Below are 57,671 nucleotides of genomic sequence, written 5' to 3' on the forward strand. Positions count from 1 at the left end.
GTGGACAGCCATACTTCCGAATTATGGCAGCAAATTTTATCGATTATTCAAACCAAATTAAGCAAGCCGAGCTTTGATACCTGGTTTAAGGCTACTAAAGCGATAACCTTCAACTCCCAGGTTCTCATTATCTCGGCACCTACAACGTTCGCAGTAGAATGGCTGGAAAGTCGCTACACCAAACTAGTAGGAGCAACGGTCTACGAAGTCACTGGGAAACAAGTGGATGTAAAATTTGTGATTGAAGAAAGCAAGCCGCCTGAGCTTGTAGTTCAACAATCCGCTCCCACTCCCGTAGTATCACGAGAAGAAGCGCAAACGCATCTACTCAATCCCAAGTACACTTTTGACACTTTTGTAATCGGCTCCGGCAACCGTTTTGCGCATGCAGCCTCACTGGCAGTAGCCGAAGCACCGGCCAAAGCATACAATCCCTTGTTTTTATACGGTGGAGTAGGTCTGGGCAAAACCCATTTAATGCACGCCATTGGGCACTATGTTCTGGAACATAACCCGAATAACAAGGTTATTTACATCTCATCAGAGAAATTCACGAATGAATTTATCAATTCGATCCGTGATAACCGCGGTGAAAGCTTCCGCAATAAGTATCGTAACGTTGACATTTTGCTTATTGACGATATTCAATTCCTCGCTGGAAAAGAGTCCACGCAGGAGGAGTTTTTTCATACGTTCAATGCGCTCCACGAAGAACGCAAGCAAATTATCATCTCCAGCGACCGACCGCCAAAGGAAATTCCCACACTGGAAGAACGACTGCGTTCCCGGTTCGAATGGGGCTTGATTACGGATATTCAACCACCCGATTTAGAAACCCGAATTGCGATTTTGCGCAAAAAGGCGAAGGCAGAGAACCTTGATATCCCTAATGAGGCCATGATGTATATTGCTAACCAGATTGACACCAATATTCGTGAGCTGGAGGGTGCATTAATCCGGGTTGTTGCTTACTCTTCGCTAACTAACCAGGATGTAACCACTCATTTGGCAGCTGAAGCACTCAAGGATATTATTCCTTCCAGCCGGCCTAAGATGATTACCATCGCTGATATTCAGCAAAAAGTCGGTGAATACTACAATTTACGCCTTGAAGACTTCAAAGCGCGAAAACGTACGAAAGCCGTAGCTTTTCCACGTCAAATCGCAATGTATCTCTCCCGTGAACTAACGGATTATTCGCTCCCTAAAATTGGTGAGGCATTCGGAGGACGTGACCATACGACCGTAATTCATGCGCATGATAAAATTACACAGTCATTAAAGGTCGATCAGGAGTTGTACAAAGTGGTAAATAATCTTGCGGAGAAAATTAAAAATCCTTCCTAAGAGGAACAAAGAGCCTATACACAATCTATACACATGTGGGTAGGCTTAATTTTATGCTATTTGATAGGGTTATCCACATATTAGACGCCCCTACTACTAATACTATTAAATAACTATAATAATTCATCATGTAAAGACGCGTAATAAAGAGATACAAATACAACGAAATTCCCAATTTTTCAGCTAGGAGTGAAATCATGAAAATAAGCATTCTTAAAAATGAACTCAACGAATCCATTCAACACGTATCCAAAGCTATCTCCAGTAGAACAACCATCCCAATTCTGACCGGTATTAAGCTGGAAGTTAGCCATCAAGGCGTCACATTAACTGCAAGCGACACCGATATTTCGATTCAATCGTTTATTCCAGCAGAGAATGACAGCCATACGATCGTGAAGATAGATCAGCCAGGAAGTGTTGTTCTTCCCGCTAAATTTTTCGTCGAGATTATTAAGAAGCTGCCCTCCAAAGAGATTCACATGGAAGTTAAAGAAGGATTCCAAACGTATATTTCTTCTGGATCCACAGAGATTCAGATCGTAGGTTTAGATCCTGAAGAATTCCCAGTGCTACCAAGCATTGAGGAGAATGATACCATCTCTATGCCAGGTGATTTGCTGAAAAATATGATTAAACAAACTGCTTTTTCTATTTCTACCCAAGAGACAACTCCGATTTTAACAGGTATACTGTGGAATCTGGCCGATAATGAATTTAAGTTTACAGCGACAGACCGTCACCGCTTAGCTACAAGAGCAGCAAGACTAGAAGGTACGGAGAATGTCCAATTTGCAAATATCGTAATCGCCGGTAAAACCCTTAATGAGCTAAGCAAAATTATCCCTGATCAAAATATGCTGGTGGATATTGTGGTTGCGGACAATCAAGTTCTCTTTAAAATCGACAAAGTACTGTTCTACTCACGGATCCTTGATGGAATTTATCCGGATACTTCTAGAATTATTCCAACAACCTACAAAACAGAACTAACTTTGGACACAAAAAAATTAAGCGAATCGATTGATCGCGCTTATTTGCTGTCCCGTGAAGAAAAAACTAATATTGTTCGCATGCAGACGCTTGAGCAAGGTGGTATTGAAATTTCTTCTAGCTCTTCAGAGCTTGGTAAAGTTCGCGAGGAACTTGAAGTCATTGATTTCAAAGGTGAACCGCTCAAAATATCTTTCAACTCCAAATATATGCTTGATGTCCTAAAAGTTATTGAGAGTGAGCAGCTTGTCATAGCATTTACAGGGATGATGAGTCCGATCATTTTGAAGCCACTTGACCAAACTAATAGCTTGTATATCATTTTGCCTTACCGTACAACAAACTAATGCCAACATTCATGAACATGTGGATAAGTGGCTGAAAGGATAAAAACGATGAAGAAAATACTTATCCACAGTGGATATATTAAGCTGGACCAATTCCTGAAACTTTCTGATTGTGTATCCACAGGTGGAATGGCTAAAGCTTTACTGCAGGAAGGACATGTATTGGTTAACGGAGAAGTAGAGGAACGGCGTGGAAGAAAACTTTATCCGGGTGACAAAATCGAAGTGCAGGACAACGGTACCTTTGAGGTTGAAGGCGGAGGAGTCAAAGAGGAGTAGGCTAGGGGAGGAACCATTTCGTGTTTGTTAAAAATATCGGTCTGCAGCATTATCGGAATTACGGGCTGCTGCGTCTGGAGAGCTTGGGCGATGTGAATCTGATTCTGGGTCAGAACGCCCAAGGCAAAACAAACCTCATGGAGGCATTGTTCGTCCTGGCGATGACCAAAAGCCACCGCACCTCGAAGGATCGCGAACTTATCTCATTCGATGCCCCTGGAGACGCTGCTCAGATCATTGCCGAGGTAGAACGTAAGTACGGCGATCTCAAGCTAGAGCTGACCCTATCTGCCAAAGGTAAAAAAGCTAAAATTAACGGTTTAGAACAACGACGTCTTAGTGAGTTTGTGGGATCACTCAATGTGGTCATGTTTGCACCGGAAGACTTAGAGATCGTCAAAGGCACACCTGGCATCAGACGGCGTTTTCTCGATATGGAGATTGGCCAAGTCCAGCCTAGTTATCTATTTCACCTCCAGCAGTATCAAAAAATCCTTTTGCAAAGAGGCAATTTGCTGAAGCAGTTATGGGGGAAAGAGGCAGCAGGAAAAGACCTGTTGGAAATCTGGGATGCTCAACTTGTGGAGCACGGTGTTAAAATCGTAAAAAAAAGGAAACAATTCATAAAGAAGCTGCAAATATGGGCTGAAAGCATACACCGGGGGATTACGAACGGCGGAGAAGAACTGAAATTGCTCTATGTCCCCTCTTTCGGCGATCGGGATGAGGAAGATGAAGCTGTCTTATTAGACAATTTTATGTTAAAGTTATCACAAACAAGAGAACAAGAAATCAGGCGCGGCATGACGCTGACGGGTCCCCATCGGGATGACCTGTCCTTTTTTATCAACGGACGGGAAGCTCAGGTCTACGGTTCTCAGGGACAGCAGCGTACCACGGCTTTATCGCTCAAGCTGGCGGAAATCGAGTTGATCCATGAAGAAATCGGAGAATATCCTGTGCTGCTTCTTGATGATGTTTTATCCGAGCTTGATCCTTACCGACAGACCCAGCTTATTGAAACCTTTCAAAGCAAGGTACAGACATTCATTACCGCTACCGGGATTGAGGGTCTGAATGCCGATAAATTAAAGGGCGCCAGCCTATATCATGTTCATGATGGAAAAGTGGAGTTATAAAGAGCGGAGGAAGATCATGTATATTCATTTGGGCGGGGAGAAAATTATTCGCTCTTCGGAGTTAATTGCAATATTTGATATTTCGATTGAGAAATCTTCCAAGGTGTCTAAGCAATTCGTCATTCACTCTGAGCAGGACAAGAAGCTTGAGCGGATTGGTGAAGAGGAAGCAAAATCTATTGTCGTCACTAAAAATATCGTGTATTACTCCCCCATTTCCTCCTCCACTCTCAAAAAAAGAGCCAAAATTTTGCTCGAAATATAACTTGCGTTTAGTAACAAAGAGATAATCTGAAAGAAGTAGGTGAAGGCATGTCAATGAATCAACCGACATATGATGAGAGCCAGATTCAGGTACTGGAAGGGCTAGAAGCTGTCCGGAAACGTCCGGGCATGTATATTGGTTCCACTAGTTCTAAAGGTCTCCATCACTTGGTGTGGGAGGTCGTAGATAATAGTATCGATGAAGCCCTAGCAGGTTATTGTGACCGGATTCAAGTGATTATTCATGAGGATAACGCGATTACTGTTATCGATAATGGACGTGGCATACCTGTAGGTGAAAATGAAAAACTTAAAAAGTCGACGCTTGAAGTTGTAATGACAGTACTGCATGCAGGCGGTAAATTCGGCGGCGGCGGATATAAAGTATCAGGCGGCTTACACGGTGTGGGTATCTCTGTAGTAAATGCCTTGTCTGAGAAGGTTGTTGTTAATGTTAAGCGTGATGGGCATATTTATCAGCAGGAATACAGACGTGGTGCACCACAGTATGATATCAAAGTGGTTGGAGATACGGACGAGACAGGTACGACTACAACTTTTCATCCGGACCCTGAAATCTTTACTGAAACCACGGTCTTTGAATATGCGACACTGCTTACTCGTATTCGGGAGCTAGCTTTTCTTAACAAAGGAATTGAGCTTTCACTGCATGATGAGCGGACCGATGTCACCAACGTGTTCAAATACGAGGGTGGTATCGTTGAATATGTGAAATATCTGAATGAGAAAAAAGAAGCGCTGCACGAGGAACCCATCTACGTGGAAGGCTCACGAGATATGATTCAGGTTGAAGTAGCTCTCCAATATAACGATTCGTATACAGAGAACATCTATTCTTTTGCGAATAATATTAATACGCATGAGGGCGGAACGCATGAATCCGGCTTTAAAAGTGCGCTAACACGTATCATCAACGATTACGCTCGTAAAGCGGGTGTGCTGAAGGATGGTAACTCAAATCTGACTGGTGACGACGTGCGTGAAGGATTGACAGCAATTATTTCTGTCAAAATTCCAGAGCCTCAGTTCGAAGGTCAAACGAAGACCAAGCTCGGAAATAGTGAAGTCCGCGGAATTGTAGAATCACTGTTTGGAGAGAAATTGCAGGAATTCCTGGAAGAGAATCCGGCAGTCTCACGCCGAGTCCTTGAGAAGTCGCTTTCAGCTTCACGTGCACGAGAAGCCGCTCGTAAGGCTCGTGAGTTAACCCGTCGTAAGAGTGCGCTTGAAGTCAGTGCACTACCTGGTAAACTTGCGGACTGTTCATCCAAGGATGCGTCAATCAGTGAACTGTATATCGTCGAAGGTGACTCTGCGGGTGGATCGGCCAAGCAGGGCCGGGATCGTCATTTCCAAGCGATTCTACCGCTACGTGGTAAGATTCTAAACGTAGAAAAGGCACGATTAGACCGTATTCTATCCAACGCCGAAATCCGGGCTATCATTACTGCTCTTGGTACAGGGATCAGCGATGACTTTGACCTATCGAAGGCTCGTTACCATAAAGTCGTTATTATGACGGATGCCGACGTCGATGGAGCTCATATTAGAACGCTGTTGTTAACATTCTTCTACCGTTACATGCGGAAGCTAGTAGATGCCGGTTATATCTATATCGCACAACCGCCACTGTTCAAGATAGAACGCAACAAAGTGATCCGTTATGCAGGTAGCGAGAAGGAACGCGATGAGATTATCGCCTCTTTTGGTGAGAATGTTAAGGTCAATGTTCAGCGTTACAAAGGTTTGGGTGAAATGAATGCTACCCAGCTGTGGGACACGACGATGGATCCTGAGGCTCGTATGATGCTACAAGTAACGATTGAAGATGCAATGCTCGCTGATAGTATCTTTGATACGCTGATGGGCGATAATGTTGAACCTAGACGTGACTTTATCCATGAGCATGCGAAGAGCGTTAGATACCTTGATGTGTAAGATTAAGCGAGAAATATAAGATATAAAGTATGGTGTGAAACTTTTACTTTCTTATATTTAAACAAAACCTCCGGCTTCTGTTCCTAATGGAATGAGAATGCTGGAGGTTTTTTGATTTCAGAGCTTTTTTTAGGCTTTGGTGTATTGTCTGTTGCGGGTAGTGTAGGGGGATTTTCTAGCTTTTACACGTCCGTATGCTACAGCATAGCGGTGTATTCTACGATAGATAGATTTATCCGGAAATAGCTTGAATACAACAATAGATGGAAGCGTGTTGACCTCAAGCAGCCACATATCCATATGCTGATCCATAGCAATATCCAGACCAATTTCTTTAATTCCTGGATAGGTAGTTTCCAATTGGCCTGCAATTTGTACGCCTAAAGATTTTAATTGATTAATCATGGAGAGTGTTTCAGAAGGATCCATATGATTTTTTAATAATGTATTTACCGATAAAATACTGCCTCCACTATGATAATTGGTGACGATTTTCTGAGGGGCAGCTACTCTTCCGAGCATTCCTGTCGTTTCCCATGCGCCGGATGGAGCCTTTTGGGCAAGAACTCGAAGGTCGAAGGGACGATCTTGGTGACGTAGGAGATCAATTCCTTTTTGGATCAGGTAGGTACGGTTCTGAATTCTTTTTTGTAAGGCCTCATGCAGCTCTTCGGGGGAGAAGAAGACTTCTGCCGTCTTTGCATATCTTAAAATATATAGGATCTGTGCTTCTTGCTGTTTTATCTCCTCGTTATTGGCGGTGGTATTCATTTCAGTCTTCTGCTGGCTAGGACTTAAAATCACCGTACGCTGCTCAGCTCTCATTACACCAATACCAAAGCTTCCGCGATCGGGTTTTATATAGACCATAGCATATAACGCAAGCATTTCTTTAAGAACACTTAAATCGTATTTACGAGTATCTGGCACATATAGAGATAGAGATTGATTTTGAAGGATGACTTTTGTTTTAGCCCATTTACTTGGGACACGTTGAATCTTCATTATCTTCCTCCTTAACAATTTTGTGCAGCATTTGATCCTTTGAATTCCTTTGTGCAAAACTTGCTGTGGAAGCATAATCTTTGGCAGCTGAAAATCAGGACAAGCTACCTAAACAATGGTATAATATAAGGATATGGGGTTATGCCTTATCGAACGATACTAGGATAATAAAACCGTGTTTCTTGTCTTTACAGTCTATGTACTAAAGACATTTGCGGAAAGGGCGAATACCCTAATCAGCGCAAAAGAAATCAATATTAGAAGATAAAAGGCTATCATGTTTAATTGTGCTACTTTTGTGAAAGTAATATAATTAAGGGTAGCGGTTTTTTAACTGAAGGAGGTCCAGCAACTCATGGCTGAACAAAATAACCCACAAGTCAAAGATCGGGACATTGGCGTGGAAATGCGTGAATCCTTTATGGATTACGCAATGAGCATCATTGTTAGCCGGGCTTTGCCAGATGTGCGGGACGGACTCAAGCCGGTTCACCGACGCATTTTGTTTGCGATGTCGGAACTTGGAATGTCTGCGGATAAGCCTCATAAGAAATCGGCAAGAATCGTCGGTGAGGTTATCGGTAAGTACCACCCTCACGGTGACTCAGCCGTCTATGAAACAATGGTACGGATGGCTCAGGATTTCTCTATGCGCTATATGCTTGTGGACGGTCACGGGAACTTTGGTTCGATTGATGGTGATATGGCTGCAGCGATGCGTTATACAGAAGCTCGTCTTTCCAAGATTGCAGGCGAAATGCTTCGAGATTTGAACAAAGAAACAGTTGATTTCGCACCCAACTATGATGGTGAAGAGAATGAGCCAGTTGTATTGCCAGCTCGTTATCCGAACCTGCTCGTAAATGGGGTATCTGGTATAGCTGTAGGTATGGCTACTAATATTCCACCGCATAACCTAGGTGAAGTTATCGATGGCGTGCAGGCGATGATTAAGAACCCTGATATCACACCTATGGAATTGATGGAGTATATTCAAGGTCCTGACTTCCCTACGGCTGGATATATTTTGGGTCGTGAGGGCATTCGCCAGGCATATCGTACGGGACGCGGTTCAGTCACCATGCGTGCGAAGGCAACCATTGAAGAGAACAACGGTAAGGCTCGCATCATTGTACATGAGCTGCCATATCAGGTGAACAAGGCAAGACTGGTTGAGAAAATCGCAGAATTAGTACGTGAGAAACGGATCGAGGGTATAACGGATCTTCGAGATGAGTCTGACCGTAACGGTATGCGTGTAGTTGTTGAGATGAGACGTGATGTGAATCCAAATGTTGTGTTGAACAATCTATATAAACATACTTCTATGCAATCTACATTTGGTATCAACATGCTGGCCATCGTGAACAACGAGCCGAAAATTCTTAATCTGCGTGATGTGCTCTATCATTATTTGCAGCACCAGATTGAAGTTATTCGTCGTCGTACTATATTTGATCTTAAAAAAGCTGAAGCACGCGCTCATATCTTAGAAGGTCTGCGTATTGCGCTGGATCATCTGGATGAAGTGATTGCGTTAATTCGCGCTTCTCGGACAACGGATATAGCCCGTGAGGGATTAATGAGCACCTTTAGCCTCAGTGTAGAGCAAGCTCAAGCGATCCTCGACATGCGGATGCAGCGTCTGACCGGTCTGGAAAGAGAAAAGATCGAGAATGAATATAACGAATTGTTAGCTAAAATTGCAGAGTACCGTGAAATTTTGGCGAATGAGCATCTTGTACTGGAAATCATCAGCAACGAGCTGCAGGATATCCGTGATAGATATTCTGATGAACGCCGGACAGAGATTACCGTTGGTGAAGAAAGTATCCTGGATGAAGACCTTATTCCGCGTGAAGAGGTTGTTATTACTATTACGCATACGGGGTACATCAAACGTCTACCTGTCAGCACCTACCGCAGTCAGAAGCGTGGAGGGCGCGGTGTGATGGGAATGGACACCAAGGACCAGGACTTTGTGGAGCATCTCTTCGTGAGTAACTCTCATAACTATCTGATGTTCTTTACTGATAAGGGTAAGGTATACCGGATTAAAGCTTATGAGATCCCAGAGCTGGGACGTACTGCACGTGGGACACCAATCATCAACCTGATTCAAATTGAACAAGGTGAGAAGATTAGTGCTGTAATCCAAGTGGAAGAGACTGATAGTGACAAGTACTTGTTCTTTGCTACCCGCGAAGGTATCGTGAAGAAGACGCCACTTGAGGATTACAATAACATCCGCAAAGGCGGACTTATCGCTATTAACCTTCGTGAAGAGGATTCTCTAATTGAGGTTAAGCTGACAGATGGACAGCAAAATCTTATTATCGGTACAGCTCGAGGAATGTCGATTACGTTCTCAGAGAATGATGTTCGTTCTATGGGTCGTAGCGCGACTGGCGTGAAGGGCATTACGCTTGACAGTAATGACCATGTCATCGGTATGGACTGTGTCGATAAGGAGCTTGAGGTTCTGATTGTTACTAGCAAGGGTTATGGTAAACGGACACCAGCCGGTGACTATCGTTCCCAGACTCGTGGTGGTAAGGGAATCAAGACCATTAATCTGACTGAGAAGAATGGTCCTGTAGTTGGTCTTAAAGTTGTTAAGAACGACGAAGACTTAATGATCATTACTACAAGCGGTACCTTGATTCGTACCAGCATGGATGGAATCTCTACTATGGGTCGTTATGCGCAAGGGGTTAAGCTAATTAACATCCGCGAGGATGATGCTGTGGCTACTCTGTGCAGAGCAGATAAGAACGAAGAGGACGAAATGTCTGAAGATATGGAAGGCCTCGAGGAGCAAGTAGCAGTAGATGAATCTGGTGATATTGATCAACCGGAAACAATCGCTGAGGATCAAGAGGATAACTTAGAGTAGGTTATATTCAATAAAGAGCAAGGGCTTCTATTACAGAGACCCTTGCTCTTTTTGCTGTGATTAATTAATAGCTAGTTATTTAATGAAATGTAATGAGAATTTTTATAAGAATAGTTTTCATTTCACTAGTCGCTTCCTTTTATCCGTACTATAATTAGCCGATAGAGTATAAATCAGTATATAAAGTACTATTTTCTCAGAAATTATCTGTCATATTAGATTTCGGTAATCCTGAGCTTATTGTTATAGAAATTAAGGGGCTGAGTATATGCCAAGTGTATTGGTTGGAGAAGTTAAAGCAGGCTCAAAGATAACCAAAGATGTAATTACACCTTTGGGGGGGATTTTGTTCACCAAGGGAAAAATACTACTCCCCCGTGATCTAGAAATTTTAGAAGCTTTTTTGGTTGGGCAAGTAGAGATCGAAGGGGTTCAGGGAGAGGCCAACTCTGAGGCTGTCAAAAAAAACGCCAAGCAGACAGCACTTAAAGCTGGAGCGATTATAAATGAATCGATGCTGATCAAGAACAATTCCCCACTACATGATGAATATGAAAAAATGATCGCACTTATTAGGACTAGCTATCGTTCGGTAACGGCAGCCTCACTTCCTATTTTTGAGTTGCGGAGTCAGTTAGAGTTACTAATTACTCATTTGAAGGATTATCATGTGTTGAAGTTTTCTCCACGTACGCTAAAAGACGAGGATTACAACTATCACAATGCCGTGCTGTCCGCGTTAACATCATATAAGATCGCTCAGTGGTGCGGGTATCCGCAAAAGGATTGGATGCAGATCGCTTTTGCTGGATTACTACATGACATTGGAAACGCAAAAGTGGATAGTTCTCTTTTACATAAGCCGGAGTCGCTTAATAGTGCTGAAATAGAAGAGGTTCGCAGACATACTACATATGGCTATCAATTGTTGCGTAATGTTACAGCGATTAATGAAGGGGTAAGACTAACAGCATTGCAGCATCATGAGAAGGTCGACGGGTCTGGATATCCACTTAAGCTAGAAGGTAGCCAGATTCATTTTTACGCTAAAGTAGTTGCAGTAGCAGATATATTCCATGCAATGACGCTAGAAAGGGCCTATAGAAAAGCACAGTCTCCTTATTTAGTGTTAGAGCAAATAATGACAGAAAGCTTCGGTAAGCTCGATCCAGTTGTTGTACAGACCTTTATACAGAAAAGCACCGATTTGTTTAATGGAACCAGAATACGTCTGAGTGATGGTCGGCACGGGGAGATTATATTCACTGATCGTGCGAATCCTACACGTCCTATGATTAAGGTAGAGGGTGCGATTGTTAACCTAATGGTGGAGCGCGATCTGTATATTCAGGAGATTATTGCTTAGCCAGGTACGTATTGAGAGAATGCAGAACAGAGACTGTGCTAACAAGTATATAGAAGTTCATTTAGGATAATTGATAGCACAGTCTCTTATTTATAGATTATATAAAAAAAGTGTTGCAATGAATCTCTATACATGATATATTCTATTTCTGGCCGAGAAACACACATGCCGAGCTCGAAAAAGAATTAAAAAAAAGAGCTTGACATTAAACGGCCGAACATGATATAGTATAAGAGTTGCTGCTGAGACATTAAACGGCGCCAACGAGAACTTGATCTTTGAAAACTGAACAACGAGTGAGTAGGAAATCACGTAAGTGAAATCCAAAATAGAGAATTAATTTTCTCGTCAGATGTTTCAAAATGAGCATATCGCTCTTTTCAATACTAATTGGAGAGTTTGATCCTGGCTCAGGACGAACGCTGGCGGCGTGCCTAATACATGCAAGTCGAGCGGAGTTGTTTTGAAAGCTTGCTTTCAAAACAACTTAGCGGCGGACGGGTGAGTAACACGTAGGCAACCTGCCCCTTAGACTGGGATAACTACCGGAAACGGTAGCTAATACCGGATAATTTCTTTTTTCTCCTGAAGGAAGAATGAAAGACGGAGCAATCTGTCACTGAGGGATGGGCCTGCGGCGCATTAGCTAGTTGGTGGGGTAACGGCCCACCAAGGCGACGATGCGTAGCCGACCTGAGAGGGTGAACGGCCACACTGGGACTGAGACACGGCCCAGACTCCTACGGGAGGCAGCAGTAGGGAATCTTCCGCAATGGACGAAAGTCTGACGGAGCAACGCCGCGTGAGTGATGAAGGTTTTCGGATCGTAAAGCTCTGTTGCCAGGGAAGAACGTCCGGTAGAGTAACTGCTATCGGAGTGACGGTACCTGAGAAGAAAGCCCCGGCTAACTACGTGCCAGCAGCCGCGGTAATACGTAGGGGGCAAGCGTTGTCCGGAATTATTGGGCGTAAAGCGCGCGCAGGCGGTCATTTAAGTCTGGTGTTTAAACCTTGGGCTCAACCTAAGGTCGCACTGGAAACTGGGTGACTTGAGTACAGAAGAGGAAAGTGGAATTCCACGTGTAGCGGTGAAATGCGTAGATATGTGGAGGAACACCAGTGGCGAAGGCGACTTTCTGGGCTGTAACTGACGCTGAGGCGCGAAAGCGTGGGGAGCAAACAGGATTAGATACCCTGGTAGTCCACGCCGTAAACGATGAGTGCTAGGTGTTAGGGGTTTCGATACCCTTGGTGCCGAAGTTAACACAGTAAGCACTCCGCCTGGGGAGTACGGTCGCAAGACTGAAACTCAAAGGAATTGACGGGGACCCGCACAAGCAGTGGAGTATGTGGTTTAATTCGAAGCAACGCGAAGAACCTTACCAGGTCTTGACATCCCTCTGAATCTGCTAGAGATAGCAGCGGCCTTCGGGACAGAGGAGACAGGTGGTGCATGGTTGTCGTCAGCTCGTGTCGTGAGATGTTGGGTTAAGTCCCGCAACGAGCGCAACCCTTAACTTTAGTTGCCAGCAAGTCATGTTGGGCACTCTAGAGTGACTGCCGGTGACAAACCGGAGGAAGGTGGGGATGACGTCAAATCATCATGCCCCTTATGACCTGGGCTACACACGTACTACAATGGCCGGTACAACGGGAAGCGAAGCCGCGAGGTGAAGCCAATCCCATCAAAGCCGGTCTCAGTTCGGATTGCAGGCTGCAACTCGCCTGCATGAAGTCGGAATTGCTAGTAATCGCGGATCAGCATGCCGCGGTGAATACGTTCCCGGGTCTTGTACACACCGCCCGTCACACCACGAGAGTTTACAACACCCGAAGTCGGTGGGGTAACCCGCAAGGGAGCCAGCCGCCGAAGGTGGGGTAGATGATTGGGGTGAAGTCGTAACAAGGTAGCCGTATCGGAAGGTGCGGCTGGATCACCTCCTTTCTATGGAGAATCGTTTCCTGCAATGGAGACATTCAAATCGGAAGTTAAACTTCCAAATCTCAGGTTTAGGCCTGTTACTCACTCGTTGCTCAGTTTTGAGAGTTTAAGCTCTCAAGTAAGACTTGATCCTTGAAAACTGGATACCGAAACGAATTTGCGTTTTAGAACATCTTTTAGCAACTTGTGCAAACAAGTAAATGTTATTAGTGAGATGATTCCAAGAGAAATGTCATTGTATGATATTTTCCTGCGGAAAAATCAAGGTTAAGCTAATAAGAGCACACGGAGGATGCCTAGGCGCCAGGAGCCGACGAAGGACGTGGCGAACAACGAAACTGCCTCGGGGAGCTGTAAGCAAGCTTTGATCCGGGGGTGTCCGAATGGGGAAACCCAGCTGTGGTAATTCGCAGTTACTCATTTCTGAATACATAGGAAATGTAGAGGCAGACCAGGGGAACTGAAACATCTAAGTACCCTGAGGAAGAGAAAACAATAGTGATTCCGTCAGTAGCGGCGAGCGAACGCGGAACAGCCTAAACCTAAGAGCTTGCTCTTAGGGGTTGTGGGACGTCTCACATGGAGTTACAAAGGAATATGGTAGGCGAAGAGGTCTGGAAAGGCCCGCGATAGAGGTAAAAGCCCTGTAGCCTAAACTGTGTTCTCTCCGAGACGGATCCCGAGTAGTGCGGGGCACGTGAAACCCCGTATGAATCCAGCAGGACCATCTGCTAAGGCTAAATACTACCTGGCGACCGATAGTGAAACAGTACCGTGAGGGAAAGGTGAAAAGCACCCCGGAAGGGGAGTGAAATAGAACCTGAAACCGTGTGCTTACAAAAAGTCAGAGCCCTATTTATGGGTGATGGCGTGCCTTTTGTAGAATGAACCGGCGAGTTACGTTTAACATGCAAGGTTAAGCCGAGAAGGTGGAGCCGCAGCGAAAGCGAGTCTGAATAGGGCGATTTAGTATGTGGACGTAGACCCGAAACCGTGTGATCTACCCCTGTCCAGGGTGAAGGTGCGGTAACACGCACTGGAGGCCCGAACCCACGTACGTTGAAAAGTGCGGGGATGAGGTGGGGGTAGCGGAGAAATTCCAATCGAACTCGGAGATAGCTGGTTCTCCCCGAAATAGCTTTAGGGCTAGCCTCGGTATAAGAGTAGTGGAGGTAGAGCACTGATTGGGTGCGGGGTCCGCAAGGATTACCAAGCTCAGTCAAACTCCGAATGCCATATACTTATTGCCGGGAGTCAGACAGTGAGTGCTAAGATCCATTGTCAAAAGGGAAACAGCCCAGACCATCAGCTAAGGTCCCCAAGTGTGTGTTAAGTGGGAAAGGATGTGGAGTTGCACAGACAACCAGGATGTTGGCTTAGAAGCAGCCACCATTGAAAGAGTGCGTAATAGCTCACTGGTCGAGTGACTCTGCGCCGAAAATGTAACGGGGCTAAACACACCACCGAAGCTATGGCTAGATACGTATGTATCTGGGGTAGGGGAGCGTTGTATGTGGGTTGAAGGTGTACCGTAAGGAGCGCTGGACAGCATACAAGTGAGAATGCCGGTATGAGTAACGAAAAGATCAGTGAGAATCTGATCCGCCGAAAGCCCAAGGTTTCCTGAGGAAGGCTCGTCCGCTCAGGGTAAGTCGGGACCTAAGGCGAGGCCGAAAGGCGTAGTCGAAGGACAACAGTTTGAAATTACTGTACCACCGTAATCCGCTATGAGCGATGGGGTGACGCAGGAGGGTAGTGACGCGGACTGATGGATATGTCCGTCTAAGCAGTGAGGCTGATGTGTAGGCAAATCCGCACATCATTAAGGCTGGGCTGTGATGGGGAGCGAAAATTGTAGTAGCGAAGGTCATGATCTCACACTGCCAAGAAAAGCCTCTAGCCAGGAGAAGGTGCCCGTACCGCAAACCGACACAGGTAGGCGAGAAGAGAATTCTAAGGCGCGCGGAAGAACTCTCGTTAAGGAACTCGGCAAAATGACCCCGTAACTTCGGGAGAAGGGGTGCCCCGGTAGTGTGAATAGCACGAGGGGGCCGCAGTGAAAAGGCCCAAGCGACTGTTTAGCAAAAACACAGGTCTGTGCGAAGCCGCAAGGCGAAGTATACGGGCTGACGCCTGCCCGGTGCTGGAAGGTTAAGGGGAGTGGTTAGGGGTAACCCGAAGCTATGAACCGAAGCCCCAGTAAACGGCGGCCGTAACTATAACGGTCCTAAGGTAGCGAAATTCCTTGTCAGGTAAATTCTGACCCGCACGAATGGCGTAACGACTTGGGCGCTGTCTCAACGAGAGATCCGGTGAAATTTTAATACCTGTGAAGATGCAGGTTACCCGCGACAAGACGGAAAGACCCCATGGAGCTTTACTGCAGCTTGATATTGAATTTGGGTACGATCTGTACAGGATAGGTGGGAGCCGTAGAAATCGGAGCGCAAGCTTCGGTGGAGGCGCCGTTGGGATACCACCCTGATCGTATCTAGGTTCTAACCTAGTACCCTTATCGGGTACGGGGACCGTGTCAGGCGGGCAGTTTGACTGGGGCGGTCGCCTCCTAAAGAGTAACGGAGGCGTTCCAAGGTTCCCTCAGAATGGTTGGAAATCATTCGAAGAGTGCAAAGGCATAAGGGAGCTTGACTGCGAGACCTACAAGTCGAGCAGGGACGAAAGTCGGACTTAGTGATCCGGTGGTACCGCATGGAAGGGCCATCGCTCAACGGATAAAAGCTACCCTGGGGATAACAGGCTTATCTCCCCCAAGAGTCCACATCGACGGGGAGGTTTGGCACCTCGATGTCGGCTCATCGCATCCTGGGGCTGAAGTAGGTCCCAAGGGTTGGGCTGTTCGCCCATTAAAGCGGTACGCGAGCTGGGTTCAGAACGTCGTGAGACAGTTCGGTCCCTATCTGTCGTGGGCGCAGGAAATTTGAGAGGAGCTGTCCTTAGTACGAGAGGACCGGGATGGACGTACCGCTGGTGCACCAGTTGTTTCGCCAGAAGCATGGCTGGGTAGCTACGTACGGACGGGATAAGCGCTGAAAGCATCTAAGCGTGAAGCCCCCCTCAAGATGAGATTTCCCAATTAGTAAGACCCCTTGAAGACGACGAGGTAGATAGGTTGGAGGTGGAAGTGCAGTAATGCATGGAGCTGACCAATACTAATCGGTCGAGGGCTTATCCTATACTTAGAACGCAAATTCAATTCGGATTCAGTTTTCAGGCGATTAAGCCTGTAACACGCTTAGAAATTCATTGTCACTTCTGGTGATGAACCGAATTTCACGCGGCAGCGTCTGTTTCACAGACGCATGTTTGGTGGCGATAGCGGAGGGGTTCCACGCGTACCCATCCCGAACACGACCGTTAAGCCCTCCAGCGCCGATGGTACTTGGACCGAAGGGTCCTGGGAGAGTAGGACGTTGCCAAGCACGCAAGACCACTGTTGAGTAATCGACAGTGGTCTTTTTGTTGTATTTATTTACTTAAAGGATTGTTAAGATTTAAATTTTGTTTGACAGACCCCATTGATTAATCCATAATACAATTCATACTAAACATATAAGAATTATAGGGGGAGCGGATTATGTCATATTTTAATGTATCTGTTAAGAAACCGGTTCTGTTGGGGGCAATAGCAGTTTTGCTATTGATGGTAATTGCAGGATGCTCGGGATCTAATAATAAGGCTGCTTCAAATAAAGATGCGCAGGAAAGTGCGAGTCCGGCAACAGCAACTCAGAGTCCTCAAGCGGCTGAGCCTGCAGTAGGAGGAACCTTTGTCTATGGACGCCCTGCTTCTGTAACCTCACTGGATTTGCATAATCAGATTACGTCCAATAATGCTTTTGCTATCGACAAAGTGTTTGAATCATTAGTTGCTTTTGACAGTAAGGGTGAAATTGTAGATTGGCTTGCCAAGTCACATAGTATTAGTCAGGATGGATTGACGTATACTTTTGAACTTCGCGATGGTCTGAAGTTTTCGAATGGTACGGATGTGACTGCCGAAGATGCCGTATTCTCCCTTGAACGTCACTTGAAGGTGGGCGGCCCACTGGCAATATCCGCAAAGGTGGAAGCAATCAAAGCGCAGGATAACAAAACGCTTGTTATTACGCTTAAAGAGCCTTATACACCATTTATCTCAGAGCTATCCAATTTCTCAAATGGCATCCTGCCTAACAATTTTGGTGGAGTTTCCGAAGAAGAATTCTTTAAGAAGCCAATCGGAACGGGACCCTTTGTAGTTGAAACATGGGATACTGCGGGTGATCTGACCTTCACTAAGAACAAATTCTACTGGCAAGAAGGTAAACCATATATTGATAAGCTTATTTATAAGTTAATTGAGGATGATAGCCAAGCAATTAACCAGCTGAAGGCTGGGGAAGTTAATGCTATTGAATCTTTAGCGCTGCAAAATGCCAATGAGATCAAAGATGGAACTGACACTAAAGTAATTACTAACGGCAGTTGGGTGACAGAGCAATTGTTCTTTAATACGCTGGATGAACATTTCTCGGATGTGCATGTTCGCCGCGCTCTCGCTCTTGTACTTGATCGTGAAGGCTTGACCAAAGCGTTAACCTTTGGATATGCACAGACGGCAAACTCATTGCTGCCAACAACGATTCCTTATAACTCCAATGATACAATCAAGGCTCTGAACTTCAATGTCGAGGCGGCCAAGGAGGAGCTTGCTAAATCTGCCTTCCCTAATGGATTCACTACTAAATTACTTGTAGCTTCCGGCAATAGTACAAGAGCACAAGAAGCACAAATTATTCAGGCAGCCGGCCAAACGATTGGAATAAAAATTGAGATCGAATCGATTGAGCTTGCTACTTTCCGTGAACGTTTCTTTGCATATGATTTTGCGGCAATGCTGAACAGCGGCCAAGCGGATTCCCCGGAGGCGAACTCGATCATTGCTTTCCAAACCGATCCGGAAGGCTTCAGTAAATCGTATTGGACGCATTATACGAATGATGAAGTAACTAAGCTTCTATATGAGGGCCAAAAAACTGCGGATGGCGATGCTCGTGCGCAAATCTATACTAAACTACTGCAGACACTTGCTGATGAAGTGCCGTATATTCCGCTTTATTATCCAGATGTTTTGAAAGGTATTCGTTCTTCTGTTGATGGTCTTGTTGTTCTACCTAACGGTAGCGCCCGTTTTGAAGATGTCCGCATCAGCCAATGACGAATCTTAAGCAGGTGCTAAATCAACCTAGAGGAAGTAAGGACTCTTATAACTGGCTTGTGATATCTCTTATAAAAGCATTGGCAGTGATCTGCTGCGTAATGATAGCAGTCTTTTTCATCATTCGAATTGTACCGGGAGATCCAGCTAAAATGATCCTGGGAGAATACAGTACGCCTGAGGCGCTCAAGAGTATGCATCATACTCTTGGGCTGGACCTCCCTTTATGGGAGCAGTTCATACGATTTGTGAAGACGCTGTTTACTCAAGGTGATACTGGCAACTCCATTGTTATGGGGACATCAACAAGAGAGTTGATTATGCAGCGGGCCCCCGTCACTTTGTTGCTCATAGTGATGGCGTGTGTGTTAGCGATTTTCGTATCACTTCTGCTTGCTACAGTAGCAGCTACGCATAAGGATAAACTGCTGGATCATTTAATACGTATTTTTCCTACAATAACTTTGGGTATGCCAATCTTCTGGGTTGGCTTACTTTTAATTTTGCTCTTTAGTGTCCGGCTTGGCTGGTTTCCTGTTGGGGGAGTGAGTGAAGGGTGGATAGGAACCTTGCATAGTCTTGCGCTTCCAGCAATCACCGTTGCTTTTTCACAGATTCCTACGCTGGTTCGTTCGTTAAGATCACAGATGCTTGAAGTGTTGGAATCGGATTTTGTAGTCACACTTAAGGCTGCTGGAATACCAAATAGGGTTATTTTATTTAAACATGTGCTGCGCAATTCTGCTCTTCCTACGCTAATGCTGCTGGGTGTGAATATTTCTTATCTAATCGGTGGTACGTTGGTTGTTGAACAGGTATTTGGAATTAAGGGGATTGGCAGCTTGTTGTTTACTTCAATTTCGAAACGGGACTTTCCGGTTATTCAAGGAATAGCACTTTACTGTGCGCTATCTGTTGTGATCATCAGTCTCTTGATTGAAATCATTTCCTGGTGGCTTGATCCCAGAACGAAGGGAAAACAATGAAAACGATAAGACTAGAATCACAATTGTATGAGGATGGCAAGATAACTAGCGGCTTAAAACGAATATGGAATACCCCTTCACTTCTAGTGGGAATGATTATGTTTGCAGCTCTTATTCTCTTGACTGTGTTCATACCGTATATAAGTCCCTATGATCCCTCTGAGCAAAATTTGAGTGCCTTTCTTCAGCCTCCGTCGGCCGTACACTGGTTAGGAACCGATCAGCTGGGACGTGATCTGTTTACTAGATTGATTTATGCAGCGAGGACCGATTTAAAAATCATGGTCTTGGCAGAAATCATTCCCTTTTGCACAGGTGTGTTCCTAGGAATGCTAGCAGGATATTACGGCAAATGGATTGATACAGTTATTACGTTGCTGTCAGATACGTTGATCGCTTTTCCTTTTTATCTAATCGTCATTATTGTTGCTTTTGCCAGTGGAGCAGGAGAACGAGGCATTTATATTACTTTTATCCTTGTAGGTTGGATTGTCTTTGCCCGTGTCGTGAGAGGTCTTAGTGCATCTTTCCGCAATCAGGAATGGGTGGCATCCGCTCAAACCTTAGGGCTACCCGGTGTAAGAATTATATTACGTCATCTGCTGCCCAATGTACTTCCGCAAGCCGTGGTCGTCCTTATGACAGATATGATTGGCTTGCTTGTTGCCATTGTTACGCTCGGGTATCTTGGGATCGGCATTACACCGCCAACTCCAGACTGGGGGACAATGATCTCGGATGGACAGCCCTTCATCACTACAGCTTGGTGGCTATCAGCTGTCCCTGGATTTGCAGTGGTGTATACCGGAATAGCTTTGTCGCTCCTAGGTGATGGTTTGGCAGACATATGGAGGAAAAAATGATGTCTATACAACCCATTTTAGAAATAAACGCACTATCGCTGGCAGCGAAGTCTAATGAAAGATTAGTCAAAAATGTTAGCTTTTCGCTGGGCAAAGGGGAGAGTCTGGGATTAGTAGGTGAATCAGGTTCAGGAAAATCGCTTACGCTGCGTGCAATTCTCGGACTACTTCCAAACGGTGTTGAACAGATAGGTGGCACCATTAAGAGTGACGTAAGTAGTGCGATGGTGTTTCAAGATCCAAGAGGTGCGCTTGATCCACTCTGTATGGTTGTCAATCAGTTAGCTGAAGTCGTGTATTACAGACAGAGAGTAAGCCGAAAGGCTTCGCGAATGATTGCGCTGGAGCTACTCGAAAGGCTTGGTCTGCCAGATTCTTTAAAGAAAAAGGACCGGTATCCAAGTCAGCTGTCAGGCGGTCAGTGTCAACGGGTAGTCATTGCTCTAGCATTGGCATGCAAGCCAGGTATTCTTCTCTGTGATGAGCCGACAACGGCGCTGGATGTCACGGTTCAACGACAAATTATTGAAACGATCACAAACCTTCAGCATGAGTTGGGATTCGCCATGGTTTTTGTTACGCATAATCTCGCGATTGCGGCCAACTTGTGCTCACGGCTATGTGTGATGAAACAAGGGCAGATTGTGGAGCATGGCGCTACTCTTGATATTTTGCAAAATCCATCCGACCTTTACACACAGATGCTGATTGATTCGGTGCTTCCTTTGCCAGAGCTTGAAGGGAGTAGAGACTCATGGAACTAGCCTTGCAAATAAAAGATTTAACTGTTCACTATGGCGGGTTTACTGCACTGGATTGTATCAATTTGAATCTTGAGCAGCACACCACCCTTGGACTTGTTGGAGAATCCGGCTCAGGGAAATCTACGCTGGCGCGAGTAATTGCTGGACTGATTGCCCCGTATGAGGGGGAGATCCTATTAGGTACTCAAGAGTTAAAAAAGAAAAGAAGTCGTGAGCAGCGTAAAATAATCCAGATGATCTTCCAAAATCCGGATGCATCGCTGAACCCTAAACATTCGATTAGAGAAATTCTTTCCGAGCCCTTATTGTTTCATAAAATTGTGGGTCGTACAGGCGTTGAGCAAAGATGTAAAGCGCTTTTGAACCAGGTTCATTTGGAGCAAAAGGCTTTAGATAAATTCCCGCACGAATTTTCTGGTGGTCAGCGGCAACGGATAGCGATCGCTCGCGCATTAAGTGTTGAACCGAATATCCTTATTGCGGATGAGCCTACGAGCGCATTGGATGTATCTGTGCAGCTTAGTGTGCTCGAGCTGTTTAATACGCTGAAAGCTGAGCTTAATCTCACCATGCTTTTTATTTCCCATGATCTAGGAGTCATTAATGCAATTAGTGATACGGTAGCAGTCATGCGGCAAGGAAAGCTCGTGGAGCAGAGTCCGAAAGATCAATTCTTCATCCGGCCTAAACATGAATACAGTTACGAGCTGTTGTCGGCGGTTCCGAAAATGCCAAAATCAAGTACATCAGGAGGTTTCTTATGAGCCCAGAACATAAAGGATATGTACCACTTTCACTGGCTGAGTACAATAAGCTTACACATTTGATTTCCAAAATCTTGTTTACTGAGCATCTACCAGTTATCATCCCAGCTGAAGCAATTCTGGGGATCGAGGCAGTGGCTGCCGGTATAGCTGCGCCTGGTCGGACCATTGTAAATATAGTAACAGGTCCCTATGGAAGTTTATTTGGAAAATGGCTTGAGCGGGGAGGTGCAACGGTTATTGAAGTAAAGGTTCCGTTTGATGAAGTGGTAACTGGCGACCAAGTTACTTCCGCGATTAAAGAGTTTAACCCTTGTGCCCTTTCCTTTGTTCAGGCTGAAGTAGTTACAGGTGGATCTAATCCGGCTAAAGAAATATTTAAGATTGCAAAGGAGTTCAATCTCATTACTGTGACGGACTCGGTTTCTGCGGTTGGGGGAGAGGCGTTACTGGTTGATGAATGGGGAGTTGATTTTGCAGTGATAGGCGCGCAAAAGGCCTTGGCTGGACCTAACGGTGTTAGCGCCGTCAGTATTTCACCACGTGGCTGGGAATTTCTTGAGTCTAATAAAAATGCCCCACGCAACTCCATTCTGTCCTTGCTAGACCTGAGACCTTCGCTGGATGGCACTGCGCCGCTACGGGTTGCTCCAAATATCCCTGCTTTAGAGGCTCGAGCGCTGATTCTGGCCTTGACACGAATTGAGGAAGAGGGATTGGAGCAAGTGATTAAGCGTCATGAACGGGCTGCAGCTGCTACAGTAGCTGGCATCCATTTCTTGGGGCTTTCACCTTGGCAAAAGGACAGCAGACATTATTCTACACTGACTACAACGGTTCGGATTACTGGAAAGCAAGATTTGCAGATCGAACAGCCTATAGGCATTGTGGCTCCAGGAGACGGAGAATTATTTGGCCATCTTTTGCGGATCAATCATTTTGGAACAAATGCTGCCTTACAAAGTGTGGAGGAAGCTATATCAACGCTTGCTGAGTTGTTGAAACAAGACCCTGATCAGGCATTAGAAGCTGTTCGGCTGGCTTGGGGGGAATGAAGATGATTCACAAGCATCCAGAACTGCATACATTCAAGAATATTTATATAGCAGGTATCGAAGGTAAACGTTTTGATGTTGTGATTAAGGATGGTTATTTTTTATCTATAACTGAAATAGAGCCGCAACAAAATAATTCAACTCTTACAGGGACAGATCTATGGATTAGTCCAGGTATTATAGATCTTCATACGCATATGGCTTGGACAGACTTTGACCATGCAGATCAATTAAAGCGCGACTCCCAGCAGATCGAAGCCATGCAGGCACAAGCTTTTGAGGCTACTTTAAGGACAGGTGTAACGACTGTACGTGATGCAGGCGGAATTCTGCCCAGCACAGTGCAGCATCTTGTTCAGCAATATCAGCAGCCTTTAAGAGTACATACCAGCAGCGATATGCTTGGAGTAGCAGATGCCCATGGACTTAAGCATTTGGAACAACGGATGGCAGAGATCTTTGCTACAGGAGCGGGTTGGATAAAAATCATGGCCACAGGTGGTCTTGGAGCACCTACCGAGAAAGTGGTTGATCCGATCTTTTCCGAAGAAGAATTCGCGTTCATTGTTCGTAATGCACATGACCACGATAAGAAGGTGCTGGTTCACACCTGGGGTGGAGTGACGATAGATTGGTCCATCCAGGCCGGTGTGGAATCTATAGAGCATGGGATGTTTCTAACTGAAGATCAGGCGGGAAGGCTTGCTAATTCGGGGGTAGCTTTTGTACCTACTACATCCATCTATCGTATTGCTGCAGATCCGAAAGGTGTTCTTGCGTTGAATCCAATCATTTGTGAACGAGCTGCCCGTGCTGCTGAATCACATTCCAAAGCCATTAATTATGCAAAAAGAGAAGGTGTTCGCATTGGCTTTGGCACAGACTATGCCACACCTTCACTGCATGGTTATAATCTTCAAGAGCTGGATACGTTGATTGATTATGGCTTAACTCGCAGAGAAGCATGGCAGTCTGCTACTAGAACCGCTGCTGAAATTATCGGAAGCGGCAACGAGCTGGGGCAAATTGCAGAGGGGTATATTGCAGATGCTGTTGTTTTTAAGGTGGATCCGTACCAGGCTCACAGTGCAGAGGTACTTCGAAACAGTATCGTTTCCGTAATTACTGGAGCGAAGGAAGCGGAATTAATCTAGATCCGTCTAAGCTATCTTCTAAAAACAACTGTTATCTTCTGCAGTTGTTTTTCTTTTATAGAATAGAATGGTTAAAGTCGCTTTTCTTATATACGTGCAATAAGCTTTCTTATAGCTGCTATGTATCAAATGTATATAAGGCAACAGTTTAGAAAAAAAGTGTTGCAATGAATCTCTATACATGATATATTCTATTTCTGGCCGAGAAACACACATGCCGAGCTCGAAAAAGAATTAAAAAAAGAGCTTGACATTAAACGGCCGAACATGATATAGTATAAGAGTTGCTGCTGAGACATTAAACGGCGCCAACGAGAACTTGATCTTTGAAAACTGAACAACGAGTGAGTAGGAAATCACGTAAGTGAAATCCAAAATAGAGAATTAATTTTCTCGTCAGATGTTTCAAAATGAGCATATCGCTCTTTTCAATACTAATTGGAGAGTTTGATCCTGGCTCAGGACGAACGCTGGCGGCGTGCCTAATACATGCAAGTCGAGCGGAGTTGTTTTGAAAGCTTGCTTTCAAAACAACTTAGCGGCGGACGGGTGAGTAACACGTAGGCAACCTGCCCCTTAGACTGGGATAACTACCGGAAACGGTAGCTAATACCGGATAATTTCTTTTTTCTCCTGAAGGAAGAATGAAAGACGGAGCAATCTGTCACTGAGGGATGGGCCTGCGGCGCATTAGCTAGTTGGTGGGGTAACGGCCCACCAAGGCGACGATGCGTAGCCGACCTGAGAGGGTGAACGGCCACACTGGGACTGAGACACGGCCCAGACTCCTACGGGAGGCAGCAGTAGGGAATCTTCCGCAATGGACGAAAGTCTGACGGAGCAACGCCGCGTGAGTGATGAAGGTTTTCGGATCGTAAAGCTCTGTTGCCAGGGAAGAACGTCCGGTAGAGTAACTGCTATCGGAGTGACGGTACCTGAGAAGAAAGCCCCGGCTAACTACGTGCCAGCAGCCGCGGTAATACGTAGGGGGCAAGCGTTGTCCGGAATTATTGGGCGTAAAGCGCGCGCAGGCGGTCATTTAAGTCTGGTGTTTAAACCTTGGGCTCAACCTAAGGTCGCACTGGAAACTGGGTGACTTGAGTACAGAAGAGGAAAGTGGAATTCCACGTGTAGCGGTGAAATGCGTAGATATGTGGAGGAACACCAGTGGCGAAGGCGACTTTCTGGGCTGTAACTGACGCTGAGGCGCGAAAGCGTGGGGAGCAAACAGGATTAGATACCCTGGTAGTCCACGCCGTAAACGATGAGTGCTAGGTGTTAGGGGTTTCGATACCCTTGGTGCCGAAGTTAACACAGTAAGCACTCCGCCTGGGGAGTACGGTCGCAAGACTGAAACTCAAAGGAATTGACGGGGACCCGCACAAGCAGTGGAGTATGTGGTTTAATTCGAAGCAACGCGAAGAACCTTACCAGGTCTTGACATCCCTCTGAATCTGCTAGAGATAGCAGCGGCCTTCGGGACAGAGGAGACAGGTGGTGCATGGTTGTCGTCAGCTCGTGTCGTGAGATGTTGGGTTAAGTCCCGCAACGAGCGCAACCCTTAACTTTAGTTGCCAGCAAGTCATGTTGGGCACTCTAGAGTGACTGCCGGTGACAAACCGGAGGAAGGTGGGGATGACGTCAAATCATCATGCCCCTTATGACCTGGGCTACACACGTACTACAATGGCCGGTACAACGGGAAGCGAAGCCGCGAGGTGAAGCCAATCCCATCAAAGCCGGTCTCAGTTCGGATTGCAGGCTGCAACTCGCCTGCATGAAGTCGGAATTGCTAGTAATCGCGGATCAGCATGCCGCGGTGAATACGTTCCCGGGTCTTGTACACACCGCCCGTCACACCACGAGAGTTTACAACACCCGAAGTCGGTGGGGTAACCCGCAAGGGAGCCAGCCGCCGAAGGTGGGGTAGATGATTGGGGTGAAGTCGTAACAAGGTAGCCGTATCGGAAGGTGCGGCTGGATCACCTCCTTTCTATGGAGAATCGTTTCCTGCAATGGAGACATTCAAATCGGAAGTTAAACTTCCAAATCTCAGGTTTAGGCCTGTTACTCACTCGTTGCTCAGTTTTGAGAGTTTAAGCTCTCAAGTAAGACTTGATCCTTGAAAACTGGATACCGAAACGAATTTGCGTTTTAGAACATCTTTTAGCAACTTGTGCAAACAAGTAAATGTTATTAGTGAGATGATTCCAAGAGAAATGTCATTGTATGATATTTTCCTGCGGAAAAATCAAGGTTAAGCTAATAAGAGCACACGGAGGATGCCTAGGCGCCAGGAGCCGACGAAGGACGTGGCGAACAACGAAACTGCCTCGGGGAGCTGTAAGCAAGCTTTGATCCGGGGGTGTCCGAATGGGGAAACCCAGCTGTGGTAATTCGCAGTTACTCATTTCTGAATACATAGGAAATGTAGAGGCAGACCAGGGGAACTGAAACATCTAAGTACCCTGAGGAAGAGAAAACAATAGTGATTCCGTCAGTAGCGGCGAGCGAACGCGGAACAGCCTAAACCTAAGAGCTTGCTCTTAGGGGTTGTGGGACGTCTCACATGGAGTTACAAAGGAATATGGTAGGCGAAGAGGTCTGGAAAGGCCCGCGATAGAGGTAAAAGCCCTGTAGCCTAAACTGTGTTCTCTCCGAGACGGATCCCGAGTAGTGCGGGGCACGTGAAACCCCGTATGAATCCAGCAGGACCATCTGCTAAGGCTAAATACTACCTGGCGACCGATAGTGAAACAGTACCGTGAGGGAAAGGTGAAAAGCACCCCGGAAGGGGAGTGAAATAGAACCTGAAACCGTGTGCTTACAAAAAGTCAGAGCCCTATTTATGGGTGATGGCGTGCCTTTTGTAGAATGAACCGGCGAGTTACGTTTAACATGCAAGGTTAAGCCGAGAAGGTGGAGCCGCAGCGAAAGCGAGTCTGAATAGGGCGATTTAGTATGTGGACGTAGACCCGAAACCGTGTGATCTACCCCTGTCCAGGGTGAAGGTGCGGTAACACGCACTGGAGGCCCGAACCCACGTACGTTGAAAAGTGCGGGGATGAGGTGGGGGTAGCGGAGAAATTCCAATCGAACTCGGAGATAGCTGGTTCTCCCCGAAATAGCTTTAGGGCTAGCCTCGGTATAAGAGTAGTGGAGGTAGAGCACTGATTGGGTGCGGGGTCCGCAAGGATTACCAAGCTCAGTCAAACTCCGAATGCCATATACTTATTGCCGGGAGTCAGACAGTGAGTGCTAAGATCCATTGTCAAAAGGGAAACAGCCCAGACCATCAGCTAAGGTCCCCAAGTGTGTGTTAAGTGGGAAAGGATGTGGAGTTGCACAGACAACCAGGATGTTGGCTTAGAAGCAGCCACCATTGAAAGAGTGCGTAATAGCTCACTGGTCGAGTGACTCTGCGCCGAAAATGTAACGGGGCTAAACACACCACCGAAGCTATGGCTAGATACGTATGTATCTGGGGTAGGGGAGCGTTGTATGTGGGTTGAAGGTGTACCGTAAGGAGCGCTGGACAGCATACAAGTGAGAATGCCGGTATGAGTAACGAAAAGATCAGTGAGAATCTGATCCGCCGAAAGCCCAAGGTTTCCTGAGGAAGGCTCGTCCGCTCAGGGTAAGTCGGGACCTAAGGCGAGGCCGAAAGGCGTAGTCGAAGGACAACAGTTTGAAATTACTGTACCACCGTAATCCGCTATGAGCGATGGGGTGACGCAGGAGGGTAGTGACGCGGACTGATGGATATGTCCGTCTAAGCAGTGAGGCTGATGTGTAGGCAAATCCGCACATCATTAAGGCTGGGCTGTGATGGGGAGCGAAAATTGTAGTAGCGAAGGTCATGATCTCACACTGCCAAGAAAAGCCTCTAGCCAGGAGAAGGTGCCCGTACCGCAAACCGACACAGGTAGGCGAGAAGAGAATTCTAAGGCGCGCGGAAGAACTCTCGTTAAGGAACTCGGCAAAATGACCCCGTAACTTCGGGAGAAGGGGTGCCCCGGTAGTGTGAATAGCACGAGGGGGCCGCAGTGAAAAGGCCCAAGCGACTGTTTAGCAAAAACACAGGTCTGTGCGAAGCCGCAAGGCGAAGTATACGGGCTGACGCCTGCCCGGTGCTGGAAGGTTAAGGGGAGTGGTTAGGGGTAACCCGAAGCTATGAACCGAAGCCCCAGTAAACGGCGGCCGTAACTATAACGGTCCTAAGGTAGCGAAATTCCTTGTCAGGTAAATTCTGACCCGCACGAATGGCGTAACGACTTGGGCGCTGTCTCAACGAGAGATCCGGTGAAATTTTAATACCTGTGAAGATGCAGGTTACCCGCGACAAGACGGAAAGACCCCATGGAGCTTTACTGCAGCTTGATATTGAATTTGGGTACGATCTGTACAGGATAGGTGGGAGCCGTAGAAATCGGAGCGCAAGCTTCGGTGGAGGCGCCGTTGGGATACCACCCTGATCGTATCTAGGTTCTAACCTAGTACCCTTATCGGGTACGGGGACCGTGTCAGGCGGGCAGTTTGACTGGGGCGGTCGCCTCCTAAAGAGTAACGGAGGCGTTCCAAGGTTCCCTCAGAATGGTTGGAAATCATTCGAAGAGTGCAAAGGCATAAGGGAGCTTGACTGCGAGACCTACAAGTCGAGCAGGGACGAAAGTCGGACTTAGTGATCCGGTGGTACCGCATGGAAGGGCCATCGCTCAACGGATAAAAGCTACCCTGGGGATAACAGGCTTATCTCCCCCAAGAGTCCACATCGACGGGGAGGTTTGGCACCTCGATGTCGGCTCATCGCATCCTGGGGCTGAAGTAGGTCCCAAGGGTTGGGCTGTTCGCCCATTAAAGCGGTACGCGAGCTGGGTTCAGAACGTCGTGAGACAGTTCGGTCCCTATCTGTCGTGGGCGCAGGAAATTTGAGAGGAGCTGTCCTTAGTACGAGAGGACCGGGATGGACGTACCGCTGGTGCACCAGTTGTTTCGCCAGAAGCATGGCTGGGTAGCTACGTACGGACGGGATAAGCGCTGAAAGCATCTAAGCGTGAAGCCCCCCTCAAGATGAGATTTCCCAATTAGTAAGACCCCTTGAAGACGACGAGGTAGATAGGTTGGAGGTGGAAGTGCAGTAATGCATGGAGCTGACCAATACTAATCGGTCGAGGGCTTATCCTATACTTAGAACGCAAATTCAATTCGGATTCAGTTTTCAGGCGATTAAGCCTGTAACACGCTTAGAAATTCATTGTCACTTCTGGTGATGAACCGAATTTCACGCGGCAGCGTCTGTTTCACAGACGCATGTTTGGTGGCGATAGCGGAGGGGTTCCACGCGTACCCATCCCGAACACGACCGTTAAGCCCTCCAGCGCCGATGGTACTTGGACCGAAGGGTCCTGGGAGAGTAGGACGTTGCCAAGCAGATTAAGCCATTGTTGATAATATCAGCAGTGGCTTTTTTTCTTTTTTTATTGTGCAAGTGTTTAAGGCTAGCAATAACATTAGAATAGGTTACTGTGGAATGACATTTTTGTTACCGACGCCGCGGTGGATACAAGTATAATAGAAAAGTGCTAATAGTTAGCAGATCTTTAATACGAAGGAACTACTCATAAATTCTAACTTTGAATTTTCTTGTGTCTTTAGATGCATTGTAGAGGTAGGGAGGATTTAAGGCATGAAACAATTTAAAATATTCAGGTTAATAACTATTTCTTGTATTTTAACTTTAATACTGGCAAGTTGCGGGGCCAAAGAACCTACGTGGGATACTTTTGAAGGTGCACTGAATGAGAAAAGCTTCCCGGTGCCCCATGAAGCGAACTCACCAGACCAGACTACTACTAACGTTGCTATGGATTATGTACGTTATTCTTTACCTGGCTTAAAGGAGAAGAATGGTATTCCGGATCAGTATCTGGAGGCTATTAAAGCTTGGGGTTGGAACGAACAGGAAGATGATGATAGTGATTCTTCAGGTGTTTTTCTAAAGGATGGGTTAACGGTTCATTTAACAGTGCATGATGATTATTTTGTAGTGATGATTCCTAAAGAAAAGAAGACCTCTATTAAAGGTCTCAAGACGAAATAAAGAATCGCCATCCTTTAAGGATGGCGGTTTATTTTTTAACGTGAAAATGATTTCAGTTATACTAGTGCCCTGCAATTTATTGAGAGTAATAGGATACATCGGTCGGATTGAATTTGAGCATGCCTCCCTGATCCTGTCGATTGAGCCTGAACAGAGTATAAAGACGAGGCAGCAGGAGCCATAAGTGGCAAGTGATCAGAGATACTGTAAATGCTGGTGGTGACCAGAAAATGAAGAGTGCTGCAATACAAAGGCCGATATAGAAATTATGTAGCTGTACTTTACGGAATATACGGTAACTAATGTGTTGGTCAGGCATAAAACCCAGCCAGGGTAGTTTAAATGAGACAGACCATCTTTTTGAAATAGGATGTCCTGAGATTAATAGAACTGAGCGTGAAATAACATATTGAACCCAGAAGGCTACAGGCGCTGCTATAATTATGTAGAGAATGCTCCACCAAGAAAGAAATACGGTTTCAAGCACAAGGACTAATAGGGGAAGCATAATATAAATAGGCAGCAGGCGTGCCGTTAGATTGATTTTTTTAATTAGCTTATATTGATAGAATGTAGCTGCACCTTTGGTATTGGGTTCCATAGATAATAGTCTAACCTCCTCGTGAATTCGTATGTTCTTAATATCGGCGATTGGGTGTATTTTATTAAACTGCTGCAAAAATTCACCGATATCATGGCAACGGAATATATATAATGAACGATACGAAGGATATGAAAAAACTATGAAAAGGTTTAAAATGATAGAAGGTGTATCATACTGTTCTTAAAAGAGTCAAGGTGGGATGGTTATGGAACAGCAAACCGGGCAAGCTTGTATTATTTGTGGACAGGTAAAAGAGGAAGGTATTGTGATTGTCTCGCATTTTATTTGTGAGGAATGTGAGGCTGAGATGATACGTACCGAGGCTGAGGATGCCAAGTACCGTTTTTTTATCGGCCGGATGAAGAAGATCGGATTGCAAAAGAATGCTTAAGTAGAGTAACTCTGTTAAATGATGCGGTTAAGAGAGCGGTCTGGATGAGAGATACGATGGCTGCATTAGTGATATTCAATATACGGCTTCCTCGTTCTTCGTGCGGGAGGAGCCGTTTTGTTGTCCATAGGGCTACTTTTACATTGAAGCGTAGGCGTTTGCGAATATTTACGTTAAAATAGAAGGAACCCTATGGGAAGGAATTTAATATGAATAAATTACAACGTTGTAGGGCGCCTATATACGAAATGCTGGAACAATATAGAATTATGGGTAATAGATCATATCATGTGCCAGGTCATAAAAATGGTGAGGCATATGATGGTGTTGAAGGCGCTGGCTTTTTAGATGAGGTAATGAAGTATGATGTTACGGAAATTACCGGAACGGATGATCTTCATCATCCTGAAGGAGTCATCAAGGAAGCGCAAGAGTTGGCCGCAGATTGCTTTGGAGCAGAGGAAAGCTTTTTTCTGGTTGGAGGGAGCACAGCCGGCAATCTGGCTCTGATTCTAACCGCTTGTTCCGAGCCTGGAATGATTATGATTGTTCAACGCAATGTGCATAAATCAGTCATTCATGGACTGATGTTGGCTGGAGTGCGTGCTGTTTTTCTGGAGCCGCTGATTGACCCTCTTAGCGGCTTAGCAGTGGCGCCGGCGGCAGAAGCTGTTGAGGCTGCTCTCGCAGCCTATCCTGAAGCTGCCGCTGTGTTTGTCACCATGCCGAATTATTATGGCATGGGCAGTGACCTTGCGCCACTCGCACGCATCTGTCACGACAGCGGTGTACCGCTGCTTGTGGATGAGGCGCATGGGGCGCATTACGGGCAGCACCCGGCGCTGCCAACGGGGGCGCTTGCTTGTGGCGCGGACGGCGTAGTGCAGTCCACGCACAAGATGCTCACGGCGATGACCATGGGCGCTATGCTGCACGTTCAAGGGCCGCGGCTTGACCGCGCCCTGCTTCGGCAGCGGCTCGCCATGGTGCAGAGCTCCAGCCCATCATATCCTATGATGGCTTCGCTGGATCTTGCCCGGCGGCTGTTGCACAGCCGGGGCAGCGATGCCTTCACGGCGGGGCTGGCCGCCGTGGACGTTCTGCGGCGCGAGCTCGCGGAGCTGCCGCGCTACGGGGTGGTGCAGCCGGCAGAGCCGCTGCGCCCGAATACGCCGCCTAATTCTATGGCGGCATACGTGACACAGGACCCCTTCAAAGTCGTCATTTATGACGCCACCGGGGTCCTGAGCGGCTTCGAGCTGCAGCGCAGGCTCGAGGCTAAGGGCTGCGTGCCGGAGATGAGCGATGACCGGCACGTAGTGCTGCTGTTCAGCCTCGGATCAAGGGCTGAAGATGCAGATCAACTGCTGCAGGCACTGCGGGAAATAGATTCGGAGGAGCCTTCCGAATCACCGCATACGCTTAGTAAACCAGACTCTCGCAATATTTCCACGTGGAACAATTTCCATTCTTTACAAATTTCAGATCCTATCCCCTTCTCATTGAAGCCGGTGTCAGCGAATGAGATTGAAAGCATTGATCTTGAACATAGCGTGGGTAGAGTAGCGGCGGAGATGGTTATTCCATATCCACCGGGCATCCCGGTATTATATCCGGGTGAAGTGATCACAGATCAGATCCAAAGAAGGCTGGGTGGTTTAGCCAAAGGAGGCGCCAAATTTCAGGCTTGTGCTGATCCGGTCTTACAGCGTATTAAGGTATACAACATTCAGAAGGGCGGAGAAGCATAGGTGGGAAAAGAAGTTTTCTTCATAACATTAGAAGGGGGCGAAGGCTCCGGAAAAACGACGGTATTAGGTAGAGTAGCAGCCTATTTACAGAACCGGTCCATGCCTTATCGAATTACACGTGAGCCGGGTGGCGTTGAAATTGCCGAGAAGATTCGCTCCATTATTCTAGATCCTGTCCATACAGCAATGGATGCGCGTACAGAGGCATTGCTATACGCTGCATCAAGAAGCCAACATCTCTCCGAAGTCGTTGAGCCGGCTCTTAGAGAAGGGCTTACAGTGCTCTGTGACCGCTTTGTAGACAGTAGTCTTGTTTATCAAGGACATGCGAGAGGACTCGGAATGGAAGAAGTATGGAGTATTAATCGTTTTGCGATCGGGGACCGTATGCCGGATCTAACCTTTTATCTGGATGTAGACCCAGAGATAGGGCTGTCACGGATTGCAGCGAACCAAGAACGGGAAGTCAATCGCCTGGATCTGGAGAGTCTTTCTTTTCATCAGAAGGTTCGCGAAGGCTATCAAATATTAGCCCAGGCCAATCCGGACAGAATAGTAGTTCTGGATGCTAATCGCCCCGTTCATATGGTAGAACAAGATATCATGAGAACTCTTGAAGAGAGAGTATTAAAGGGTTTTTAGGATGTTTTGTCTAATATACTAAGAGAAGTGACATATAACTAGGCGTGTGTTTATGAAGTAAGGGTTACTACTAGAAACCCTAAGTAGTAATACACCATAAAAGTATTGGGAGGGAATGCGAAGATGAAGTTGATCATTGCAATTATCCAGGATAAAGACAGTAACCGGTTGTCCAGTGAGCTAGTCAAAGCCAATTTCCGTGCAACTAAGCTTGCAAGTACAGGTGGCTTTCTACGTGCAGGGAATACGACATTTATGATCGGGGTAGAAGACAGTCAGATTGAATCAGTATTGACCGTGATCCGTAACAGCTGTAAAGTGCGTGAGCAGCTAGTCACTCCTGTAACACCGATGAGTGGAACAACGGATTCGTATTTGCCACTTCCTGTCGAGGTACAAGTCGGTGGAGCCACTGTATTCGTACTTCCTGTAGATCGTTTTGAACATTATTAAGTATAATATAGATTAGCAAGCCATTTATAAAAAGGGCGGTAGATAACCTTTGAAGATCAATCCGGGGTATAGGCCCTTGAAGAGTGAGATGCCAAATGCAGAAGGGGCTAACAAACCCGTTCAGCAAAAAACGTTCTCTGATGTTTTTCAGCAGCAAAGTGAGCAGAAAACCAAAGATGAATTGAATCGCCAGATCAAAGAAATACAGTCTCAAGGGGATCGTTTATCTAAGTCTATGACGATTCGTGAGCTTACCATTTACCGGATGATGATCAAAAGATTTCTGGAGGAAACGGCTCGAAGAGGCGTTATTCTGAAGGAAACACGCGGATGGGATCGACGTGGACGTGGCAAGCGTTACAAGCTGCTTGAGGAAATTGATTCGGCTTTGCTATCTATGGCAGATGATTTGCTGAATAGTGAGCAAGGCCGGATCGATCTGTTGGGACGCGTTGGAGAAATCCGTGGGTTGTTAATCAACCTTTCTTTTTAAAATATAAGAAAGTATAAGTTTGACACGATTAAACGCTTACCGTTCTTATAAGGACGCCGAAGGTGTTTATGTTTGAAAGTTTTGGGAGGAAATTATGCCTTTTCATGATATAGTAGGCCAGGAGAACGCCAAGCGGCTACTCCAAAATGCCTTGCGCAAAGAAGCTGTGAGTCATGCTTATTTATTTACCGGACCGGCAGGCAGTGGACAAATGAAAACGGCGCTGATGTTTGCCCAAGCTATATTTTGTACCCAGAGTAAGGACGATGCCTGTGGGGAATGCCTGGAGTGCCGGAAAGTAGAGCATGGAAACCACCCTGATTTGTCACTGCTGCAGCCCGATGGAGCAAGTATTAAAATAGATCAAATCCGTGAGCTGCAGCGCGTCTTTTCCTATCGGTCAGAGGGTGTGAATCCGAAAGTTTATATCATAGATGGAGCAGACAAAATGACAGTACAAGCTGCCAATAGTCTGCTGAAATTTCTGGAAGAGCCACCAGCTCCGGCTGTTGGAATCTTAATTTCTGATAATAGCCGTTCCTTATTGCCAACAATTCAGTCGCGGACCCAGCGGATTCCATTTAGTCCGTTAAACCCGGATATTATGCTCCAAGCTCTGGCAAGTGAGGGCGTTCCCATACCCTTAGCTCGATGTGCAGTATCACTTAGTTCAGGACTTGATGGTTGCAGGAAACTTTTGGAACAGAATTGGTTTGCAGAAATGAGAAATGTAATGTTACAATTAGCTAAGGAGTCCTTAGGCAAGGGCAGCTCCGCTGTAGCAACTGCTGGGCAGAAGCTGTTCAAGACCGGACTCGCTGAACATTTGGATATCTTCTTCAGCATGTTCCATCTGTGGTTTAAAGATATGCTTTACTTCCTGTATCGTAAGCATGAGAGTATCGTTTTCATAGATCAGTTAGACTTTATTTCCAGGCATGCCCGTGAGCGGAGTGCGGAACAATGGGTGGCTTATATGGGATTTGCTGCAGAGACTACTAAGAAGCTGCGATCCAATGCCAATGCCCAGTTGTGTCTGGAGCAGTTTTTAATCCGACTGGAAAGTTAAAGGATTAGTTATGATATATCCTCCGGATGTCGCTTTACCTGGAAATATCGTTTTAACAGACGAGGAAGGACAAGCATGGATCATCAGGGAGCGGACATGCCCATAGGTTCCTTTTACCGGCAAACAAGGGGGTTAATTTTTGTACAGCGTAGTAGGTGTCCGTTTTAAAAAAGCGGGTAAAATATATTATTTCGATCCACTTGATTTTCCGATTGAACGGGATCAATATGTTATAGTGGAGACAGCACGTGGGGTTGAATACGGTAAAGTTGTCGTAGGCAAAAAAGAGGTGGAAGAATCCGACGTAGTTTTACCCCTCAAAAAAGTGATGCGAATTGCTGGAGAAACCGACGCACGCGTAGTTGAAGAGAACAAAGGGGCCGCTAAAGAGGCTTTTACCACCTGTTTAAATAAAATACGCGACCATGGTCTTAAAATGAAGCTCGTCGATGTAGAGTTTACTTTTGACCGTAATAAGATTATATTTTACTTTACGGCCGAAGGACGGGTCGACTTCAGAGAATTGGTTAAAGATCTAGCAAGTATCTTCCGGACCCGCATTGAGCTACGGCAAATTGGGGTGCGTGACGAAGCTAAAATGCTAGGTGGACTTGGACCTTGTGGACGAGTGCTTTGTTGTTCATCTTGGTTAGGGGATTTTGAACCCGTATCCATTAAAATGGCCAAGGATCAGAACCTATCACTTAATCCGACGAAGATTTCAGGACTTTGTGGACGTCTGATGTGTTGTTTGAAATTTGAGCATGACAATTATGAGAGTGTAAAGGAAGAAATGCCAGCGGTCGGCAAGATTGTCGTGACCTCATTGGGTGATGGCAAAGTAGTAGGACTTAATGCCGGAAGCCGTACGGTTCATGTACAGTTGTTTGAAGTGGGCAAAGTTAAGGAACTTCCAATGGATGATGTTGTCGTCAAGTAAACCATTATAAGGTTACTTTCGGGGTGGAAACTTGGAGAAGAAAAATATATTTGCACACATGCAGGATATGGAAGCACAGATGGAAACGATGCGCGCCAATCTTGGAGAATGGAAACAGACGGTAAAAGAACTGATGGAAGCTAATCAGAGGTTAACTCTGGAGAATGAACAGCTTCGCAAAATTTTAAAGCGGGATGCACCTTTGGATCCTACCGTAGATTCTGCGGAGGCGGAAGCTCTTTTAGCTGCCGGAGAGGGAACAGAAGAGGTTGTCGGGGAAGGTTATGACAACTTGGCCCGGCTTTACCATGAAGGCTTTCACATCTGTAATGTTTATTTTGGACATTTACGTACGGAAGGTGATTGTCTGTTCTGTCTTTCTTTTCTTAATAAATGAGGATATCCAGCCGTAGGAGATTGATCCTACGGTTTTTTTTGAATTTTAGCTCAACAAAACATTTAGGAGATTACTACATGACAAATTCTTTTAACGATATATCTGTTCCTTTGTTACCGACGGAACGGGTGGATGATTTACTAACGCATGACCTGCGTATTATTCAAAGTGACGAAGTATTTAGCTTTTCTATGGATGCTGTACTGCTTGCCCGTTTCGCCAGCGTTCCGCCACGAGGGAGAGTCCTGGATCTTTGTACTGGAAACGGTGTAATACCGATTTTGATGACTACCCGAACAAAGGCTTCTATAGAAGGGATTGAAATACAGCCCCGTTTAGCGGATATGGCTCGTCGTAGCGTGGCTTTAAATGGACTTCAGGATCAGGTTGTGATCCATGAAGGCGATTTACGTGAGTTATATAAAGTAGCAGGACATGGCGTATATGATGCGATAACGGTCAATCCCCCTTATATGCCGCTTAACGGTAGTGACCTTAAGCTGAACACTCATCAGGCTATGGCTCGTCATGAAATAGGATGTACACTGGAGGAGGTCATTCAAGCCTGTGTGCGACTGGTTCGGACCGGAGGAAAGGTAAGCATGGTTCACAAGCCACAACGGTTGGTCGATATTATTAGTCTAATGAGAAAATATAGGCTCGAGCCTAAGATTATTCGCTTTGTACATCCACGTGCGCATCTGGAGGCCAATATGGTATTAATCGAAGCGATGCGTGATGGCAAACCTGAGGTTCGTTTACAACCACCCCTCATTGTATATAATGAGGACAATCAATACTGTCCAGAAATTATGGACATCTACTATGGTGCTAAAGAGGGTAAATCATGACGATATCATGCCAAAGCAGTTTTCAGAACAATAACAATACACATAAGCAGGAGACAACAGGTTCACTCTTTTTGGTGGCAACACCCATTGGTAATTTAGAGGATATGACCTATCGCGCTGTACGCACATTGCAGGAATGCGATATTATAGCTGCTGAAGATACAAGACAAACTCGAAAATTGTTGAGCCATTTTGAAATTTCGCCTTCTATGCTGTTCAGTTACCATGAGCATAATAAGGCTGCCAGTGGACCTGAACTTATTCGCTATATAATAGAAGGAAAAAATTTGGCCCTCGTCAGCGATGCCGGTTTACCAGCCATTTCTGACCCTGGTGCAGACCTTGTAGCCCTTGCCATAAGTCACGGTGTACCAGTGATTCCTATACCCGGAGCTAACGCAGCTTTGTCAGCTTTAATTGCCTCAGGTCTGCCTACGACAACGTTCACTTTTATCGGTTTCTTACCTCGAGAACGTAAGGATATCCGTGCGGTATTAAGTCCACTTCGTTCGGCGCAAGGCACTATACTGTTCTACGAATCTCCACATCGCGTGGTGAAGACATTGGCTCATCTCCATGAAGCATTCGGCAATCGACGGATTGTGCTTGCTCGTGAACTGACAAAGAGATATGAGGAGTTTCTACGTGGAACGATTGAGGAATGTACGGATTGGCTGGCTGAACATCCACCGCTTGGTGAGTATGTCATCGTCGTTGAAGGGGAGAGCAAGGAAGATGCTGAAATGGCGGAATCGGCTTGGTGGCGTCAGTTAAGTATTGAAGAGCATGTTGCTCATTACGAAGCCGCAGATATGCCGCGTAAAGAAGCTATGAAAAAAGCAGCCTCTGATCGTGGTGTGGCAAAGCGGGATATTTATAACGCGCTTCTTGATAAGGCAGAGCAGTAAGTGCTTAAGGGATTTGCTTGGAGGTTAAATGTATTTTGTACAGTTATAAAGATGAAGTCCTTCTAGACAACCTTTGGGGTGGCAAACACAGGTAAATGCAGAAAAAAATACCTCCCGCGGTCACGGGAGGTCAAGGAGATATGAAAAGGTTAGAATTAACAATTTGATTAGTTCTATTATATACTATTTATTTTAGTTTGTCACAGGGGTAGGGATAGTAGAAATGCATTCATGACAAACTATTTTTCCTTTGAAGTAAGTTACGTTCTCAGCGTTGCCGCAGAAAATGCAGGCAGGCTCATATTTCTTAAGCATAATGCGCTCACCATCAACGTAAATTTCAAGTGCGTCTTTTTCACCAATGCCAAGAGTACGGCGCAATTCAATGGGAATAACAACCCGTCCAAGTTCGTCTACTTTTCTTACAATTCCTGTTGATTTCATCATAACAATCGTTACTCCTCTCAATGTTCCAAAAACGTCATTATTCGACATTGTTCACTGTTTTATGATATTTATAATACCAACGATTCCCAAAACAGTCAACCTTTTTTCATCTGTTAAATAAGTGCTTTTTCACGAGAACTTTGAATTCCCTATAACAATCACGAATTCTAAAAAAAGTGTAAAAATAAACTTTGTCGATTTACCAAGACTAAAAACGTCACAATTCGACAAAGTGCGACATAATTACTTATTATATACTTATATTGGCTAAAATCATATTAAATTTAAAAAAGGAGTTGATCTCATGAAGCAGCCGCTCACAGAAGAAAAGGTTTTTAAAGATCCGGTCCACAATTATATCCATGTGCAGGATACTATTATTTGGCGACTAATAAATACAAAGGAATTTCAGCGTTTACGCCGAATCCGCCAGTTGGGTACCTCGTATCTCACTTTTCATGGCGCAGAGCATAGTCGGTTTTCTCATTCCCTTGGGGTATACGAAATTACGCGTAGAATTATTTCGCAATTTGAACGAAGCGGATATAAGGATTGGATTCCTGAAGAAAGTCTGCTCACTTTGTGTGCGGCCTTGCTGCATGATTTGGGGCATGGTCCATTTTCTCATTCTATAGAAGAAGCTTTTGAAATGAATCATGAAGATTGGACTTGTCGTATTATTCTGGAGGACACAGAGATTACTGAGATCTTGCGTGATGTGGGGGAGGATTTTCCTCGTAAAGTAGCTTCGGTGATCTCTAAAACTTATGAGCATGAAATTGTTGTAAATTTGGTTTCCAGTCCGCTAGATGCTGATCGCATGGATTATTTGCTGCGTGATGCGTACTATACAGGTGTAAACTATGGAACGATCGACATTGATCGGATTTTGAGAATGCTACGTCCTTATAATGGTCGGGTTGTTGTAAAAGAATCAGGAATGCATGCCATTGAAGATTATTTGATGTCGCGTTATCAAATGTACTGGCAAGTCTATTTTCATCCGGTGACACGTAGCTCTGAGATTATTTTACGACAAATTTTCCGTAGAGCTAAGGAGCTTTTCCAAGAGGGGTATAATTTTAATTTCATGATTAATCCGCTGGAGGATTTGTTCCGTGGTGAGGTGACAGTGAAGCAATATTTAATGCTGGATGAAGCACTGGTTCAGACGGCTTTTATGCAATGGACGCTTGAGAAGGATGAGCTATTAAGCGATTTGTGTACGCGGTTTATTCATCGTAAACTGTATAAATACGTTGAGATGGAGAATCTCAATACAGATATGATTACTGAAATTCGCAGCAGTTTTGCGGCAGCGGGACTTCACCCAGAATATGACTTGGAGATTGATTTTCCGACAGATCTGCCCTATGATGTGTTCCGTCCGGGAGAAGCTTTTGATAATAACCAAATCCTTCTACTTGATCGGCATGATCATCTGCGGGAAATTTCAGAGGTGTCGGATATTGTACGCTCGATTAGCGGTATTCACCGTGGTAGACATCATCTTTATTTTCCTCAGGATAAGTTGAGAAATGCGCTTACACGATTGCCTGCTTCTATAGCAGAGATTTTTGCAAAATAATACAAGAAAATATGGGATTTATGACAAGAAGAACGGATAACGTGAAATTTATGCTGTCTTATATTTAAAAAAGAACAAGGAGTGAGGGTTAAAATGTTTCTGTTTGACACACATACGCATCTGGATGCACCTCAATTCGACGAGGATCGCGAAGAAGTAATTGCTCGTGCTGTTGAGGCAGGAGTTAGCAAGATGATTAATATCGGATTTAATCGGGAGACGATTCCTTCAACGATGAAGCTGGCGGAATCTTATGATTATATTTATGCAGCAGTGGGCTGGCATCCGCAGGACGCGATTGATATGAAAGAAGGAGATCTGGATTGGATCGCTTCTTTGTGCAGTCATAAAAAAGTGGTGGCTATCGGTGAAATTGGACTGGATTACTACTGGGATACTTCTCCCAAGGATGTGCAACACGAGGTTTTTCGCAAACAAATTGGACTAGCCCGTGAACTAAATATGCCGATTTGTATTCATGATCGTGATGCCCATGAAGATGTTGTACGGATCTTACGCGAGGAAAAGGCAAATGAGGTTGGAGGCGTGATGCACTCGTTCTCAGGAAGCTGGGAAACCGCTAAAATGTGCTTGAATCTTGGTTTTCATTTATCATTTGGAGGACCCATTACGTTCAAGAATGCAAGAGTGCCAAAAGAAGTGCTTGCTCAGACCCCACTAGACCGATTATTGATCGAAACGGATGCTCCATATTTGACTCCACACCCGTTCCGTGGGAAGCGAAATGAGAGCGCTCATGTGAAGCTGGTAGCAGAGGCGGCAGCTGAAATTAAAGGGTTAACATGGGAAGAATTGGCTAAAATAACGTATGCGAACGCACTGGAACGATTTGGGATTGACTGAAAACGGGAGTAAAACAGGTGAAAAATAGAGAATAGCCGATATATTAAACTTTTTTAATATAAAAACGGCTGAATATTACAATATTTTAACCATATTTTTGCTTAAACGTGGTTGAATCGTCCTTTACAACATGCATCAAAACAGGATATCATCTTTTCAGTGATGTGAGCTGTGTTATAGTGACAGCCATTGATTCATGGATCGTCTCGCTGAGTCTCCGTATGGAGAACGGGGGAACCAATATTGAACTGCCGCATGCCTGTATTTTAAATACGGCTTAGACGTGCCGCAGGACAGTATTTGATTTCTTCACGTGGTCTTTGGGGTGAATTTAAGGGCAACCGCCATGAGCGGGTGACCTGAAATAGGGCGTCTCTCTTTCGTCCGAACCCGACAGCTAACCCCGTAAGCGCAAGTAAGAGAGGCAACCTCGTGCACAAGCATTCTCTATTCTGACATTGGAGAAGCCACGAAAGAGTCCTCAGTTGAACTCTTTTTAGGCTTTTTTATTTTTGAATAAATAGAATGTTGCCCACATACTGTTATATAACAGGGGTGGGAGTAGCTGTGCCGAGCAGGCGATCCATGAGCAGGAGACGCTAAGTTAATACGTGCGTGTCCTGTGACAATCTCAAATAGTTTCGTCAAAGAAATTCAGTCCTCATGATATACAATTGACGACGAGGCTATGTAAGGAGGATGGAGAGAATGGGCGTATTCCAACCAGAGGTATCCCATGATTCGCAGTCATCCAGCAGGTCTTTCGCATTACGGTGGGAGCAAGTAAATACTCGCGTACTTTTACTTGCAGGCGTGATTTCAGTCGCTATCGCGCTACTTATTCTGCTGTACGTACATGGTCAAAGTAACAAACAATTATTTTTAGTAATAGACGGACAGACACAGACGCTTGAAACGCGAGAAGCGCTTCTTGGTGATGTGCTGGAGAAAGAGCAAATTTCGCTGCAGCCACATGATGAACTATCTTTAGGTCTGAGTGATGAAATAAAAGACGGTGACCGTGTCGTAATTAATCGTGCGCAGAAAATTAGCCTTACTGCGGACGGAGCAACAAAAACATTATATACGACCGAGGATACCATTGGTAAAGCAATTGACAAAATGGGTATCACGCTAGAAGGTCAGGATAAGATTTTCCCTTCGTTAGACACCACCATTTCTGCCAACATGGAGATTAAGATTGTTCGCATCAACAAACAGACCGTACAGCGAACAACTAACTTACCCTTCAGAGTCATCAAGACAGCAGATCCCTCCCTTACTGTGGGAACAGTTAGAGTGGCACAGGCAGGCAAACCAGGCGTCATGATTCAGCATATTGAAAAGATCTACCAAGACGGAGAACTGGCCTCTATGCGCATGATTGGTAAGGAAGTACAAACGGTAACGAAAGATAAGATTATTGCCGTTGGTACCAAAGCACTTCCTAAGCCGACTGTAGCTAAATCTACAACAACTTCCAAATCAAACACCACTACTAAAACGGCTAAGGTTAGCGCTAAGACTAATAACGTCACAAGCAAGGCTGGCGTAGACTTTGAGTACAAGAAGATGATTAAGAACGTCTCCATGACAGCTTATTCATCAGAAGAGCCAGGCATAGGTACCAAAACTGCTTCCGGAACACGCGTAACGGAAGGTCGTACGATTGCAGTAGACCCGAATGTAATTCCTATTGGCTGGTGGGTATATATCGAGGGGCTTGGATTCCGCCGAGCAGAAGATACTGGCGGTGCCATTAAAGGCAATAAAGTAGATGTCTATTACGATTCACTGAGCCATGTGCGTAATTTCGGCCGTAAATCACGTACCGTTTATGTGATTGGACCTGTGAAGCCGGAGTTAAACTAGTACTGAAGCTTTTGCAAATTATTCTTTGATAAGCTATAGTGATGATAACCGTTAAGGAACGCCAGATGATCATTTCGTTGATCGCAGAGCAACCGCTCATCACTTATACATTCTTTAACCAAAAGAAGAGGAGCGAAACCTCTTCTTTTTTGCTTTTTTTGGAAGGAGTCAAGAGATATGATTAAGGAATTAATTGTCGTTGAAGGTAAGAGTGATACCGTCGCTGTTAAACGCGCTGTAGAAGCAGATACGATCGAAACAGGGGGGTCGGCTGTAGACCGGACCGTAATTGCGAAGATCGCGCTTGCTATGGAACGTAGAGGAGTAATTATTCTTACTGACCCGGATCATGCGGGTGAGCGAATTCGTAAGATTGTGTCCGCAAAGGTGCCAGGCTGCAAGCACGCCTTCATTCCGGAGAAGGACGCAACTCGCAAGGGAGATATCGGTGTGGAGAATGCATCTCCAGAGGCGATTCGTCATGCGCTGCGGAATGTACATACCTCTTTTGAAGGAGCACCTGCTTTAATTGGGCTTGATGATCTAATGGCCGCTGGAATGCTTGTACACCCTCGGGCAGCTGAAAGACGTATGGTACTTGGTAATTTGCTTGGAATCGGATATTGTAATGGCAAGCAGCTGTACAAGCGGCTGGCGATGTTTGGAATTACGCGGGAGGAATTTGCCGGGGCTCTCGCCCAAATTGATCAGGGGGGCATTACTTCATGAGTGGTAGAGAGGAAATTTCGACTCCAAAACGGACAAAAGAAATTATTCAACGTTATGGATTCAAGTTCAAGAAGAGCTTAGGACAGAATTTTTTGATAGATCAAAATATATTGGACAAGATTGTAGACGCTGCTGGGCTAGATAGCGACTCAGGGGCGCTGGAGATCGGTCCAGGGATTGGAGCCCTGACGGAGCGGTTGGCGCTAACAGCTGGTGCTGTAACCGCTGTGGAGATCGACCGTAGGTTGATTCCTATTTTAAGGGACGTACTTTCCCCTTATCCGCATGTTAAGGTTCGTAATGATGATGTTCTGAATGTAAATCTGCAGGAGCTGTTTAAGGAAGATTTTTCATCCGTGAACAAGGTAAGCGTAGTTGCCAATCTGCCGTATTATGTGACTACTCCAATCCTGATGAAGCTGCTCGAAGAGAAGCTTCCGCTTGATAACATCGTTGTAATGATTCAGAAAGAGGTTGCAGAGCGTATGGCTGCTTCTCCGGGAGGGAAGGAATACGGGAGCCTTAGCATTGCCGTGCAGTACTACAGCGAGCCTGAGCTCGTCTGCATTGTGCCGCGTACGGTGTTCATTCCTCAACCTAACGTGGAGTCCGCTGTAATCCGTCTAAAGGTAAGAGAGCATCCACCGGTAGAAGTGGAGAGTGAAAAGCATTTCTTTGAGGTCGTCCAAGCTTCTTTCACACAACGCCGCAAGACGATTGCTAACAATCTCAAGGCTCGTTATTTCCCTGAAGAGGGACGTGAACGTCTAGAGGCTTTACTCGCAGAAGCTGGTATTGAACCAACACGTCGTGGAGAAACGTTAAGTCTAGAAGAATATGCCCGATTAAGCGGTGTTCTTTTGGCTGCAGGAATTGTATAAGCTAAAAACACGGCTAGTTATGAACCAACTGAGGCCTTTGCCCATACGATGGGGTAGAGGTGGTGGTTGTAATGAATTTAGGAGACTTGGTCGTTCGTAAATCTTATGGCGGTGATTTGACTTTTCGTGTAGATCATATTGTGCAGGACAGAGCCGTCATTAAAGGCACAGATTTCCGTCTGTTGGCGGATTCTCCTCTGAATGACTTGGTTCAAGTGCCTCCTACCCGAATTACGGAACGAGGACAGCAAGCACAGATTAAGGCGAATGAATCACTGACACAGCTGCGGAAAGACCGACAAGAGCAAAGTCAGCGGAGCGGGAGCGCTCTGTCAGAAGGGGCATGGGCTCCATCGCCCAAGGAAGCTGCTTATTTCGAAGTACCAGGGAAAGTACTGCATCTGGATGGCGATCCAGCGTATCTGAATAAGAGCCTTAGCTTATACGAGCAATTGCGGATCCCTGCTGAAGGTCATCATGTTCATGAGTCCGCAATGGCTGACACTTTATACCGGCTGCTGCCCCGCGTGCGTCCAGATATTGTGGTAATTACCGGTCATGACGGGGTGCTGAAGCAACAGCATACTTACGATCTTCACAGTCTGAGCAGCTATAAAAATTCGCAAAACTTCGTAGCTGCTATTAGGGTAGCTAGGGATTATGAGCGAAATTTTGATGCGTTGACTATTGTTGCAGGTGCTTGTCAGTCACATTTTGAAGCACTGCTGGGGGCAGGGGCGAATTTTGCCAGTTCTCCTGGACGGATATTGATCCATGCCTTAGACCCAGTTTATGTAGCGGCAAAATCGTCGTTCACACCCATTAAGGATACGGTGAATCTGAGTGATGTTTTAAACAACACCATTAGTGGGAATCAGGGGATCGGCGGTATTGAGACCCGTGGCAGCTTCCGTATCGGGATGCCACGCCTGCAGAACTTGTCAGCACTAAAAGTGACACCTTCCGCAATTTAATCGACAAGGATGGTTCTGTTTTTCAAAGCTAATAGGTAATTTGGAGTGCCGAAAAAAATAACGTGAAGAAAGGGTGAGCGATGAGCTTAACCCTTTTTTTACGTGAAATGGTAGTTATTCTTAAAGATCGACAATGTTATTTTTCTTGCTTTTTGGTAAACCTATTACAGATAACAAGGATATTAGTTCGCCTCTGATTGTCCGCAAAAAAATTCCGTTGACAACCAAATATTCATCATCTATAATTATTTATTTGCTTTGACAAACACCTGGGAAAGTTGTATAATGGACAAGAAAAGAGGTGGTCGTCAGGCAATGGCTAATAACGCGCTGTTGGAAATCAAACGCAGTCTCGAAGCTCACGTCGGTCATAAGATCACGTTGCGTGCAAACGGAGGTCGTCGTAAAACCGTTGAACGCACCGGTGTCCTGGAAGAAACGTACCCTTCTGTATTTATTGTCAAACTGGATCAGGAGCAGCAAACATTCAAGCGAGTCTCCTATAGCTATGCCGATATCCTTACTGAATCTGTGGAAATCACAGTTTGTGAAGACGATGGGCAGATGCGGATTATGTATATTAAAGCTTAATGTTTCACGGGCAGCTTCCTTCGGAGGCTGTTTTTTTATTTTTACGAGGAATGGTTATCCTTCATACAGGACGACCGTTTCTTCTTTGCGTTTAAACATTCGGTGAATGATCCTTGTTCTTAGCAAGCATACTAATTGAGCAATCGGTTTATCATTTACTTTCATAAGGGAGGAATTCGTAATGAGCCGCAGAAAACGAGGCATGATGTCGGAAGAACTAAAGACAGAGTTAGCCAAGGAACTTGGTTTTTACGAAACGGTGGAACGTGAAGGCTGGGGAGGAATACGGGCGAAGGATGCCGGCAATATGGTAAAAAGAGCGATTCAGCTCGCCGAAGAGGCTGCGCGGAAATCTTAATCTTTAGGGTGTGAACAATTATTTAACGAAAAAGGGTGCGTCCAACTGGCGACACCCTTTTATTATTGGACTTCATTAGAAGTTTTTCATATAATATGTTAAGTTGTTTTTACGGGAAAAGCTGAAGGTGGGTGAACGCCTTGAAAATGTATGAAAAGGCACCAGCGAAAATTAATTTGATGCTGGATGTGCTGCACAAGCGTGCTGACGGTTTTCATGAGGTGGAAATGATTATGACCATGGTGGATCTAGCAGACCGTTTAGAGCTGTCTGAGCTGCCAAGGGATACTATAATAATATCAAGTCAAGCCGGTTATATTCCTCTGGATGAGAAGAACCTCGCCTTTCAGGCGGCTAGGCTTATTAAAGAGCGTTATAACGTGAAGAATGGTGTACATATCCATCTGGATAAAAGAATACCGGTAGCTGCTGGCCTGGCTGGCGGCAGCAGCGATGCAGCGGCTACGTTACGCGGTCTTAACCGGCTGTGGCGCCTAGGCATACCTGCACAGGAGTTACAGGAGCTTGGCGCTGAGCTAGGCTCAGATGTGCCTTTCTGCGTTACAGGCGGCACAGCCTTAGCAACAGGACGTGGCGAAAAGCTTACGCCGATCAAGAACCCTCCGCAATGCTGGGTAGTGTTGGCTAAGCCGCCAATCAATGTATCGACTGCGGAAGTATACGGACGCGTTCGGAGCAATAATATAGCGGTTCATCCTTCGGCTCGAAAGATGCAGGACGCGATCGAAGCTGGAGATTTTGGGGGCGTGTGTAATCATCTGGGCAATGTGCTTGAGGATGTTACTCTAAAGCTGCATCCAGAGGTCCAGCAGCTCAAAGAGGCGATGGTTAAGCTCGGAGCAGACGGAGTATTAATGTCCGGTAGCGGTCCTACAGTGTTTGGTTTGGTGTCCAAGCAGTCTAAAGTCGCAAGAATTTATAATGGACTGCGAGGGTTCTGCAAGGAAGTCTACGCAGTGAGATCACTCAATTAGTATGCTTCTCTTGTGTAAACCCGTACAAAAGTGATATATTTTTCTAAAATATTCGGTTTTGGCGAGGAGCATTCCGTGAAGAAATTAAAAAGAAGCCAACGTTTGGTAGACATGACTCAGTTTTTACTTGAGCGGCCACATGACCTACTGCCGCTGTCTATATTTGCCGATCGGTATGGAGCGGCTAAGTCCTCCATCAGTGAAGATTTGGCAATCATAAAAGAAGTATTTGAAGGTGAAGGCATTGGAGAGCTTCAGACTTTAGCCGGTGCAGCCGGTGGAGTACGTTATATTCCTGTTATGCCTAAAGATATGGCGCTCTCTTTTGTTAATCGTTTATGTGTGCAACTGGAACAGACAGATCGGATACTGCCTGGTGGTTATTTGTATATGTCAGATCTGCTTGGACTGCCATCTTTGATGGAGCAGGCAGGGAAGATCATCGCAACGGCCTTTTATGGAAAGGAAATCGATGTGGTGATGACAGTAGAAACTAAAGGGATTCCGCTAGCCTATGCAACGGCAGCACAGCTCGGTTTGCCAGTGGTGTTGGTACGACGTGACCATCAGGTTACTGAAGGCTCAGCAGTAAGCATTAATTATGTATCTGGATCACATAAGAGCATACACACCATGTCTCTTTCCAGACGTGCACTTAAGGAGAAGTCGCGGGTACTCATCGTAGATGACTTCATGAAGGCAGGCGGAACCGTTCGAGGTATGGTTGATTTGCTCGGTGAGTTCAATGCCGAGGTTGCTGGAGTGGGTGTATTGGTCGAATCAGGCGCAGTAGAGACGGAAGAGCGTTTGTTGCATGACTATGTGTCTTTAGTGAAGCTTAGCGAGGTAGATTCGAAAGAGCGGCGAATTTCGGCGCATCCCGGTAACTACTTTTCCTCTTGATGGATTGACGTTTCTACGTTTTCAAAAAGCGTGGAAATTGTCGAAAACGTAAGAGATATTAAGAAAATCACCCGATGCGTGTCGAAAACAACGGAACCTAAAAAATATATTTCTTTTTTAGGTATTTTATGGAATCAAAAAGAAGGAATTCGCTTTGCTGTGTGGAATTATACACCAAGTCTCTGATGGAAAAAGGTGGTGAACACACACATGCAAATTACGGATGTCAGACTCCGCCGCGTTAACTCTGAGGGGAGAATGAAAGCAATCGCATCCATTACAATCGATAACGAGTTTGTTGTTCATGACATTCGCGTCATCGATGGTAATAACGGGATGTTCGTTGCAATGCCCAGCAAGCGTACACCGGATGGCGAATTCCGCGATATCGCTCACCCGATCTCTTCGGGAACACGCGAGAAGATTCAATCCGCGGTTCTGGCCGAGTACGATCGCGCCGCTACTGAAGAAGAAGAAGAAGTTATTGAAGAGGGAGCTTAGGCTACCTCGGAACACGGCTACCTTTTGGGTGGCGTAGGATCCGCCGTTTTTGATAAGATCATACCGAATATACTTCATGACTTATGCAGCCTGATCTTGCAAGAAAAGCTAGCGCTAGTGAAGGATTTGACGACATCTTCGAAAGGCAGCGATAAATGCTTTTCTAACATGGGGTTTATAGAAAAGGGAACCATGACTTCATGGTTCTCTTTTCTTTTTGCCCGGAATGAGATATATTCAGTAGTGAGTTCAAGAGTAGGAGGTTGGCATTCTTGAAAAGAATGGCTGTAGTTCTTGCCGCAGGTCAAGGCAAGCGAATGAAATCTAAATTATATAAGGTGCTGCACCCCGTTTGCGGTAAGCCAATGGTAGGGCACGTGCTTGATACAGTAGAAGCGACCGGATGCCAGCGCACCGTTGTTGTTGTTGGGCATGGCGCAGAGAAGGTTAAGGCCTATGTAGGGCAAGGTGCGGAATACGTGCTGCAGGAAACTCAGCTCGGTACTGGGCACGCTGTCAAACAGGCTAAGGATTTGCTCGGTGGTGAAGAGGGAACGACGGTTGTTGCTTATGGTGACACACCGCTTATTACATCGGAGACGCTGATAGGATTAATGGCTCTGCATGAGGAACGTCAGGCAGCAGCGACTGTATTAACCGCAGTAATGGATGATCCATCCGGGTTAGGGCGGATTATTCGCAGTGAAGATGGCGGCTTAATGAAGATTGTAGAACAAAAAGATTGCAATGCCGAACAGGCAGCTATTCATGAAATCAACACAGGAATTTATTGCTTTGATAACATCAAGTTATTTTCAGCTCTAGAGAAGGTTACTAACAGCAATAATCAACAAGAATATTATTTGACAGATGTTATCAGTATTCTGCGTGAGCAAGGTGATCTTGTTCTAGCATTCCAGACTGAAGATGCTAACGAGTCTATTGGTGTTAATGATCGTTTAGCTTTGTCAGAAGCGGAAAGTATTATGCGTCAACGTATCAACCGCAAACATATGCTGGGCGGCGTAACCATCATCGATCCTGCCTCCACTTATATCGGAGCAGATGTAGTCATTGGGTCAGATACAATGATCTATCCAGGAACCATCTTGAAGGGGAAAACTGTAATCGGTGAGAACTGTGTGATCGGACCCGCAAGCGAAATCGAGGATTGTCAGATCATGGACGACGCAACGATTAAGCAGTCCGTATTGAATCAAGCACAAGTTGGCGCACGGACTACCGTTGGGCCTTTTGCCTATTTGCGTCCAGGTTCTATACTTGGAGAAGAAGTGAAGGTTGGAGATTTCGTCGAGATCAAGAATGCTACAATTGGTGACGGTTCTAAGGTGTCACATCTTAGCTATATTGGCGACGCATCTGTGGGTAAGAATGTAAACGTCGGTTGCGGTGCGATTACTGTTAACTACGACGGGTATAATAAATTTACGACAACAATCGAAGACGATGCCTTTATCGGCAGTAACGTTAACCTTATTGCACCTGTTTCTGTGGGCAAAGGAGCTTTTGTTGTAGCTGGTTCGACCATTACACGTTCCGTTTCAGAGAACGATCTGGCTGTTGCCAGAGTAAGACAGGAGAACAAACCGGGATATGCAGAGAAGATCCGATCCCGTGCAAAAGCAAAGAAAGACCACTCGAGTCCATCGTAAAGCGTTGCTAAGAAGCGCCGGACGGACTTATATTTCCGCGCCGGCGCCTTTGGAAAGCTAAATTCCGTCACGGAGGGTTTAAATTTTATGACTTATTGTGATTCCAAATTAAAGATTTTCACCTGTAACTCCAACCCTAAGCTAGCTAGTCAAATCGCTGATTACATCGGAATTCCGATGGGTGAATCGCACACTACAAGTTTTAGCGATGGAGAAATTCAGGTCAAGCTGTCAGAAAGCGTACGGGGTTGTCATGTGTATATTGTTCAATCCACTTGCGGCCCAGTGAATGACAACCTAATGGAGCTTTTAGTTATGGTGGATGCACTCAAACGCGCCTCCGCAAAAAGCATCAATGTGGTTATCCCTTACTATGGTTACGCTCGTCAAGATCGTAAAGCTCGTTCCCGTGACCCTATTACGGCCAAGCTGGTAGCGAATTTGATTGAAAAAGCCGGCGCTCACCGTGTAATTACGATGGACCTCCATGCTATGCAGATTCAGGGATTCTTTGATATTCCAGTGGATCACTTGCTGGGCGTTCCCATCCTGGCTCAGTATTTCCGTTCCAAACAAATCGAGAACCCAGTTGTCGTATCGCCAGATCATGGCGGTGTAGTACGTGCAAGAAAGCTTGCTGATTTCCTGAACGCTCCGCTTGCAATTATAGATAAGCGTCGCCCAGAGCCGAATGTCAGCGAAGTTATGAACATTATCGGTAATATCGAAGGCAAAACAGCCATTCTGATTGATGATATTATCGATACTGCTGGAACCATCGTACTTGGTGCTAATGCTTTGATGGAAGGCGGCGTGAAGGAAGTATACGCTTGCTGTACACACCCAGTATTGTCTGGTCCTGCACATGAACGTCTGGAGAATTCTCCAATTAAAGAAATTATCGTGACGGATACGATTCCAATTCGCAGCGCGAACCCAACTTCTAAGCTCAAAGTGTTGTCCGTGGCTCCACTTATGGGTGAGGCAATTATCCGCGTTCATGAAGAGCTGTCGATTAGTAAATTGTTTGAGATTGAATAAATATAAGGTTAATGTATAGCGTGAAACTTATACATTCTTATATTTTACAAAGGGTTACACCTCCGTTGTCGGAGATGTAACCCTTATCGGCGTGATGCAGGTAGAAGCGCTGGCTTCAATACCCGGCGCGGGAGACGAAGGTGAATATGCTGCGGTTATAGAGTGTCCCTTGCAGCTCCACGAATCCTTCGTCCACTGCTGTCAATATACCGATGTCAATGTGCACGTCGCCTCTGTATATTTCCACAGGCACAGCATATTGGATATGGTACTGAAAATCGCGCTGATGTGTTAAGATTCCACCTTGATGTAGCATAGGTTATCACCTGTCTTCGGAGTATAATTTCGCTCTGGTTACTTAAGAGTATGTAGATAAGATCTATTGTACCAAAAACGGACTTCTCTTGCCGGAGAGCCCGAATGGAAAGGAAAGGTTCGATAATGAAATGGATTGTCGGATTGGGAAATCCGGGAACACAATATGCAAAAACAAGGCATAATGTTGGCTTTATGGCATTGGATGAGCTTGCAGCTCAGAACGGGATTTCTTTCAACCAAAGCAAATGTAAATCCGTGATCGGTGAAGGCTTTATTGGGGGAGTCAAAACCGTATTGATTAAACCGATGACCTTTATGAATTTGTCCGGTGAGGCCGTTCGTGCTTATATGGATTATTACAAAGTTAAACTAGAAGATATGATCGTCGTCTACGATGATCTGGATACCGAAATTGGAAAAATCCGATTGCGTTATCAAGGGAGCGCTGGTGGACATAACGGAATCAAATCCATTATTCAGCATGTCGGTACACAAAGCTTTAATCGGGTACGAATGGGTATTTCTCGTCCTGAACCGGGTTTTGCAATAGTGGATTATGTTCTCTCTACTTTTCCTAAAAAGGAAGGGGATCCGCTGAAGAAAATGATCCTGAATACTTGTGATGCACTGGAGTTCAGCTTGCACAATTCATTCGAACAGACGATGGCTAAATTCAATGGTTGATCTGTAAACTCTGCTTGTGATTAAGGCTAAAGATGATGTTCGCCGGACATACTGAAGGTATATAGTACCTTCAGGAGGCATATAGATGGCAATAAACTATGTATGTAGGCACTGCAAGACATCTCTAGGCAGCATTAATAGAAGTGATGTTACAGAAATGCAGTTGGGCCTTCATTCCTTGACCCCTGCGGAGCGCAGAGATATAATAGCGTATAATTCAGAAGGTGAGATCACGGTAAAGGTGACTTGCGACTATTGCAAGGAGGCTTTAGAGCATAATCCGGAGCTTAGCCTGCTGACAAGTCCGCTTCAGTAGGTGGAAGCACCTGCCTGTCTCTATCGTCATCCGCAAGCCTTGGCGTTACAGCTGAGGCTTCTTTTCGATTCCAATCATAATAGGTGACGGCGGCTTTGGCTTCCGTTAGCCTGTTTAGTAAGAGAGGTGCGCCTGTTGTTACAAGGTATTATAGAAGCTTTTTCCAAGGATCCCGATTTCCAGTCTATCACCCAGGGTGTCGCTGCAGGTATGAAAGAGCAGCTCATATCGGGGCTTACAGGTTCAGCTAGACAGATCATGCTTGCAGCACTGCATGAAGAGACAGCTCGTCCCTTGCTTGTGGTGACTCATAATATGTTTTCGGCTCAGAAAATGGCCGATGATTTACAGGAAGCGCTTTCCCCGGAGCGAGTTCTGCTCTATCCTGCTAATGAGCTTGTGGCTGCGGAAGCGGCTGTCTCAAGCCCAGAGACTCTAGCTCAGCGTATTGATGTAATGACCAAATGTGCTCAGGGCTTCCGTGGTATTGTTGTAGTTCCCTACTCGGGAGTACGCAGACTGCTCCCTGCACCAGAGGTTATGGCAGAGGCGCAGGTTACGGTTTCTCAGGATGGAACGCTTGCTCTGGATGAATTCTTGATGTCCATGATCGAAATGGGTTATGAAAGAGTAGAGCGCGTTGAGAATCGTGGCGAACTGAGCGTACGAGGTGGAATTATCGATTTTTATCCAATGACTTCTGCTTTGGCATATCGGGTTGAGTTATTTGATGATGAGGTTGATTCCATCAGAACCTTTGATCCAGTGGATCAGCGTTCTATTGATAAAGTACGAAGTGTGAAGATTACACCGGCTAAAGAGATCATAGCGAGCAGGTTTCGCCAGGAATCTGCTTCTGCTGAAGCATCAGCTCTGCTGGAGCTCCAGCTCGAGAAGATGGCGGATCGGCAGGCTAAGCTGCGACTTAAGGAAGAAATAGGCCGTGAGCTAGAAATGCTGCGTGAAGGGACCTATTTCCCTGAAATCTATAAATATATCAGTCTTTTATACCCTGAACGCTCTCATTTATTTGATTACATGGCCCAGGATACGATCCTTATTCTTGATGAGCCGACAAGACTGCTTGAGACGGCGAAACAGCTCGAAAGAGATGAGTCGGAATGGAACCTGCACTTGATGCAAAACGGTAAAACATTGCCGGATTTGGATCTCTCAGTCGATACGGATGTTGTGATGTACAAACGTCCGTTCCAAAGCCTGTTTATGTCGATCTTTTTGCGTCAGGTTCCGCACATTCAACCACAGAACATTCTTGGGTTTATTAGTCGTGGGATGCAGGATTTCCATGGTCAGATGAATGTGCTCAAGTCGGAGATGGAGCGTTGGCACAAGTCCGGTGTAAAGGTAATGATGCTTGCTAGTAGTGAAGAGCGGATTGAACGTGTGCGCAGAGTCCTTTATGACTACGGCATTGATGAGCCAACGATCGTACAAGGAAATTTGGGTTCAGGCTTTGAGCTGCCTTCTATTCATTTAGCTGTTATCACTGAAGGAGAGATGTTCTCTCAGAAGCAGCGGAAGGCACGGAAGATCTCTAAAGGGATAGATAATGCTGAACGGATCAAGAGTTATACTGAGCTGAAAATTGGTGATTATGTTGTTCACCAGAACCATGGTATCGGTAAGTATATGGGGATCGGCACGCTGGAGGTCAGCGGTATTCATCGCGACTACATGCACATTTTATATGCGGGTGGCGATAAGCTCTCGGTTCCAATTGAGCAAATTGACTTGATTCAGAAATATGTCGGTTCAGAAGATAAAGAGCCGAAAGTATATAAATTAGGTGGTAATGAATGGACGCGGGTGACCAATAAGGTCCGCTCTTCCGTTCAGGATATTGCTGATGATCTAATCAAACTGTACGCCGAACGCCAAAGTGCAGCAGGGTATGGTTTTGAGAAGGACACACAGGAGCAGCGTGAATTTGAAGAGATGTTCCCTTACGAGGAGACTCGGGATCAGCTTCGGGCGATTGAAGAGATTAAGAAGGATATGGAACAGAACCGTCCAATGGACCGACTCCTTTGTGGAGATGTTGGTTATGGTAAGACGGAGGTAGCTATACGAGCAGCCTTTAAATCAGCGATTGAAGGTAAACAGGTGGCAGTGCTTGTACCGACAACGATTCTGGCTCAGCAGCATTATGAGACCTTCCGGGAACGTTTCGCTAATTATCCGCTAAATATTCAAGTCCTAAGTCGTTTCCGCAGCCGTAAGGAGCAGAATGAGACGATTAAAGGCGTTCGGGCGGGAACGGTTGACGTGGTTATTGGTACCCACCGTTTGTTGTCACAGGACCTTGTATTCAAGGACCTAGGTTTATTGATCGTGGATGAAGAACAGCGATTTGGCGTGACGCATAAAGAGAAGCTGAAGAAGTTAAAAACGAATGTAGATGTTCTTACCCTGACAGCAACTCCAATTCCTCGTACATTGCATATGTCAATGCTGGGAGTGCGTGATCTGTCTGTCATTGAGACGCCACCAGAGAACCGTTTCCCCGTCCAGACTTATGTGGTTGAGCATAGTCAGACCCTTACGCGGGAAGCTGTAGAGCGGGAGCTGGCTCGTGGCGGTCAAGTTTACTATCTCTATAATCGTGTGCAGGGCATTCAAGAAATGGCCGCTCAAATTTCCATGCTTGTTCCTGAGGCTAGGGTTGGCATCGGACATGGCCAAATGTCGGAAGCGGAGCTGGAGAAGACGATCCTTGACTTTCTTGATGGAGAGTACGATGTGCTGGTCAGCACAAGTATCATTGAGACGGGTGTAGATATTCCTAACGTAAATACGCTTATTGTGCATGATGCGGATAAGATGGGCTTGTCTCAGCTCTATCAATTACGTGGACGTGTAGGCCGGTCCAACCGGATTGCGTACGCCTATTTCACGTATCAGCGGGACAAGGTTCTGACTGAAGTGGCAGAGAAACGGTTACAGTCTATTAAGGAATTTACGGAACTGGGTTCTGGTTTCAAAATAGCGATGCGGGATTTATCTATTCGTGGTGCCGGCAACTTACTTGGCGCAGAACAGCATGGTTTTATTGCGTCCGTGGGATTTGATCTATACTCACAAATGCTGGCAGAGGAAATCCGTAAACGTAAGGTTACTGTGCTTGGAGAGGAAGATACCTCGCTCAAAGAAGGCAATACAGTCATTGATTTGTCGATTGACGCGTATCTGCCATCCGAGTATATTTACGACAGTATCCAGAAAATTGAAATCTACAAAAAAGTTGCGGCAGTTACTTCCTTCGATGATGCTTCTGAGCTTGAGGATGAGCTCTTGGATCGGTTCGGAGAACTGCCTGAAGCAGTTGTTAATCTACTAACCGTGGCTCGTCTGAAAGTGTATGGAAAAATGTATGGCATTGATTCCATGATCAGACGTGGTGATGATGTTACCCTGAATTTCTATGAGGGGAGTCTTGGCGCTCTGGATACGGCGAAACTCGCCAAAGTTGGAAATAGCTTCGAAAGACGTGTACAATTTGATAGAGATGCTAAAGCCAGTATCCGAGTGAAATCGAAAGACTTAAGTGATAAACAGCTGCTTGACTTGCTTGAACAGTTTCTTAAAGAAGCTAAACAGTCTTTAAAATCGAAGGGAGAACTACACAATGTCGTTAAATAAAAAAAAATCATGGAAAGTACTGCTCGTTTCATTGGTAGCAGCGGTTTCCTTTTCTATGCTAGCAGCATGCGGTAGCAGTGCTGATGATAGCAAGGCAGTTGCGACTTATAAAGGTGGAACAATCACAGAGAAGGAATTTGCTATGGATCAAAAAATCATGAAATTCCTCTCCCCACAGCAAGCGCAATATTTAGAGATTGAGGCGTTTAAAGAATCTATTTTGAAGCAGGAAGTGGGCTTTGAATATTTGGCTTCCAAAGCAACGGATGAAGCGAAGAAGCAGGCGAAGAAAGAGGCAGATAGCCAAATCGCTGACTTGAAGAAAACTCTGGGCGA

The 57,671-nt window shown here is 45.7% G+C and carries 47 protein-coding genes, 6 rRNA genes and 1 riboswitch (1 of these 54 running past the window's edge); of the genes, 49 read left to right on the plus strand and 4 right to left on the minus strand.

The genetic code is table 11. The features are described 5' to 3' along the window. The 6 genes from dnaA to gyrB all read left to right on the plus strand — a co-directional run bounded on the left by dnaA (position 1) and on the right by gyrB (position 6,328). Positions 1–1,347 carry a chromosomal replication initiator protein DnaA gene (gene dnaA / locus QNH28_RS00005; protein WP_042183777.1) on the plus strand — a complete coding sequence of 449 codons (1,347 nt, stop codon included), beginning with the start codon at positions 1–3 and terminating at the stop codon, positions 1,345–1,347. Positions 1,348–1,544: 197 nt separating this feature from the next. Further along, the gene (gene dnaN, locus QNH28_RS00010) at positions 1,545–2,687 is read left to right on the plus strand and encodes a DNA polymerase III subunit beta (protein WP_283909665.1); all 1,143 of its coding nucleotides are present in this window, start codon (positions 1,545–1,547) and stop codon (positions 2,685–2,687) included. Positions 2,688–2,735: 48 nt separating this feature from the next. After that, positions 2,736–2,966 (plus strand): S4 domain-containing protein YaaA, encoded by a 231-nt coding sequence (gene yaaA, locus QNH28_RS00015; RefSeq protein ID WP_283909666.1) that lies wholly within the window; start codon positions 2,736–2,738, stop codon positions 2,964–2,966. A gap of 20 nt (positions 2,967–2,986) precedes the next feature. Then, complete coding sequence (gene recF / locus QNH28_RS00020; protein WP_042123050.1) at positions 2,987–4,105, plus strand: DNA replication/repair protein RecF; 1,119 nt, start codon at positions 2,987–2,989, stop codon at positions 4,103–4,105. A 16-nt stretch (positions 4,106–4,121) separates the two neighbouring features. After that, positions 4,122–4,370, plus strand: a complete 249-nt coding sequence (gene remB, locus QNH28_RS00025) for an extracellular matrix regulator RemB (protein ID WP_036677731.1) — start codon at positions 4,122–4,124, stop codon at positions 4,368–4,370. Positions 4,371–4,417: 47 nt separating this feature from the next. Continuing rightward, positions 4,418–6,328 (plus strand): DNA topoisomerase (ATP-hydrolyzing) subunit B, encoded by a 1,911-nt coding sequence (gene gyrB / locus QNH28_RS00030; protein ID WP_283909667.1) that lies wholly within the window; start codon positions 4,418–4,420, stop codon positions 6,326–6,328. A gap of 129 nt (positions 6,329–6,457) precedes the next feature. Here gyrB and QNH28_RS00035 read toward each other — a convergent pair whose 3' ends face one another. Next, a complete protein-coding gene (locus QNH28_RS00035) occupies positions 6,458–7,333 on the minus strand; it encodes a YheC/YheD family protein (RefSeq protein WP_283909668.1) in 876 nt (291 codons plus the stop codon). Positions 7,334–7,688: 355 nt separating this feature from the next. Here QNH28_RS00035 and gyrA point away from each other — a divergent pair, with 355 nt between their 5' ends. From gyrA to QNH28_RS00115, 16 genes are all read left to right on the plus strand, one after another. Further along, a complete protein-coding gene (gene gyrA / locus QNH28_RS00040; protein ID WP_283909669.1) occupies positions 7,689–10,229 on the plus strand; it encodes a DNA gyrase subunit A in 2,541 nt (846 codons plus the stop codon). 268 nt (positions 10,230–10,497) lie between these two features. Then, positions 10,498–11,595, plus strand: coding sequence for an HD-GYP domain-containing protein (locus QNH28_RS00045; protein WP_283909670.1), 1,098 nt, complete (start codon positions 10,498–10,500; stop codon positions 11,593–11,595). 387 nt (positions 11,596–11,982) lie between these two features. Next, positions 11,983–13,540 (plus strand): 16S ribosomal RNA (locus tag QNH28_RS00050). A gap of 262 nt (positions 13,541–13,802) precedes the next feature. Next, positions 13,803–16,731 (plus strand): 23S ribosomal RNA (locus QNH28_RS00055). A 129-nt stretch (positions 16,732–16,860) separates the two neighbouring features. Next, positions 16,861–16,977, plus strand: a 5S ribosomal RNA gene (gene rrf / locus QNH28_RS00060). Together the 16S, 23S and 5S rRNA genes form the textbook arrangement of a ribosomal RNA operon. Before the next feature lie 155 nt (positions 16,978–17,132). Beyond that, positions 17,133–18,755, plus strand: a complete 1,623-nt coding sequence (locus QNH28_RS00065; protein WP_283909671.1) for an ABC transporter substrate-binding protein — start codon at positions 17,133–17,135, stop codon at positions 18,753–18,755. Further along, positions 18,752–19,741, plus strand: a complete 990-nt coding sequence (locus tag QNH28_RS00070; protein WP_283909672.1) for an ABC transporter permease — start codon at positions 18,752–18,754, stop codon at positions 19,739–19,741. The genes QNH28_RS00065 and QNH28_RS00070 overlap by 4 nt, the downstream gene beginning before the upstream one ends. Further along, positions 19,738–20,604: an ABC transporter permease gene (locus tag QNH28_RS00075; RefSeq protein WP_283909673.1), complete on the plus strand. Its 867-nt coding sequence runs from the start codon at positions 19,738–19,740 to the stop codon at positions 20,602–20,604. The genes QNH28_RS00070 and QNH28_RS00075 overlap by 4 nt, the downstream gene beginning before the upstream one ends. Next, positions 20,601–21,368, plus strand: coding sequence for an ABC transporter ATP-binding protein (locus QNH28_RS00080; RefSeq protein ID WP_283909674.1), 768 nt, complete (start codon positions 20,601–20,603; stop codon positions 21,366–21,368). Before QNH28_RS00075 ends, QNH28_RS00080 begins: the two co-directional genes overlap by 4 nt. After that, entirely contained in the window at positions 21,359–22,132 is a 774-nt protein-coding gene (locus tag QNH28_RS00085) for an ABC transporter ATP-binding protein (RefSeq protein WP_283909675.1), read from the plus strand. The genes QNH28_RS00080 and QNH28_RS00085 overlap by 10 nt, the downstream gene beginning before the upstream one ends. Then, a complete protein-coding gene (locus QNH28_RS00090; RefSeq protein WP_283909676.1) occupies positions 22,129–23,187 on the plus strand; it encodes a pyridoxal-phosphate-dependent aminotransferase family protein in 1,059 nt (352 codons plus the stop codon). The genes QNH28_RS00085 and QNH28_RS00090 overlap by 4 nt, the downstream gene beginning before the upstream one ends. A gap of 2 nt (positions 23,188–23,189) precedes the next feature. Next, entirely contained in the window at positions 23,190–24,341 is a 1,152-nt protein-coding gene (locus tag QNH28_RS00095) for an amidohydrolase family protein (protein ID WP_283909677.1), read from the plus strand. Between the two features lie 435 nt (positions 24,342–24,776). Further along, positions 24,777–26,334: ribosomal RNA gene (locus tag QNH28_RS00100) — 16S ribosomal RNA — on the plus strand. Between the two features lie 262 nt (positions 26,335–26,596). Further along, positions 26,597–29,525 (plus strand): 23S ribosomal RNA (locus tag QNH28_RS00105). A gap of 129 nt (positions 29,526–29,654) precedes the next feature. Further along, positions 29,655–29,771: ribosomal RNA gene (rrf, locus tag QNH28_RS00110) — 5S ribosomal RNA — on the plus strand. A gap of 256 nt (positions 29,772–30,027) precedes the next feature. Further along, the gene (locus QNH28_RS00115) at positions 30,028–30,441 is read left to right on the plus strand and encodes a hypothetical protein (RefSeq protein ID WP_283909678.1); all 414 of its coding nucleotides are present in this window, start codon (positions 30,028–30,030) and stop codon (positions 30,439–30,441) included. Between the two features lie 76 nt (positions 30,442–30,517). On the opposite strand, the gene QNH28_RS00120 is transcribed toward QNH28_RS00115, so the two are convergent. Further along, a complete protein-coding gene (locus QNH28_RS00120) occupies positions 30,518–31,042 on the minus strand; it encodes a hypothetical protein (protein WP_283909679.1) in 525 nt (174 codons plus the stop codon). 208 nt (positions 31,043–31,250) lie between these two features. Here QNH28_RS00120 and QNH28_RS00125 point away from each other — a divergent pair, with 208 nt between their 5' ends. The 10 genes from QNH28_RS00125 (at position 31,251) to rsmI (ending at position 38,940) form a co-directional block, all read left to right on the plus strand. After that, the gene (locus QNH28_RS00125; protein ID WP_042123074.1) at positions 31,251–31,436 is read left to right on the plus strand and encodes a sigma factor G inhibitor Gin; all 186 of its coding nucleotides are present in this window, start codon (positions 31,251–31,253) and stop codon (positions 31,434–31,436) included. A gap of 209 nt (positions 31,437–31,645) precedes the next feature. After that, positions 31,646–33,187, plus strand: coding sequence for an aminotransferase class I/II-fold pyridoxal phosphate-dependent enzyme (locus QNH28_RS00130; RefSeq protein ID WP_283909680.1), 1,542 nt, complete (start codon positions 31,646–31,648; stop codon positions 33,185–33,187). Beyond that, positions 33,188–33,829, plus strand: coding sequence for a dTMP kinase (tmk, locus tag QNH28_RS00135; protein ID WP_283909681.1), 642 nt, complete (start codon positions 33,188–33,190; stop codon positions 33,827–33,829). It abuts the gene before it with no gap. Positions 33,830–33,952: 123 nt separating this feature from the next. After that, entirely contained in the window at positions 33,953–34,282 is a 330-nt protein-coding gene (locus QNH28_RS00140) for a cyclic di-AMP receptor DarA (RefSeq protein ID WP_042183817.1), read from the plus strand. A gap of 49 nt (positions 34,283–34,331) precedes the next feature. Continuing rightward, positions 34,332–34,775: a YaaR family protein gene (locus QNH28_RS00145; protein ID WP_042183820.1), complete on the plus strand. Its 444-nt coding sequence runs from the start codon at positions 34,332–34,334 to the stop codon at positions 34,773–34,775. 94 nt (positions 34,776–34,869) lie between these two features. After that, positions 34,870–35,844: a DNA polymerase III subunit delta' gene (gene holB / locus QNH28_RS00150; RefSeq protein ID WP_283909682.1), complete on the plus strand. Its 975-nt coding sequence runs from the start codon at positions 34,870–34,872 to the stop codon at positions 35,842–35,844. Positions 35,845–35,983: 139 nt separating this feature from the next. After that, a complete protein-coding gene (locus QNH28_RS00155) occupies positions 35,984–36,784 on the plus strand; it encodes a PSP1 domain-containing protein (protein ID WP_042123087.1) in 801 nt (266 codons plus the stop codon). A gap of 31 nt (positions 36,785–36,815) precedes the next feature. After that, positions 36,816–37,181 (plus strand): DNA replication initiation control protein YabA, encoded by a 366-nt coding sequence (gene yabA, locus QNH28_RS00160; RefSeq protein WP_042123089.1) that lies wholly within the window; start codon positions 36,816–36,818, stop codon positions 37,179–37,181. A gap of 77 nt (positions 37,182–37,258) precedes the next feature. After that, complete coding sequence (locus QNH28_RS00165) at positions 37,259–38,032, plus strand: tRNA1(Val) (adenine(37)-N6)-methyltransferase (protein WP_283909683.1); 774 nt, start codon at positions 37,259–37,261, stop codon at positions 38,030–38,032. Further along, complete coding sequence (gene rsmI, locus QNH28_RS00170; protein WP_283909684.1) at positions 38,029–38,940, plus strand: 16S rRNA (cytidine(1402)-2'-O)-methyltransferase; 912 nt, start codon at positions 38,029–38,031, stop codon at positions 38,938–38,940. Before QNH28_RS00165 ends, rsmI begins: the two co-directional genes overlap by 4 nt. A 192-nt stretch (positions 38,941–39,132) precedes the next feature. Here the strand turns inward: rsmI and QNH28_RS00175 are convergent, their stop codons facing one another. After that, a complete protein-coding gene (locus QNH28_RS00175; RefSeq protein ID WP_042123095.1) occupies positions 39,133–39,387 on the minus strand; it encodes an AbrB/MazE/SpoVT family DNA-binding domain-containing protein in 255 nt (84 codons plus the stop codon). Positions 39,388–39,691: 304 nt separating this feature from the next. Here QNH28_RS00175 and QNH28_RS00180 point away from each other — a divergent pair, with 304 nt between their 5' ends. The 13 genes from QNH28_RS00180 (at position 39,692) to QNH28_RS00240 (ending at position 52,357) form a co-directional block, all read left to right on the plus strand. Continuing rightward, positions 39,692–40,975 (plus strand): HD domain-containing protein, encoded by a 1,284-nt coding sequence (locus QNH28_RS00180; RefSeq protein WP_283909685.1) that lies wholly within the window; start codon positions 39,692–39,694, stop codon positions 40,973–40,975. Positions 40,976–41,068: 93 nt separating this feature from the next. Then, complete coding sequence (locus tag QNH28_RS00185) at positions 41,069–41,839, plus strand: TatD family hydrolase (RefSeq protein ID WP_283909686.1); 771 nt, start codon at positions 41,069–41,071, stop codon at positions 41,837–41,839. A 197-nt stretch (positions 41,840–42,036) separates the two neighbouring features. Beyond that, positions 42,037–42,266: riboswitch (cyclic di-AMP (ydaO/yuaA leader) on the plus strand. Positions 42,267–42,547: 281 nt separating this feature from the next. After that, the gene (locus tag QNH28_RS00190) at positions 42,548–43,711 is read left to right on the plus strand and encodes a resuscitation-promoting factor (RefSeq protein ID WP_283909687.1); all 1,164 of its coding nucleotides are present in this window, start codon (positions 42,548–42,550) and stop codon (positions 43,709–43,711) included. Positions 43,712–43,888: 177 nt separating this feature from the next. Further along, positions 43,889–44,440 carry a ribonuclease M5 gene (gene rnmV / locus QNH28_RS00195; RefSeq protein WP_283909688.1) on the plus strand — a complete coding sequence of 184 codons (552 nt, stop codon included), beginning with the start codon at positions 43,889–43,891 and terminating at the stop codon, positions 44,438–44,440. Beyond that, positions 44,437–45,321 (plus strand): 16S rRNA (adenine(1518)-N(6)/adenine(1519)-N(6))-dimethyltransferase RsmA, encoded by an 885-nt coding sequence (gene rsmA / locus QNH28_RS00200; RefSeq protein ID WP_283909689.1) that lies wholly within the window; start codon positions 44,437–44,439, stop codon positions 45,319–45,321. The genes rnmV and rsmA overlap by 4 nt, the downstream gene beginning before the upstream one ends. Before the next feature lie 71 nt (positions 45,322–45,392). Beyond that, positions 45,393–46,295 (plus strand): sporulation peptidase YabG, encoded by a 903-nt coding sequence (gene yabG, locus QNH28_RS00205; protein ID WP_283909690.1) that lies wholly within the window; start codon positions 45,393–45,395, stop codon positions 46,293–46,295. A 315-nt stretch (positions 46,296–46,610) separates the two neighbouring features. Then, the gene (veg, locus tag QNH28_RS00210; protein ID WP_019914493.1) at positions 46,611–46,886 is read left to right on the plus strand and encodes a biofilm formation stimulator Veg; all 276 of its coding nucleotides are present in this window, start codon (positions 46,611–46,613) and stop codon (positions 46,884–46,886) included. A 181-nt stretch (positions 46,887–47,067) separates the two neighbouring features. Continuing rightward, positions 47,068–47,244: a small, acid-soluble spore protein, alpha/beta type gene (locus QNH28_RS00215; protein ID WP_042183837.1), complete on the plus strand. Its 177-nt coding sequence runs from the start codon at positions 47,068–47,070 to the stop codon at positions 47,242–47,244. 140 nt (positions 47,245–47,384) lie between these two features. After that, on the plus strand, positions 47,385–48,239 hold the full coding sequence (gene ispE, locus QNH28_RS00220; RefSeq protein WP_283909691.1) for a 4-(cytidine 5'-diphospho)-2-C-methyl-D-erythritol kinase: 855 nt from the start codon (positions 47,385–47,387) through the stop codon (positions 48,237–48,239). Positions 48,240–48,314: 75 nt separating this feature from the next. Continuing rightward, positions 48,315–49,142, plus strand: coding sequence for a pur operon repressor (gene purR, locus QNH28_RS00225; RefSeq protein ID WP_283909692.1), 828 nt, complete (start codon positions 48,315–48,317; stop codon positions 49,140–49,142). Between the two features lie 210 nt (positions 49,143–49,352). After that, complete coding sequence (spoVG, locus tag QNH28_RS00230) at positions 49,353–49,643, plus strand: septation regulator SpoVG (RefSeq protein ID WP_042123119.1); 291 nt, start codon at positions 49,353–49,355, stop codon at positions 49,641–49,643. A gap of 272 nt (positions 49,644–49,915) precedes the next feature. After that, on the plus strand, positions 49,916–51,316 hold the full coding sequence (gene glmU / locus QNH28_RS00235; protein ID WP_283909693.1) for a bifunctional UDP-N-acetylglucosamine diphosphorylase/glucosamine-1-phosphate N-acetyltransferase GlmU: 1,401 nt from the start codon (positions 49,916–49,918) through the stop codon (positions 51,314–51,316). Between the two features lie 87 nt (positions 51,317–51,403). Continuing rightward, complete coding sequence (locus QNH28_RS00240; RefSeq protein WP_036678796.1) at positions 51,404–52,357, plus strand: ribose-phosphate diphosphokinase; 954 nt, start codon at positions 51,404–51,406, stop codon at positions 52,355–52,357. Between the two features lie 115 nt (positions 52,358–52,472). Here QNH28_RS00240 and QNH28_RS00245 read toward each other — a convergent pair whose 3' ends face one another. Further along, positions 52,473–52,673, minus strand: coding sequence for a hypothetical protein (locus tag QNH28_RS00245; RefSeq protein WP_283909694.1), 201 nt, complete (start codon positions 52,671–52,673; stop codon positions 52,473–52,475). A gap of 125 nt (positions 52,674–52,798) precedes the next feature. Between QNH28_RS00245 and pth the strand changes: the two genes are divergently transcribed. The 4 genes from pth to QNH28_RS00265 all read left to right on the plus strand — a co-directional run. Continuing rightward, positions 52,799–53,359: an aminoacyl-tRNA hydrolase gene (gene pth / locus QNH28_RS00250; protein WP_283911993.1), complete on the plus strand. Its 561-nt coding sequence runs from the start codon at positions 52,799–52,801 to the stop codon at positions 53,357–53,359. Between the two features lie 85 nt (positions 53,360–53,444). Continuing rightward, entirely contained in the window at positions 53,445–53,675 is a 231-nt protein-coding gene (gene fin, locus QNH28_RS00255) for an anti-sigma-F factor Fin (protein ID WP_042123127.1), read from the plus strand. Between the two features lie 135 nt (positions 53,676–53,810). Then, complete coding sequence (gene mfd, locus QNH28_RS00260) at positions 53,811–57,335, plus strand: transcription-repair coupling factor (RefSeq protein ID WP_283909695.1); 3,525 nt, start codon at positions 53,811–53,813, stop codon at positions 57,333–57,335. Continuing rightward, positions 57,322–57,671, plus strand: partial view of a peptidylprolyl isomerase gene (locus tag QNH28_RS00265; protein ID WP_283909696.1) — the 5' end (the start) only. It continues 694 nt past the right edge of the window; the window shows 350 of its 1,044 coding nt (coding positions 1–350); its start codon is at positions 57,322–57,324; its stop codon lies off the right edge, out of view. The genes mfd and QNH28_RS00265 overlap by 14 nt, the downstream gene beginning before the upstream one ends.

It is taken from the genome of Paenibacillus sp. G2S3, assembly GCF_030123105.1.
Taxonomy (GTDB): domain Bacteria; phylum Bacillota; class Bacilli; order Paenibacillales; family Paenibacillaceae; genus Paenibacillus_AQ.

What these genes read in the sequence shown, in the direction of transcription:
- dnaN (WP_283909665.1), top strand. Translation starts at nt 1,545, where the DNA reads ATGAAAATAAGCATTCTTAAAAATGAACTCAACGAATCCATTCAACAC.
- yaaA (WP_283909666.1), top strand. Translation starts at nt 2,736, where the DNA reads ATGAAGAAAATACTTATCCACAGTGGATATATTAAGCTGGACCAATTC.
- remB (WP_036677731.1), top strand. Translation starts at nt 4,122, where the DNA reads ATGTATATTCATTTGGGCGGGGAGAAAATTATTCGCTCTTCGGAGTTA.
- gyrB (WP_283909667.1), top strand. Translation starts at nt 4,418, where the DNA reads ATGTCAATGAATCAACCGACATATGATGAGAGCCAGATTCAGGTACTG.
- QNH28_RS00035 (WP_283909668.1), bottom strand. Translation starts at nt 7,333, where the DNA reads ATGAAGATTCAACGTGTCCCAAGTAAATGGGCTAAAACAAAAGTCATC.
- gyrA (WP_283909669.1), top strand. Translation starts at nt 7,689, where the DNA reads ATGGCTGAACAAAATAACCCACAAGTCAAAGATCGGGACATTGGCGTG.
- QNH28_RS00045 (WP_283909670.1), top strand. Translation starts at nt 10,498, where the DNA reads ATGCCAAGTGTATTGGTTGGAGAAGTTAAAGCAGGCTCAAAGATAACC.
- QNH28_RS00065 (WP_283909671.1), top strand. Translation starts at nt 17,133, where the DNA reads ATGTCATATTTTAATGTATCTGTTAAGAAACCGGTTCTGTTGGGGGCA.
- QNH28_RS00070 (WP_283909672.1), top strand. Translation starts at nt 18,752, where the DNA reads ATGACGAATCTTAAGCAGGTGCTAAATCAACCTAGAGGAAGTAAGGAC.
- QNH28_RS00075 (WP_283909673.1), top strand. Translation starts at nt 19,738, where the DNA reads ATGAAAACGATAAGACTAGAATCACAATTGTATGAGGATGGCAAGATA.
- QNH28_RS00080 (WP_283909674.1), top strand. Translation starts at nt 20,601, where the DNA reads ATGATGTCTATACAACCCATTTTAGAAATAAACGCACTATCGCTGGCA.
- QNH28_RS00085 (WP_283909675.1), top strand. Translation starts at nt 21,359, where the DNA reads ATGGAACTAGCCTTGCAAATAAAAGATTTAACTGTTCACTATGGCGGG.
- QNH28_RS00090 (WP_283909676.1), top strand. Translation starts at nt 22,129, where the DNA reads ATGAGCCCAGAACATAAAGGATATGTACCACTTTCACTGGCTGAGTAC.
- QNH28_RS00095 (WP_283909677.1), top strand. Translation starts at nt 23,190, where the DNA reads ATGATTCACAAGCATCCAGAACTGCATACATTCAAGAATATTTATATA.
- QNH28_RS00115 (WP_283909678.1), top strand. Translation starts at nt 30,028, where the DNA reads ATGAAACAATTTAAAATATTCAGGTTAATAACTATTTCTTGTATTTTA.
- QNH28_RS00120 (WP_283909679.1), bottom strand. Translation starts at nt 31,042, where the DNA reads ATGGAACCCAATACCAAAGGTGCAGCTACATTCTATCAATATAAGCTA.
- QNH28_RS00125 (WP_042123074.1), top strand. Translation starts at nt 31,251, where the DNA reads ATGGAACAGCAAACCGGGCAAGCTTGTATTATTTGTGGACAGGTAAAA.
- QNH28_RS00130 (WP_283909680.1), top strand. Translation starts at nt 31,646, where the DNA reads ATGAATAAATTACAACGTTGTAGGGCGCCTATATACGAAATGCTGGAA.
- QNH28_RS00140 (WP_042183817.1), top strand. Translation starts at nt 33,953, where the DNA reads ATGAAGTTGATCATTGCAATTATCCAGGATAAAGACAGTAACCGGTTG.
- holB (WP_283909682.1), top strand. Translation starts at nt 34,870, where the DNA reads ATGCCTTTTCATGATATAGTAGGCCAGGAGAACGCCAAGCGGCTACTC.
- QNH28_RS00165 (WP_283909683.1), top strand. Translation starts at nt 37,259, where the DNA reads ATGACAAATTCTTTTAACGATATATCTGTTCCTTTGTTACCGACGGAA.
- rsmI (WP_283909684.1), top strand. Translation starts at nt 38,029, where the DNA reads ATGACGATATCATGCCAAAGCAGTTTTCAGAACAATAACAATACACAT.
- QNH28_RS00175 (WP_042123095.1), bottom strand. Translation starts at nt 39,387, where the DNA reads ATGATGAAATCAACAGGAATTGTAAGAAAAGTAGACGAACTTGGACGG.
- QNH28_RS00180 (WP_283909685.1), top strand. Translation starts at nt 39,692, where the DNA reads ATGAAGCAGCCGCTCACAGAAGAAAAGGTTTTTAAAGATCCGGTCCAC.
- QNH28_RS00185 (WP_283909686.1), top strand. Translation starts at nt 41,069, where the DNA reads ATGTTTCTGTTTGACACACATACGCATCTGGATGCACCTCAATTCGAC.
- QNH28_RS00190 (WP_283909687.1), top strand. Translation starts at nt 42,548, where the DNA reads ATGGGCGTATTCCAACCAGAGGTATCCCATGATTCGCAGTCATCCAGC.
- rnmV (WP_283909688.1), top strand. Translation starts at nt 43,889, where the DNA reads ATGATTAAGGAATTAATTGTCGTTGAAGGTAAGAGTGATACCGTCGCT.
- rsmA (WP_283909689.1), top strand. Translation starts at nt 44,437, where the DNA reads ATGAGTGGTAGAGAGGAAATTTCGACTCCAAAACGGACAAAAGAAATT.
- yabG (WP_283909690.1), top strand. Translation starts at nt 45,393, where the DNA reads ATGAATTTAGGAGACTTGGTCGTTCGTAAATCTTATGGCGGTGATTTG.
- veg (WP_019914493.1), top strand. Translation starts at nt 46,611, where the DNA reads ATGGCTAATAACGCGCTGTTGGAAATCAAACGCAGTCTCGAAGCTCAC.
- QNH28_RS00215 (WP_042183837.1), top strand. Translation starts at nt 47,068, where the DNA reads ATGAGCCGCAGAAAACGAGGCATGATGTCGGAAGAACTAAAGACAGAG.
- spoVG (WP_042123119.1), top strand. Translation starts at nt 49,353, where the DNA reads ATGCAAATTACGGATGTCAGACTCCGCCGCGTTAACTCTGAGGGGAGA.
- QNH28_RS00240 (WP_036678796.1), top strand. Translation starts at nt 51,404, where the DNA reads ATGACTTATTGTGATTCCAAATTAAAGATTTTCACCTGTAACTCCAAC.
- QNH28_RS00245 (WP_283909694.1), bottom strand. Translation starts at nt 52,673, where the DNA reads ATGCTACATCAAGGTGGAATCTTAACACATCAGCGCGATTTTCAGTAC.
- pth (WP_283911993.1), top strand. Translation starts at nt 52,799, where the DNA reads ATGAAATGGATTGTCGGATTGGGAAATCCGGGAACACAATATGCAAAA.
- fin (WP_042123127.1), top strand. Translation starts at nt 53,445, where the DNA reads ATGGCAATAAACTATGTATGTAGGCACTGCAAGACATCTCTAGGCAGC.